This is a genomic window from Oceanospirillum sp., from assembly GCF_048265165.1.
Taxonomy (GTDB): Bacteria; Pseudomonadota; Gammaproteobacteria; order Pseudomonadales; family Halomonadaceae; genus Oceanospirillum.
In genome coordinates this window covers 1-56,426 of the sequence record NZ_JBLXCD010000006.1, presented here as the reverse complement: position 1 = coordinate 56,426, position 56,426 = coordinate 1, and the positions used below count along the sequence as shown (strand labels likewise).

The following is a 56,426-nucleotide window of genomic DNA, read 5'->3' as shown; positions in this document are numbered from 1 at the left end:
AGCCCCCAGCTATCGTTATGGCATATCCTTATGACCAAATAATAACAGCCACATGAGCAGAACCCAGTTTAAGGCAGAACACCCCGCCAGATACTGAAAGATACTGATGACCATCCGACACTTATTGAACAGTCTCATACTGGCATTACTGGTCAGCACCTCGACCCAGGTAACCGCAGAGACGCTCCGAATAGGGGCAGACAACTGGCAGCCCTTTCGCTTTATCAAAGAACATCAGGTAACCGGTATTGATAACGACCTCTGGCAGCAGCTCAGTAAAAAACTGGATATTAAGATCCAGTATATCCACTGCCCCTGGAAGCGTTGCCTTGATCTGATAAAAACCGGCGATATTGACGCCATGAGCGGGCTCGCATGGCAACAGGATCGAGAACAGTACATTCACTATATCAAGCCTGCCTATTTTACCTGCTCAACCCGCTTCTATGTCCGCCGAGGCGAAGAAAAGCGCCTACAGAATCAGGTGCAGCTTAACCAACTTAATATTGGCATGGTCAGGGGCTCCGCTTACTACCCTGAATTTGACCAAAACAACAGATTACAGAAAACTCAGCTGACCCAGGAAAGCGTACTTTTACCGCTATTAGCTTTGGGCAGAATTGACAGCTACATAGGCACTGACTGCCAGGCAGACTTTGAACTGGCCCGCAGTGACTGGCATCAGGAGCTGGTCAAAGCGCCCTATAACCCAGAGGGCAATACGCCGCTGTACATTGGCTTCTCTAAAAAAAGCAACTGGGGGAAAAGCAGTCAGCGCTTCTCAGAAGCAATCCGACAGATTCTCGCAAGCGGTTTTCGTAGTGCCATGCAGCAGAAGTATTACCAGAATTCAGAATAAGCCCCAAAGAGCGCTATAAATCTCCGCTAAGTAGCAGGCAAAGCGCTGAAAAAACCCTCAAAAAGACCAAAAAAAAGCACCCAAACCGGATGCTTTCATACCATACCTATCAAAACCGCCATCAAGTCTTGGGCAGTGTCACGCCCACCTGCCCCTGATACTTGCCTCCGCGATCCTTATATGAAGTCTCACAAACCTCATCAGACTCAAAGAACAGCATCTGAGCCACACCTTCATTGGCATAGATCTTTGCAGGGAGATTCGTTGTATTGGAAAACTCCAAAGTTACATGACCTTCCCACTCAGGCTCAAGCGGTGTCACGTTAACAATAATGCCACAGCGGGCATAGGTGGACTTACCCAGACAAACAGTCAGTACATTCCGGGGAATACGGAAATACTCAACCGTCCGCGCTAACGCGAAAGAGTTAGGTGGAATAACACAGACATCACTTTTAATATCGACAAAGCTGTTCTCATCGAAATTTTTCGGGTCAACCGTTGCCGAGTGGATATTCGTAAACACCTTAAACTCATTAGCACAACGGACATCATAACCATAGCTGGATGTACCGAAGGAGATCACACGCTGACCATCAACGTAACGTACCTGCTCAGACTCAAACGGCTCAATCATAGCGTCAGACTCCGCCATACGGCGAATCCACTTATCAGACTTAATGGCCATAAATTTCCTACGTGTTAGATTTAAAAAAGCAATTAAATGATACAGGGTTGATTCGCAATGCAAAAGCACCGTTTATCAGACAACCTGTATCAGGATAATAATCTGTACTCTAGCGGCCAGAGCACGCAGAGTGCAAACTGCCTTAGCCCAGCAGAAATTAAAAAGTCCTGTTTAAATACTCACGTTCATTGCGATACCAAGGATCTACCATGCATATCGATTTCGACACTTTAAGCCCGAATCAGGCTTATCATCTGATGACACAAACTATTATTCCCCGTCCGGTCGCCTGGGTGCTCACCGCCAACGAGACTTCCGGCTACAATCTGGCTCCTTTCTCTTTCTTTAACGCTATCTGCAGCAACCCACCTCTGGTCATGTTTTCCGCCGGTAAAAAGCCAGACGGCTCACCCAAGGATACCCGACACAACTTAGGTCAAAGCAAGCAACTGGTTATCCACATTCCTTCAGTCGATCAGGCAGAAGAAGTTACCGAAACCGCCCGCACCCTGGACTATGGTGATTCTGAGCTTTATAAAATCCAGCACCCGCTGGTGAATGAACCGGGCTGGGATCTGCCCCGGCTTGAGAAGGCACCGGTCGCCATGCTGGCGGAGCTAACGGATCTGCACGAAGTCGGCCCCAACAAACAGGCGATCTTCTACTGTGAGGTCAAAGCGCTGTATGTCCGGGATGACCTGGTAGAGCAGGATGAAAAAGGTCGTACCAGGGTAGACGCGGCTAAAATGCAGCCGCTAGCAAGGCTGGGCGGCGGTGAATACGCAAGCTTAGGGGAAGTCTTTAAACTGAATCGTCCGACTTAAAAAGTAAGCAGCACAGCTATTAAAGCTCCTTGCCACAAACAACAAATAAAAAAACGGGGCAGCTGAATCGACTTCGGCTACCCCGTTTCTCTTTTGTCACTAAGGATCAGAGCCTCAGTGAGTGAGATCAATCACCAAAAGTAATGGTCGGTACGTCCTGTTCCGCTTCTGCCAACTGAGCGATGACATTATCAGCGATCTCCGAGAAAAAGCCTGCAATCTGACCATCCGGCTCAGCAACAACCGATGGCTTACCGCCATCGGCCTGCTCACGAATGGTCGATGTTAGCGGCAACTGCCCCAAAAGAACCGTATCGTACTCTTTCGCGATACGTTCACCGCCACCCTCACCGAAGACCGGCTCCGTATGACCACATTCGCTACAGGTATGCAGACTCATATTTTCCACCACACCCAGCACAGGGATTTTCACCTTGCGGAACATCTCAACGCCTTTCTTCGCGTCCAGCAAAGCAATATCCTGAGGCGTAGTCACAATTACCGCACCACTGACTTGCACCTTTTGCGCCAGTGTCAGCTGGATATCACCGGTACCCGGCGGCATATCGATAAACAGATAATCCAGTTCCGGCCAGTCAGTTTGCGTCAGCATCTGCTGGAAGGCACCACTGACCATAGGGCCCCGCCAAACCATAGGCGTTTTCTCGGTCACCAGATAAGCCATCGACATAGTATAAAGCCCCAGGGCCTCAATAGGACCAAAGTTATTGCCACTGGTGGTCTGAGGACGAACTCCATCCGCCACACCCAGCATCAGTGCCTGACTCGGACCATAAACATCGGCATCCAAAAGTCCCACTTTAAAACCTTTAGCCGCCATCGCCAGCGCCAGATTAGCGGTAACCGTGGATTTACCGACACCGCCCTTACCGGACGCCACCGCAACAATTTTTTTTACATCTTCCAGCATAACGACCTCTGTCTGAATCTCTATATGAATATGCCTGAAGCAATGACACGGCACTCAGGCTCAACATCGCAAACACCTGCCAAAAACAAGGCGTTAGAACTTCGTTTTAAAATTCAGGCTAGCTTACCACAGGCAATAACCCAGTAAAGAACTTGGTTAATAAACCCTATTTTATATGATGAAAAACAGTTCACCTGATTTTCGGCCCCAAAAGGTAATACAGAGATGAAAAAAATCCGCTCAGTCGCTATAGTTAGCGGATTACTTTTTTCACCGGTTGCTCAACGTGGCTGAGCCTGAATCTTTCAGGCATCAGTCGCAATGAAACAGAAACACAGAAGCAGCCCAATCCGTTCAACTCAGAAGCGTAAAGAGACACCATGTCATCAGCTCGTAAAATCCTAGTGACCAGCGCACTTCCTTATGCCAACGGCTCCATTCACCTGGGACACCTGCTGGAATATATCCAGACTGATATCTGGGTTCGTTTTCAGAAACAACGTGGCCACATGTGTTCCTATGTTTGTGCCGATGACGCACACGGTACCGCTATTATGCTGCGCGCTGAGCAGGAAGGTATCACCTCTCAACAGCTGATCGACAAAGTTAACGCCGAACACCGTGCAGACTTTGACCGTTTTCTGGTGAACTTCGACAACTACTACTCTACCCACTCTGAAGAAAACCGTGAGTTCTCTGAGCTGATCTACAAACGCCTGCGTGATGCGGGTCATATCGCCACCCGCAGCATTACGCAGATGTTCGACCCTGAAAAAGGTTTGTTCTTAGCCGACCGCTTTATCAAGGGTACCTGCCCGAAATGTAAAACTGAGGATCAGTACGGTGATAACTGCGAAGCCTGCGGTGCGACCTATACACCGGCTGAGCTGATCAGCCCTAAGTCGGCCATCTCCGGAGCAACACCGGTTGAAAAAGACTCCGAGCACTACTTCTTCAAGCTGCAGGATTTCCAGGACATGCTCACCGAGTGGACCCAGAGTGGAACACTGCATGAACAGATTGCCAATAAACTGAAAGAGTGGTTAGAAGCAGGCCTGCATGAATGGGATATCAGCCGGGATGCGCCTTACTTCGGCTTTGAGATTCCTGATGCACCGGGCAAATACTTCTACGTTTGGCTGGACGCACCGATCGGTTACATGGCGAGTTTCAAAAACCTGTGCGCCCGCCGTGACGATCTGGAGTTTGATGACTACTGGAACAAAGATTCCGATGCTGAGCTATACCATTTTATCGGTAAAGACATTATCAACTTCCACGCTCTGTTCTGGCCTGCCATGCTGGAGGGTGCGGATTTCCGCAAGCCAACAGCGGTTAACGCCCACGGTTTTTTGACCGTTAACGGTCAGAAGATGTCCAAATCCCGTGGCACCTTTATTAAGGCGCAAACCTTCGCAGAGTTCCTTAACCCGGAATACCTGCGTTACTACTTTGCCGCCAAGCTGACCAGCCGCCCGGAAGATCTGGATCTGAACTTTGAGGATTTCACCGCCCGCGTGAACTCGGACCTGATCGGCAAAGTGGTTAACATCGCCAGCCGCTGTGCAGGCTTCGTGAAGAAGTCCGGTGGCAAGCTGTCTGATACCTGTGCCGAACAAGCGATGCTGGACGAAGCGGTTGCAGTAGGTAATCAGATCGCTGAACACTACGAAAACCGTGACTTTGGCCGTGCTATCCGCCTGATCATGGAGCTGGCCGATACGGCTAACGCTTATATCGCTGATAAAGCCCCCTGGTCTCTGGCCAAGGAAGAGGGCAAAGAGCAGGAAGTACTGGATATCTGTTCGGTAGGTATCAACCTGTTCCGCCAACTGATCACCTATCTGGCACCGGTACTACCGGTCATGAGCCAACAGGCTGCCGCCTTCCTGAATCTGGATAACCTGAACTGGGATGCCCGTAAGGAATTGCTGCTGGGCCACGAGATCAACAAATTCAAGCCTCTGATGACTCGTGTTGAAAGCGACAAGATCGATGCCATGATCGAAGCCTCCAAAGAGGTACTGGCGGAGGAGCAGAAACTGAAAGAGCAGCCAACAGGCCCTCTGGCAGAAGATCCGATCAGTGACGAAATTGAGTTTGATGATTTCGCCAAGCTAGATCTTCGCGTTGTGACCATCGTTGCAGCAGATCATGTTAAAGGTGCTGACAAATTGATCCAGCTGACACTGGATCTGGGCGGTGAAACCCGCAACGTCTTTGCCGGTATTAAGTCTGCCTATAACCCGGAAGATCTGGTCGGCCGCCAGACAGTCATGGTAGCCAACCTGAAACCCCGTAAGATGCGCTTCGGTCTATCCGAAGGTATGGTGATGGCGGCAGGCCCCGGTGGTGAAGATATTTTCCTGCTGACACCGGATAAAGGCGCTGAGAATGGCATGCGGGTCAAATAAAGACCTGCTGACTTCCTGTCTATAAATCATTATAAAAAACAGGGGCATAGGCCTCTGTTTTTTTATCTGCCATTGGGAATATGCATCATTTACATATAACTAAATCCTCTAACAAACACTGCCTTTTTTCTTGTAGGTAATAACATAAAAAAAGATAATAGTGCCGCTTTAAGCTAAGATCCGTCCGTTTACCCTGGGGCTGATTCGTGTCAGCGTAATATGCATAAAACACCATATAATATTACCTGAGATTAACCCCAAACCTTTGACGAAGATAGGCGATGACTGAATACATTCTGCTTCTGATCAGTACCATTCTGGTAAATAACTTTGTCCTGGTTCAGTTCCTAGGGCTTTGTCCTTTTATGGGCGTATCCAACAAGCTGGAGTCGGCCATGGGCATGTCTCTGGCTACCACCTTTGTACTGACCTTATCATCCTCCAGCAGCTATCTGGTTTATCACTTTGTTTTAGAGCCTCTGGGCATCGAATACCTGAAAACCATCGCTTTTATTATGATGATTGCCGTGGTTGTGCAGTTCACCGAGATGGTGGTGCGTAAAACCAGCCCTCTACTCTACCGGGTTTTAGGTATCTTTCTGCCACTGATCACCACCAACTGCGCTGTATTGGGTGTCGCCCTTCTCAGCCTGAATCGCAATAGCGGTTTTGTTGAAGCGACAATTTATGGATTTGGTGCCTCTGTTGGCTTCTCTCTGGTTTTGGTTCTTTTTGCAGCCATGCGCGAGCGTATTGCAGTGGCCGATGTTCCTGCACCGTTTCAGGGGTCATCAATTGCCATGGTGACCGCTGGCCTGATGTCTCTGGCTTTCCTGGGTTTTAGTGGACTGGTTCAGCTTTAAACGCCATTTAATCCAGCAGCATCATTACCCAATAAAACGCTTTCAAACCGCACCATCAGATAATCGTTATGACCGGACAAACAGATGACTGAGCTTCTTTCACAACATCCTGTTTTAGCTGCCGTAATCGGACTGCTGACCCTTGCAGCCCTGTTCGGTGCCATGCTGGGTTACGCCTCGATCCGCTTCAAAGTCGAAGGCAACCCTATTGTTGATCAGATCGACAACCTACTGCCACAAACTCAATGTGGTCAGTGTGGTCATCCTGGCTGCCACCCCTACGCCGAAGCGATCGCCAATGGTGAAGATATCAACAAATGCCCGCCGGGTGGCGAAAGCACCATGGAAGCCTTGGCCGACCTGCTCGGCCGCGATCCTATGCCTCTGGATGCGGACCCGGATACCATAGGTGTAAAAAAAGTCGCCTATATCCGAGAAGATGAGTGTATTGGCTGCACAAAATGTATTATGGCCTGCCCGGTGGATGCCATCGTCGGTGCCACCAAACTAATGCATACCGTTATTGAATCCGAATGCACCGGCTGCGACCTGTGCGTTGAGCCTTGCCCTGTAGACTGTATCGATATGCTACCTGTTGAAACCACCGTAAAAAATTGGGGCTGGAATCGCCCTCAGGGCCCTAATGCCCGCTTTGAAGATCAGGTTTTTGCCACCAGTTCCGACACCTCTGTCACCGGAGGAACCGCCTGATGCGTACACTTTGGGATTTCCATGGTGGTATTCACCCGGAAGAGAACAAGCAACAATCGGTACAACAGCCCCTGGTTCAGGCCCCTCTGCCACAAAGAGTTATTCTGCCACTGCAACAGCATATTGGCGCACCGGCGGAACCTGTTGTCAGCGTGGGCGAGCGTGTTAAAACCGGCCAGCTGATCGCCCGTGCAGATGGTTTGATCAGTGCCAATATCCACGCCTCCATCTCAGGCACCGTCACTGCCATCGGCGAACACCCGATTCCTCACCCCTCTGGTATGGACGACCTCTGCATCACCATCGAGTCCGATGGTAAAGATGAGTGGGCAATGCTTGAGCCGATCAGTGACTGGCAGAATGCTGATACTGATACCCTGCTGAATGCCATTGCCAGGGCTGGAATTGTGGGCATGGGGGGAGCAGGTTTCCCGACGGCAGTAAAGGCCCGCACCCGCGAACGTCATGCCATCGATACTCTGGTAATCAACGCCGCAGAATGTGAGCCCTATATCACTGCCGATGATATGGCGATGCGAACTTATCCGCAGCAGCTAGTACTGGGAGCCCAGATTCTTTGTAAACTGGTTGACCCCAGTAGCTGCCTGATCGGTATCGAAGATAACAAACCGGACGCGATTAAAGCCCTGCAAGCGGCAACTCAGGGCACCCATATTGATGTTGTTGTCATCCCGACAAAATACCCCTCTGGCGGGGAAAAACAGCTAATCCAGATTTTGACCGGTCGTGAAGTACCTTCCGGTGGTCTGCCTGCCGATATCGGCGTGGTATGTCAGAACGTCGGCACCGCCATCGCCATCGCTAAAGCTGTAACCCTTGGCGAGCCACTGATCAGCCGTATCACCACCCTGACCGGCAACGCCATGACCCGCCGCCAGAATCTGGAAGTACGACTGGGGACACCGATCCGTGAGCTGCTCGACTACGCCGGATTCAATGCCTCTCTTGCCAGCCGTCTGGTGATGGGCGGCCCTATGATGGGCTTTACCCTGACCGGTGATCAGCTACCCGTAGTAAAAACTACCAACTGCCTGCTGGCTCCGACCCATCAGGAGTTCCCTGACCCGGAACCGGAAAGCCCCTGCATCCGCTGCGGCATGTGCGAACAGGCCTGCCCTGCTGAGCTGCTGCCGCAACAGCTGCACTGGTTTGCCAAAGCTGAAGAGTTTGAAAAAGCGCAACTATTCAACCTGTTCGACTGCATCGAATGCGGGGCCTGCGCCTATGTCTGCCCCAGCAGTATTCCACTGGTACAGTACTACCGCTTTGCCAAAACCGAGATCCGCAACGAGCAGGAAGAAGCGAAAAAAGCAGAGCGCGCCAAGATCCGCTTTGAACAGCGTCAGGCCCGACTGGAACGGGAAGAAGCCGAGAAGATCGCCGCCCGTAACGCCCGTATGGCAGCTGCAGCGGCTAAAACAGCATCTACCGCGCCACCCACACCGGCCCCGGCAGCGAATGGCCTGGATGAAGCAGCGGCTAAGAAGCTTAAGATTCAGCGCGCCGCCGCAAGTGTCGCCCTGAAGAAAACAGAAAAAGCACTGGCTGAGGCGACGGACGACAACCGCAGCAAACTGGAAGCCGATCTGAAAACCGCACAGGATAAGGTCGCATCTATTGATGCCCAGCTCAGCGGTGGAGCCTCTGCAGGTACAGCTGCACCGGCTGCCGCACCGGCCACCAACCCCAACGGTCTGGATGAAGCCGCCCTGAAAAAGCTGAAAATCCAGCGGGCTGCCGCCAGCGTTGCCCTGAAGAAAGCAGAAAAAGCGCTGGCTGAAGCTTCCGAAGATGACAAAGTAAAACTGGAAGCCAATCTGAAAGCCGCGCAGGAAAAAGTCGCTCATATCGAGCAACAACTGGGGATCGCATCTGCTCCGGCGACAACAGCTCCTGCAGAACAAAGCGGAGAACAGGAAAAAGCGCTGAAGCAGGCTAAGATCGCTGCGGCAGCCAGTAAAGCTGCCATTAAGAAAGCTGAAAAAGCACTGATACACGCACAGGGACAAGGCGACACCGATGAGATTGCGACTAAAGAAGCAGCCATCGAGACCGCTAAAGCTAATGCGAAAAAAGCTGCTGAAAAGCTAACAGCCCTGCAGGAAGCGACAACATCATCGACAGCTCAGGCACCGGCATCAGCCCCAAATACAGGCCAGGAAAAAAACCTGAAACAGGCCAAAATCGCCGCTGCGGGCAGCAAAGCCGCCATCAAAAAGGCGGAGAAAGAGCTGGCCGCAGCACAGGAATCCGGTGACGCGGCGCAGATCACCACCTGTGAAACCAAGCTCAATACCGTGAAAGAGAAAGCACAGCAGGCAGCGGATAAATTGTCCGCTCTGCAAAATACGGCTACTGAAGCACCGAAAGCAAAATCCCAGCCAACGGCTTCTACCGACAATGCAGCTGACGCTCAGGAAAAGGCGCTGAAGCAAGCAAAAATTATCGCAGCAGCCACCAAAACCGCGCTGAAAAAAGCGGAAAAGGTACTGGCAGAAGCCGAAGCCTTAGGTGATGCTCAGGCGATCAGCGATCAGCAAGCGGTGGTTGAACGTTGTAAAACAAAGTATTCCGATGCAGCACAAAAGCTTGAACAGTTAACCCAGTCTGCCGGAAACGAGGTGTAAAGATTATGGCATTTATCCGGGTTTCATCCCCCCACCTGCACCGCCCGCTAAGTACCGGCAAGGTGATGCAGACCGTTATTCTGGCGACCCTACCGGGGCTTGTGGCACTGACCTGGCTGTTTGGCTGGGGTTCCATTATCAACGTGCTGATCGCCTCGGTGTCCGGCCTCCTGTTTGAAGCGGTCATTCTTAAGATGCGTCGCCGCAACCCTCTACCGGCCCTGAAAGACAACAGCGCCCTGCTGACCTGTGTGCTGCTCGGCATCGCCCTGCCGCCACTGGCTCCCTGGTGGCTGGTGGTAACCGGCACCTTTGTGGCGATTGTGATCGCCAAACAGCTGTACGGAGGTCTGGGTAATAACCCCTTTAACCCTGCAATGGCCGCTTATGCCCTGCTGCTGATCTCCTTTCCGGTTGAGATGACCCAATGGGTAACACCGACAGCCTTGCTGGATAACAGTGTCTCCCTGAGCCAAAGCCTATCCGCTGTCTTTGGCGGTGCCGTCAATGTTCCTGATGCCTTTACCATGGCAACCCCACTGGATGGCTTTAAGCACAAAGGCACCTTGATGGCCGATGAATACTGGCAGCAGAACGGTTTCCAGCCGGAAAAAATCTGGTCTGCCTGGGCAACCGTATCGGTCGCCTTTATGGTGGGTGGTTTGTATCTGCTCTGGAAACGTATTTTCACCTGGCATACCCCAGTTGCAATGCTGGGCACCCTGTTTGTGCTGTCGCTGCTGTTCTACGGCACCGATGCCAGCAACTACGCTTCGCCTATGGTGCACCTGTTCTCCGGTGCCGCCATGTTTGGTGCTTTCTTTATTGCAACAGACCCGGTTACCGCTGCCACCAGTAACAAGGGTAAAATCTGGTTTGGTATCGGTATTGGCGTGTTGGTCTATGTGATCCGCACCTGGGGTAACTACCCGGATGCTGTGGCGTTCTCGGTTCTACTGATGAATTTTGCCGCACCTTTTATCGACTACTACACCCAGCCCCGCAGCTTTGGTCATAACAAAGCGCGCAAAGGCATTAAGAACGAGAAGTAAGGATATCGCATGCCACAGAAAGCACCTGAACCTCAGAAATCAGACGCTCAAAATGAAGAGCCCGCAACAGAAACCACTCTGCTGCAGTCGGTGATTCGCAGCAGTATCGGTCTGGGTATCTTTGCCATCATTACTGCCGGAGTTATCGCAGTCACACAGGTCAGCACTCAGAAAAGCATTGCTGAGAATATCCGTCAGTCTCAGACCCGCAGTCTGTATGAGATTCTCCCAGCCGACCAGATTGATAATGATCTGCTAAGCGACACCCTGACACTGGCACCCAGCCCGATTCTGGGCAACAAGGAGCCACTACAGATCTATGTTGGCCGCAAAGCCGGTGCAACCGTGGCGCTGCTGTTTCCGGTATCCAACCCCAACGGCTATAGCGGCACTATCGATATGTTGGTGGGTGTTAAACGCAACGGCGAGCTGGCCGGTGTGCGCGTGCTGAACCACAAAGAAACACCGGGACTGGGTGACAAAGTTGAGATCGCTAAATCCGACTGGATTCTGGGCTTTACCGGCTTATCACTGGAAAATCCCAGCCCTGAAGACTGGAAAGTAAAGAAAGATGGCGGTCAGATCGATCAGTTTACCGGTGCCACCATTACACCCCGTGCAGTTGTCAGTCAGACCCGTGCGGTACTGGAATACTTTGACAAACATAAAGAGCGTTTGCTGGAAACCACTCCGGCCAACAGTGAAATCTTGCGGGATGCGCCTAAGCAACCATCAAACGTCAGCGAGTAAGTATTATGAGCGCTACAAAAAGCTATCAGGAGATCACCGCCGACGGTCTCTGGAATAACAACCCAGCCCTGGTTCAGCTACTGGGGCTTTGCCCGCTGCTGGCGGTCACCGGTTCCGTGGTAAACGCTTTGGGCCTAGGTATCGCCACCATTCTGGTGTTGGTGGGTTCTAACCTTTCAGTCTCCATGATCCGTAATTATGTGCCAGAACAGGTACGCCTGCCCGCTTTTGTCATGATCATCGCCTCCTTTGTGACCTGTGCCGAGCTTTTGATGCAGGCTTTCACTTATGAACTGTATCTGATTCTGGGTATCTTTATCCCGCTGATCGTCACCAACTGTGTGATTCTGGGCCGGGCTGATGCTTTCGCCAGTAAAAACCCAGTGATACCTGCAGCAACCGATGGCCTTATGATGGGTATCGGCTTCACTCTGGTACTGGTTCTGCTGGGCGGTATGCGTGAGCTGATCGGTCAGGGCACCCTGTTTGAAAATATGCAGCTGCTGTTTGGCCCTATGGCGGCCAACTGGAAGATTGTGGTCTTTGAAGATTACAGCTTCCTGTTCGCCATTCTGCCACCGGGTGCTTTTGTTGGTATGGGCTTACTGATCGCCCTGAAGAACATTGTCGATGGCCACCTGAAAGCCCGTGCCGAACGCAACAAAGTGGATGAGCCCAAGCCAACCGTTGACCGACGCGTGCGGGTTACTGGTTAAAAAATACAGGTTAAAATGTACAGACTTAAAGTACGGGTTAAAAGTACGAATAGTAGCGAATGAGGGAAGCCGATGCCACAGTTGTTTATGGTTTATCTGGGTGGTCACGCCGGCCAGTGTCATATCGAAGTACATGATCTGCGCTTTGTGGTGGGCGAACGTATCGAAGATACCTATCCGGCTCTGATTCAGCAGTGGTATGGCCACAAAAACAACCTGCATCTGGACAGCTACCATATCGTGGATACCGTGCCCGGTGCCGATGGCCGCAGCTATCAGGTCTCCCTTTCTGCCGAGCCGGTTCAGCCTTCAGTTCAGACCGTACTCAAGCTCTACTTCGTTAATCTGGGCGGTTATCAGCCGGATCAGATGGCAGAACAACACGCCTTCGGCCTCTTTGCCTGCCGCAACGATGAAGAGGCGAAGCAGATGGCAAAACGTCATCTGCTGACCACCGCAAGCCATCAGCACAAAGATAACCTGCATGATGTGGATAACTGCCTACTGGTCTCCCTGCTGGAAAACTGGCATATTCAGCTGACGGCTACCGATAAACCGGTTAAGCCTCTGCACCCGGATTGGTTTGGCTATGAGGTAATCGGCTGAAGCTTCTTTCGCCAGCCCATTCCTTCTTTCATAGCCTACTCTGCGTTTACCGCTTCCCTTTTTTGTGCCCCTTTATCCGCTTCCAAAGAGTGTTAGACTATTTAGGTTCTGGCTAACCCGCCAGAGATTATGTTTCAACGATTACCTAAAGCCACCGTCAAACATCGACAAGGAAGCGAAGATGCCCGCCGCTCAACATAAAAAAGCCCAAGCCAGAACAACAGACAGCAAAATAGAACGCCAACAGCTGATCCACCAGGAACTGGAACGGGTTGACCACAAAGATCCCGCCCTCGGTTGTACCAAGCATATCAAGATGGCCAGCAACCCTTTTGTCTTTCTGCGGGGTTCCGCCCAGCTGTTTTATGCCGATCTGGCTAAAGGCAACCTGAAACTGCCGGAAGCTCTGCTAACGCCTCCGCTGACCACCATTATGGGTGACTGCCATACCTCTAACTTTGGTTTTCTGAGTGAAGAAGGTGCCCATGGCGAAAGCGTGATCTTTGCCCCTAATGATTTTGATGATGCCTGTGCCGGCCATGCCGCATGGGATCTAGCGCGTTTCTGTACCAGTCTCGCCCTCTGTGTCGATTTTGCTGAAGGTGCTCTGGCAGGATGTTACGCCTTAGAAGAAGCCCTGGATGATGATCAGGCGGTAAGCACTGCTCAGAGCCGCACGGCGATGGCCGCATTTCTGGAACAGTATCGGGAAACCTGTCAGCAATGCGCCGAAGACGCGGATAGCCGCAATCAGGTTCTGGACAGCTTTAAAAAGAAACATATCCTGAACGCCCCCTATAAGAAGGCGAAAAAGCGTATCTGGGGCGGGAAGAAGTTTCTGGAGAAAAGCTCACTGGCAAAAGAGGTGGATCTTAGCAAACAACCCATGCGCTTTCGCGATCGCCCCGAGCGCTTTAAGCCGCTATCAGCGGATGAAGCCCGTGAACTGACTCATCACTTTGAACCCTATATGGATGACAGCATCCTCGATATTACCGAGCGCCTGAATGCAGGCACCGGCTCAGTTAATATGCGGCGCTTTTACTGCCTGGTAGGACCAAAGGACTTTACCTCTGAGGATGATCTGGAACTGTGCCATCTGGTGGAGATCAAGCGCCAGCGCCATGCCGCACCTCTGTATCACTTCCCGGAATTGAGCGCCGTTAACCGCCTCAATCCTGCCCACCTGACGGTGCATTGCCAACAGCGTATGCAGCGTAAACCGGATCTGGTACTGGATGAAGCCGAATGGCAGGACGGCCACTGGCTGATTCGCTCCCGTCACCACGCCCGTGTAGGCATCGATCCTGAGGATATTGTCTTTGGCGAACAGGCCGTCAAAGGCGGCTTTGAACAATACGCCGCCACCTGCGGGCAAGCCCTCGCCCTCGCCCACTGTCGCGGCGACCGCCGCTCCACCCACTTTGAACAAACGATGTCGGAGGTTCTTCCTGATCAGATCGAAGCCTTGATCAACGCCTGTGAAGGTTATGCGGAACAGGTGAAAGAGGATTGCGGGTATTTGCGGGGATTATATTTGGGTGAGTAATAAATGATGGATCAGCCGTTTCTTATCGAAAGTTTTTCAACTGAAGACCAGTGCAAACTCATTCACGAAGCAGCACATGCTGTAATGAGCCTGACTCTTGGAATTGAATTTGATAGCGTTTGGGTCGACTTTGAAGCTGAGAAAGAGCACCGCTTACAAAAATCACAAGGACTAAAATTTAGCTCCGACCGGGTGGAAAGTCCTTTTGGAATGAAGCGATTGGCCGATCCAGATCATTTCGATTGTGAAGATGAGGAATTTAACTTCTTTTGGAAACAAGCTCTGATATCTAAAGCAGGTTACCTAGCTGAAGACATTTATCTGAATACAGAAAATTTCTCAAAAAGATATCAAGGATCATATGATGCGGATGATTCAATGCGTGCAATTCAGAGGTGTATGAACTTTCCTATCTCTCAATTACATAAAAAATTCTCTGCCTTCAAAAATTCCACGCCAACCAATGTCATATTTGCTTGTTTGGACAACAAAGCAAGAGATGAATGTAAAGATTGCATCTGTCAGGAAGGTTGTATGAATCAAGTTCTTACTATTGCAGCAAAGCTAGCTCAAAAAACGACCTTATCCTGTCAAGAAGTGGGATCTTTAATGTCGATTAATACATAAAAAAAGCCGCTACACTAGGACGTAAACCCACACCAAGGATTCGGTATGGACAGAGTTTATCCCTTCCCAAAATCAGCCCGACATTTTCACTGCTTCACACAGGATTCCTCGATCAAACAACACCCCGCTTACCCGAAGGGAAAAGCTGGAGATGCTGACTCTGCCTTTCAGCTGATCGACGATCTGGCGTTTGATTTTCTGCTCAATCTGCAGGGGCAATTTCCGCCGGGCTGTCTGTATGTCGCGCCCTACGCTCAAGAGGCCACAGGCGACAACGCCTTACCCCTGATGTTATCCTTAACTTGTGCGGAGATACTTGAAGGTACAAGTGAAGACGATATTGTTCAGCAAGAACGTGTTTTTCACACCGGTGCTGACCCTATGGAAAGAATGATCGCTCGCCCCTCCTTTGAAGGACAAGTCCAGCCCGGTCAAAATTATGTTCTGGTTGATGACGTAACCAATATGGGTGGGACATTAGCCGAACTGGCAAACTATATTCAGATCAGTGGCGGTAATGTACTGGGCACAATCGTGCTGGTGAATGCAGGTCGGTCAAAAGAATTTCTGGCTCCTAAAAAACAGCTTCGTTTACTGGAGGATCGCTACAGTGACTCAATCCAAAAACTCTTCGGCATCCACACCTCAGCCTTCACAGCCAACGAAGCCTCTTATCTCGTCGGCTTTAGAACGCTTAACGAGATCCGAAATAGATGCACTAAGGCAGAAAAAGAAACGATTAACCGTCTCTTATCAAAAGGTCATCAAAGATCGAGTGGCTCAGCATAAAGCTGCTGCTCAGGGCTAGCCCCCTACCCTATTCCCCTCGAAGCGCCCTTAAGGTTAGCCTTAAGGGCGTTTTCATTTACACCGCCGCAATCACCAAGCTCGCTGCAATCGACCACATCACAAGGCAAACAAAGCCATCTAACACCCGCCAGGCGATCGGTTTCTGAAACAGGGGAGCCAGCCAGCGTGCCCCAAGGCTGATACCAAAGAACCAGATAAAGGAGAAGCTGATTGCGCCAAAGGCAAACCAGAAACGCTCATCTTCCGGATACTGGCCGCCGATACTGCCGATCAACACCACGGTATCCAGGTAAGCGTGCGGATTCAGCAAGGTCACCGCAAGCGTGGTCAGCAGGGCCTTTTTCAGACTGGTTGCACCTTGGCGATCTGCCTCAAGGCTCTGATCTTTTAATGCTGAGCGCAGCGCGCCAAACCCGTACCAGAACAGAAAGGCCGCGCCGCCCCAGCGGGCAGCACTAAGCCAAAGTTCATTCTGGCTAATCAGGGCACCCATACCGGCGACACCGAGAGTAATTAGCACCGCATCAAAAAAGCTACACACACCGGCAATCGGCCAGTGGTACTGGCGCTTCAACCCCTGTGTCAAGACAAAAGCATTCTGCGCACCGATCGCCATAATAAGACCGGCACTGGTTCCCAATCCCTTAATCAGGGCCCATAGATAAACACTTGCTACCGCACTCATCACACACTCCACAATAATAAACAGGATAACTCTGGGCGGTCTGTCACGGACACGTCTGAGCCCACCACCAATGAAGTGCATCTTGCCCCTACACCATAATTAAGTAAAACTAATGATTTTAATTGATCATTAAAATATCTAATCTTACTGACAACAGCCTGCTTAGACTCGCAAAGGAAACACCATGAGCCTGTCTCTGGACCCGAAACAACTCAGCGCCCTGCATGCGGTGATTGAGGAACAGAGCTTCGATAAAGCCGCCAAGCGCCTGCATGTAACCCAATCTGCCATATCTCAGCGCATACGGCAGCTGGAGGAGAAGCTGGGGCAAGCTGTCATTATCCGCAGCACCCCCCTGATACTGACGGCGACGGGACAACGGGTGCTGAAGTTTTACCATCAACTATCACTACTGGAAGGTGAGCTGAGCCTTAGCCTGAATCAAGCCACAGAGCTAGGCTTCAGCCGTATGCCAGTGGCGGTTAACGCCGACAGTCTGGATACCTGGTTCCCAGAAGCTCTGGCACCCTTAGTTCATAAGCATCCATGGGTACTGGATATTAAGATTGATGATCAGGAGCAAACCCATCATCTACTGAGAACCGGTGAGGTATTGGGCTGTGTGAGTGCTTCCTCACAGACTATGCAGGGCTGCGACTGCTTCCCTTTAGGTGTGATGCGTTATCGGGCACTGGCAACACCGGGCTATATCGCCCGCTATTTTCCTGACGGTATCACCGAGTCAGCCGTGGCTGAAGCGCCCGTGGTGGAGTTTAACCATAAGGATGAGCTGCAAAACCACTTTCTGCGTCATATCGGGCTGGAAGGTGCGCTTTACCCCAAACACAGAATACCCGCCACCGGCCCCTACTTTCATCTGATCCATTTAGGCCTTGGCTGGGGTATGGTGCCGGATCAGCAGAGCCAGCCCTATCTTGATCTGAGTGATCCGAAGAACGCTACGGTGACAGAACTGGCATCGGGACAAACCATCGATGTGCCGCTTTACTGGCATGTGTGGAACCTGAAATCGGAAAGCCTGAAACAACTCACGAAAGCGGTAATTAAAGGCGCAGAAAAACACCTGACACCAATAGAAGTAGAAGCCTGATACATCCGCCGCGATCTGTAAACGGCTGAATCTCAGTCAGAATGAGGAGCCGGGTTGCTTCAGAAACTCAAGCTCCTCCGGGGTGGATTCCCGTCCCAGAATGGTATTTCGGTGCGGGTAGCGGCCAAAGCGATCAATGATAGCTTTATGCTTACGTTCAAATTCCAGGTTTTCTTTCAATCCCAGAGCACTGAACACCTCGATAGCAATGGCATGCATTTCCGGATCCTCACTATGCATCAGTGGCATGTAGACAAACAAGCGTTCCTGCCGAGTAAGTGAGCGGTCATCTCCGGCTTCAATGGCAGCTAGCGTTAGCTGAACCGCTCTGTCATCGACAGCAAAGGCTTCCGGCGAATCCCGGTAGATATTTCTCGAGAACTGATCCAGTACAATAATCTCAGCCAATCTGCCGCGAGGCTGATAGCGCCAGTCAGCTAAGCCATACTCCTTCGCCTTATTCAGGGTGGCTTCAAAACGCGTTTTAATCATCTGATCCAACGCGTTATCTTTAATCCACCACTGTTGCGGTGAAAGCTCCTTAAACCAAAATTCAATAACCGGTTGCCACAGCATAGGCCTATCCATCCCTTAGTCCATTCCACTCTGACTATATGAGGCTATCAAGGATATTACCAGTTCATGGTGTTTTGCGTCAGAATTGAAAACGTTTCTTTTGAGCCAGCACTATTAGCAGAAGCTTAATATTCGATAGGCACGATATGCTCAGAATAAAGCGTGTACCCTGCCAGTGCGAGGTCGGTATCTGCGGAGTCGATGGATAAGCGACCACTCACCCAGATCGCATCTTCCAGTAAGGATTCCGCGATAGGAATCTCAGTCTTCACATAGATAATCTGGTTAGAAGGCGGCGGCGGCACATGGATGCAGGCACCGAAGTAGGGAACCAGCAGAAACTCTGTCACCCCCTCAGGGGTAATCTCCAGGGGAGCAATGTACCCACCCAGGCGAACCGGCATACCGTCCAACTTACCAAGAACCGGAGCCGACTGATATGCTTTCTGCAGCTTCTCCATGATCTCCATAATCAGTGGGTCGTCATCGGTCAACTGAGCGATTTTTTCCGGGTCATACTGATCAAGAATCGCATCTGCCCGAAAACCTTCTGGGATCAGATCTTCCCAGCTCAGATCCAACAGCTGATCATCTTCATTCCAACGGGATTGCACTAAAGGAGACAACTGATCCAAACCGTCTGGCTGAGCGCCCCAGGCTGGAACTATACCCAAACCCAATGCAACCATAACCAGCACAGTAACCTTTTGCGCCCACTTCTGACTCAGCTGTCTCACACGTTAACCCTTTCCAATCAATGAGCGGGCTATAATATCAACCCTGTTTAGCGCTTATCAAGAATACTACTTAGCAACTTACCGCCAACATTAAAAGTGATTTAAAGCCTGACGGATAAACCTTCAGCCAGAGAGATCCGGTAAGCCCGCAATCCAGGCCAGAGCCCCACCAGTAAACCCGCAACAGCGATAACGCAGAGGAGCTTCAATTCAGTCAGACTGAAGCCGCTGACCGGCAGCCAGATACCCCAGATATCATAAACAGCAGGGGCAGCTATAAGCAGCAACAGATAGAAAACACCAGCGCCTATCAGCAGGCCCAGCAGGGTCAGAATAAAGGCCTCAGCAACCAGTAATACCATCACCTGCATGGGTCTTGCACCAATAGCCCGCAGAATAGCGATCTCCCGGCGGCGCTCATTGAGCCCGGTCAGAATTACCGACATCAGTCCTACCAGGCCACTGATCACCACAAAACCCGCTACTACGAGCAGTGCATTCTCCGCAACGCCAACTAGCTTCCAGAGTTGTTGCAGGGCCACCGCAGGCATCACCGCTTGTAACGGCTCACCGATCATTTTTAGTCCCTGCCCACCTTCATTGATACGGCGCTGAACTTTGAACAATTGGGTCTTCTTTTTCACCCCTACCAACAGAGCCGTAATGGCTTTAGGTTGCAGCTGCTCCATATTCAGCGAAGTATTCCCTCCCTGCTTTTCAGCAAAACGGGTGCGGATATCACCCAGTACCGGCTTACCCCAGCCAACGTGAATCGCTTCAATACTCTCAAGGCTGGCCAGCACAGACCGGTCAACCGGCGTTCCCGTACGCTCCAATATGCCCACCAGGGTAAAGGGCTTATCATCGTGTTCTTTAAAGCTATGCTTACCCATACCATGGGCGATAATCATCCGGTCTCCAACCTTATAGCCTAGCTTTTGTGCAACTTCGGCACCAATTACCGCCTGATAAAGCTGATCAAAACGCTTACCGGAAGCAAAGGCCAGTGACTGTTTTCGGCCATATTTATAGTAATCAAAATAGGTCGCATCGGTACCCATGACGCGAAACCCTTTATGGGAATCTCCCAAAGCCAGTGGCAGCGTCCACTCCACTTCAGGCATGGCAGCAATTTCCTCTGCCGCCTTCCAGCTCATATTGGCATTGGCGTTACCCAGCTGAAAAACAGAATACAGCAACAGCTGAAGATCCCCACTGGGGGCGCCTACGATCAGATCCGTCCCTGAGATAGTTTGGTTAAAGCTGGTTCGGGCTTCAGTACGCACCCGTTCAACGGTTAACAGTAATGCTACACTGAACGCAATGGTCAGCACCGACAGAAAAACCGTTAAGCGCCGGTTAAGCAAGCTTCGGGTCGACAGGCGCAGTAAAGTTCTCAGATTCAGGCTCATTTGTTTGTCCCTTCTACCTCTGACGGTTCTACGGTGCTAACCGCCTGGTTCAGCGTCGGCAGGTGCAGATGACGATCAAAGTGAGATTTCAGACTGTCATCATGACTAACAAATACCAGCGAGCTGCCGCTTTGTTCTGTTTCAGCCATCAATAACTGCAAAAACTGATCCCTGCTTTCTCTGTCCAAGGCCGATGTTGGTTCATCCGCTATAATCAGATCCGGTGCACCGATCAAAGCCCGTGCAACTGCAACACGCTGTTGCTGCCCGATACTCAGATTCATCACAGATGTCGTCCAGAGAGGCTCCGGCAACAATAACCTACTCAGCAAACGTTTTGCCTCATCCAGCGCACTGACCTTAGCCTGCTTCAGATTCGCCACTCGCTGGTGAGAAAAATCACAGGCCAGGGTGACGTTATCCAGCACGTTCAGATACGGCAACAGGTTGAACTGCTGAAACACCAGACCAATATGATCCGCCCGAAAGTGATCCCGCTTAGCGGCACTTAGCGCTTCGATCCGCTGGCCCGCAATGGTGATCTGCCCCTTCTGCGGAACAACAACACCGGCCAGCAAGGACAACAGTGTACTTTTACCACAGCCACTTGGCCCATAAACAAAGAGACGCTCACCGGCATTCAGCCGGAAAGCGTCAATACTGAGAGCGGGTTTTGCCTGATCGGGCCAGGCAAAACTCAGCTGCTTAAGATCAATAATCACCTTACCAGTCAAGACTTCCATCTCCTTCCCATTCGGTAACCACAACAGTACGGTCAGAGACCGCCTCAATGCGCAACAGTTCAAGATAAGGCAGCTGGCTGAACAGCTTCAGTTCAAGAGGTGAAACCTGTTCGCTATCACAGTGGAAGGTATAGCTGGCTTCAACATCAACATGACCGTGGTCGTGGTCGTGGTCGTGGTCGTGGTCGTTGTGGCCGTGATCATCGTGATGCTCATCATGATCGTGGCCATCGTGATGCTCGTGATGCTCATCATGATCGTGGCCATCGTGATGCTCGTCATGGTCGTGCTCACCGTGGTGCTCGTCATGGTCGTGCTCACCGTGGTGCTCGTCATGGTCGTGCTCACCGTGGTGCTCGTCATGGCCATGCTCATCATGATGCTCGTCATGGTCGTGCTCATCGTGTGCATGATGGCGCTCTTTATGCCCCTCTGAATCCAGGAAAGGCAGGGAAACCGTGCGTTCTTCCAATTCGCAATTGGCAGGTAAACTCAGCCATTTCTCCGGGTGATGGAGCACCTCATCCGCATGATAAAGCGCTTCCTGCTCTTTTTTATTCGTTGGCTTATGTTCATAACCAATCACACTATCAGCAGCCGCTGTGAAACTGATGCTAATCTCATGCCCTTCCTGAGCCAGAGCCAGATGAGCGACACCATGCTCATGGGCACTCAGATCAGCAGCCTTAACAGGACTCGCCAGTAGCAAGGTAAGAATAGGTAGCGCAGTCGTCACGGAAAGGGCGTGCTGGATACGATTCAGGCGTTGATTACAGAAGCAATTAAAAGGGACAGAGTGTTTAAAAACAGCAGCAGATTTCATAAATCATCCTTTGTAGGCTACCAGCCAACGAGCAAGCAAGAGTATAAAATTTAGTCCCTGAGCCGACAATTCACTCAGAACACCTTGTTAAAAAGACTGACGTTATAAAACAAAAATTGAAATGTTACAACATAACACTAAGGCTGAATACCCCGATTCTATTTTAGGAACCTCTCTCTTATTTATGATCAGGACAACCCCTTGCTCCTTGGCTTTAACCGATGCAGCTGAAATAATACCGGCACAACAAAGAGCTGCAAACGACGGCCTACTGGCATCTATGCTCCCAACGCTTTCAGAAATTCCATTTCTTTTCGAGAACAGTCGTTACTATGAACGCCGAGAAACGCTACGAAATTTTTTCCCGCCTACGGGATAACAACCCGCATCCAACGACAGAACTAAACTACACATCACCCTTCGAGCTTTTAATTGCTGTTCTGCTTTCCGCTCAGGCCACAGATGTCGGGGTCAACAAGGCTACAGCTAAACTTTACCCGGTAGCCAATACACCCCAGGCGATTTACGACTTGGGAGTCGATGGCCTGAAGGAGTACATCAAAACCATCGGCCTGTTTAACAGTAAGGCTGAAAATACTATTAAGACCTGCCGTATACTGCTGGACAAGCACAACGGCGAGGTGCCTCAAACCCGAAAGGAGCTAGAGGCATTGCCCGGTGTTGGCCGAAAAACCGCCAATGTTGTGCTGAATACCGCCTTTGGTCAGCCCACCATCGCAGTGGATACTCACATTTTCCGGGTATCGAATCGCACGGGTATCGCCAAAGGAAAAAATGTCGATGAGGTAGAGCAAAAACTGCTGCGCCATGTCCCCAAAGAGTTCAAATTGGATATCCATCACTGGCTTATTCTGCATGGGCGCTACACCTGCGTAGCACGCAAACCACGCTGTGGCTCTTGCCTGATTGAAGACCTGTGTGAATTTAAAGAGAAAACGGAGATCTGATTCCGTCAAATAAATAAAGGTGTAACGCAACGCGAGAGCAAACCTTACTTTCGCGTACTTTCTCTGAGCGCTCCCAGAATCACTTTTCAGTGCTACTACCCGGTGCTAACTGCTGCCGGACTGCCTTTGTTAAACAGATGCCATATCCCTGTCCCAGGTCAACACCTCCATAGAAAACCCCAATGTCATAAAACTGTCATTTGACCCGGATGCGGGAGAAATGTATTGTTATTGTATATACATTGCATATCATTAAGATATTCAATAAAGAAGCAGGCAGGACATCCCTATGCCGTCAGAAAAAAAGAAGAAAAAAGACAGTCAGCTGATTATCCGTATCAATCAGCAGGAAAGGGATGCCTTTGTTTCTCTTTGCGATGAACTTGACACCAGTGCTGCTCGTGAAGTTCGCCGTTTTATACGCAGTTTTCTGGCAGAGCATAAAACACCAGATGATCAGGCAACCACCTGAATACTGAATGCTCTGCCAATTACCGCTCTGGTTTGGGGTGATTATCACCGGGACCAGTCAGCGTTTTTTTTCAAAGTCGGTGAGTCTTCACCGGTCTAAATCTGAAAGGAGAAGTACAATGGCTAAGGTAGCTAAAAAAGAAGTTAAAAAAGAGATCAAAGCACGCGAAGCTAAGATCGAAAAACAAGAAGGCAAACTGAAAAAACTGAAAAAAGCTCTGAAAAAAGCTAAGTAAGTTTTTGCCTTGTATAGAAACGGCCTACGGGCCGTTTTTTTTATGTCTGGCATCGACAAGTTAACAACCGATATACCCCCCTTCTCTCTTTCGCATCACCTTCTTACGACGGTATCAGAAGTTCAGCTCGCTCTTTTTGTGCAGCCGTCATTCGATCTTGCTAAACTTGCCCTCCTGTCAACGCCGGCTCTGTCAGATTAAGGCAGCAAAAAAATCTGCAACGCTAACCCTCAAGCTAAATAATGGATGTTTTCGTGAACACGAGTGCCCCGCTTTTACAGCCCCGGAACCTGGGCTCAGGCTATCTGATAGAACTTTTTGCTTTTTTTCTGCTGAGTTGTTCTATCGCAATGTCAGCAAGTGCCGGTGGAATTGAACTGAAGGATGACCTTAATAATAAGGTGGTTCTGCTGCAGCCTGCACAGCGCATTGTCAGCCTGGCACCCAGTGTCACCGAGCTGCTGTTTTCTGCCGGAGCAGGTAGTAAAGTTGTTGCTGCAGTAGATTATAGTGACTTCCCCGATGAGGCTAAAACCCTGCCCAGGGTTGGCGGTTATACTCAACTGGATATTGAGCGCATTCTCGCGCTCCGCCCAGACGTGGTCATAGGCTGGAAAAGTGGTAACCACCCGGCAGCACTGGAGCAACTGCGCAAACTGGACATACCGGTTTATATTACAGAGACCCGTTTTCTGGATCAGATCCCCACAACCCTTGAACGCTTCGGACAGATGGCCGGCACACAGAAACAGGCTCAGCAGGAGGCCGACCGATTTCGCAATACACTGGACCGGCTTAAAGCCCAATACCAGCATAAGACACCCGTTCGCGTTTTCTATCAGGTCTGGAATCAACCTCTGATTACCATCAACCGGCAAAACCTGATTAATCAGGTGATTGAAGCCTGTGGTGGTCAAAATGTCTTTGCTGACTTGAATACTATCGCCCCCCGTATTGATGTAGAGGCCGTACTCAAAGCAAACCCCGATGCGATTGTCGCCAGCGGCATGGGTGTTGAACGTCCTGAATGGCTGGACGAATGGCTCAAATGGCCTGCTATTAAGGCGGTAGAAAACCATCAGCTACACTTTATTCCACCCGGGCATATTCAACGTCAGACCGTTCGTGTTTTATTGGGTACTGAGCGTCTTTGCCAACAACTGGAGCAGACCCGTCACAACATGGGCAGGCAACCATGACCCTGGACAGGCATGGTAAAAATTTCAGCTATAGCCAGCAACAAAAGCTAAGAGCCCTGTTCTGGCTTGGAGGTCTGGCTCTGGCCTGCATACTGAGCCTTATGCTATCGCTACTGACCGGTAGTATCGATGTGGTCATTGCGGATATCTGGCAGCTGATTCAATACCGCACCGGACTAAGTCACTCACCGGTCAACACGCTATCTGCCACCATTATAACTGAGCTGCGCCTGCCCCGGTCTCTTTCAGCCCTCGTCGTTGGTGCTGAACTGGCGCTGGCCGGCTGCCTGATGCAGGTACTGCTGCGCAACCCTCTGGCTGACCCCTATGTTCTTGGGGTATCCGGCGGTGCTGCGGTGGGAGCTCTGTTCAGTATTATGGCGGGGCTGGGCAGTTTCTGGGTCTCCGGCAGTGCCTTTATTGGTGCATTAACGAACCTGCTGCTGGTTTTTGGCTTGTCCCACGCCAGTGGAGTCTGGTCCCCCTCTCGCCTGCTGCTGACGGGCGTTGTCACTGCCGCAGGCTGGGGAGCCGTTATCAGCTTTATGCTCTCCATTGGTGAAGATAATCAGTTACGCGGGATGCTGTTTTGGCTGATGGGTGACCTGAGTCGCGCCACCCTACCCGGCTGGCACGGGCTATTCCTGCTGATAAGCCTGACCATCAGCGCTCTTTTGGCACGACCACTGAACATGATGCTCAGAGGGGAGTTACAGGCTAAGGCTCTGGGGGTCGCCGTTTATCCTCTGCAGATCACCCTGTACTTACTGGCATCAGTATTAACCGCATCTGCGGTTACCCAGGCCGGAAGTGTTGGCTTTCTGGGTTTGGTGGTGCCTCATATTCTGCGCCTTAGCATCGGTTCCGATCACCGCCTACTGTTACCGGCAACGGCTCTGGCGGGAGCTTGCCTTCTGCTACTGGCCGATACCCTTGCCCGTACGCTAATCGCCCCACAACAGCTACCTGTGGGGGTTATCACCGCCTTTATCGGAGTACCGGTTTTCCTCTGGGTACTACAGAAAAGCAATCGGGGGACAATATGAGTCGCGACAGGATATTGCCGGATGGAAAAAAACCACCACCCTTGCTGGCAAGTCATAATCTGACAGTAAGTATTGGCGGAAAAACCCTGTGCCGTAACTGGCAACTACAACTCAATAGTGGTGAAATCTGGGGCATTCTGGGGGGAAATGGTGCAGGTAAAACAACGCTACTACATACTCTGGCAGGATTACGGAAAGCAGATCAAGGTGAGATTCTGCTGCAGGGCAGGCCCCTGCAGAAATTAAAAGACCGTGAAAGAGCGCAGCAGCTTGGCTTCTTACTGCAGGATGACAGCACAGCCTTTCCGGCCACCGTGCTTGAAACCGCACTCCAGGGGCGACATCCGCATATGGGACACTTCAGCTGGGAAAGCTCAGAAGATGAAGCCATCGCAATGGCAGCACTGGAACAGGTCGGCCTTACCGATTATTGTCAGCGCAATATCGATCAACTCTCCGGTGGTGAGCGTCAGCGGCTCAAGATCGCAACACTTCTGGTGCAGCAGCCTAAAGTTTGGCTACTGGATGAACCCGCTAATCACCTGGACCTGCACCATCAGGTCAGCCTACTGGAACAGCTGATCGGTTCGGTAAAAGCTCACTCGGGTACACTACTGATGAGCTTGCATGATCTGAACCTGGCCCAGCGCTTCTGCGACAAGCTGATTCTGCTCTTCCCAACGGATGAAAAAGGTAACGGGCCGGAAGTAGGCGATAAAGTAGAGCTGCTGACAGAAGAGAATCTCCAGCGCCTCTATCAGCATCCGATCCGTCGTCTGACAACAGAAGCCGGGCCCGTATTTATTCCGGCCTAACACCCTGCACTCTGATCAACAGGTAACCCTATGACGTTCTTATGCTTATCCCGCCGCACGACCCTGCTGCGCATGCTCTTTTGTCTGACGGCCATGATATTTACCTCGTCAGTCCAAGCCTGGTGGTCACTGGGAGGAGACGATAATGAGGATCGCGGCTATCAGGCCGAGTTTCCCTTGAATGAGCGCTATCAGTTTGAATGCGGTGCCTGCCATATCGCTTACCCCCCTCAGGTTCTACCCAAAGCCAGCTGGCAAAATCTGTTTGCCAACCTGAACGATCATTTTGGCGAGGCCGCAACACCAGATCAGAATCAGGCAGAAATTCTCAACTATCTGAAGAATTATGCCAGTGATAGTAACAATGCGGGTCAATTTAAAGACTTCACCAAAAGGTTGCAGACACCAGCCCCGGTTCGCATCACCGAGCTCAGTTTCTGGCGACTAAAGCATGATAAGGTACTGAACAATAAAACCCGGTTTATCATCGACAATCCGGATGTCGGCAGTAGCAGTCGCTGTAACGCCTGTCATAAAGATGCCGAGAAAGGGTTATTCCAGAAACATACAGTAAACATTCCAAATATAGAAAAGCGTGCGTATAAATAATGGATACCCAAAAATTGGAATAATGCGATAACCGAACAGTGATTAATTACTCTGTGGTGGATTCTATTGTAATCTACCTCCTGCATCCCCACTCACTCAACGAGTATCAATCCTAGCTTTACAGAATAACGTCAACATAAAAACTGACCAATTAGCGGAGAAATTATGCGTTTACTACACACTATGCTGCGGGTTGGCGACCTGCAAAAGTCCATCGAGTTTTATACCCATGTGATGGGCATGGAGCTACTGCGTCAGTCTGAAAACGAAGAGTACAAGTACACCCTGGCATTTCTGGGCTACGGCGATGAATCCGACACGACGGTTATCGAACTGACGTACAACTGGGGCACCAGCGAGTACGATATGGGCAGCGGCTTTGGGCACCTTGCCATTGAGGTTGATGATGTTTACAGCGCCTGCGATAAGATCCGTGCAGCCGGAGGCACCATCACCCGCGAACCGGGGCCGGTGAAAGGTGGCAATACCGAGATCGCTTTTGTGCGTGACCCTGATGGTTACGCGATCGAACTGATCGCTAGTAAGTTTGCTGGCAAAGGACTTGGCCAAAACTGATTTAACCTCTCTGGCCGGATATAATAGCCATCGGCAATGAGCCGATGGCTATTCTCCTCATTAGCGGCCCCTGACCTTCAAAACTCCAGCCCCATCCGTCTCTGCGTCATAAACCATTGCGACAGCTTCTTTCTTGAGCTATTTTCAAACAAGTGTTTAAATGATTTTAGCTCTGCTTTGGGTCTGAAGATACCTATCGCTTCTTACCGGCATCGATAAGCAGTATCTGACAGGCAACCAACACGAAACAAGAAAACAATAACGAGGGATTTATGTCTGATATCACACGGATCGCCTTTGAGCGCTCAGGTCATATCGCCATTGTGCGCTTTAATCGCCCGGAAAAAATGAATGCTCTGGATATGCAAACCTTCAATGAAATTCTGCAGATTCAGCAGGAGATTGCATCAGATCCCAAAATACGTGCTGTGGTTCTGACCGCAACAGGCGATAATTTCTGTGCCGGGCTTGATATTCAGGGTGTGATGACAGACCCCAATGCTGTGGAAACCCTCCTCAGCCCGCCCGAAGATTACCAACTGGCAGATGCCAAAGCGCTGGGCAATTATGTACAACAGGTTGTTGTTGGCTGGCAGCAACTTAAAGTGCCGGTTATTGCCGCACTGAATGGCTATGTCTTTGGTGGTGGCCTGCAGATCGCCCTGGGTGCTGATTTCCGTATCGCACACCCGGAAAGTCAGCTCTCGGTGATGGAAATTCGCTGGGGCATCATCCCGGATATGGGCATTTCTGTTGTCGTCCCCTCTGTTATCGCCCGGGATCAGCTTAAACTAATGGCGATGACCGGCGACCGTGTTTCCGGTGAGAAAGCTCTGCAATTAGGCCTGGTTACTCAAACTGAAAACAACCCAGAAGAGAAAGCACGGGAATTAGCAGACACTCTGAGTCTGAAAAACCCCCAAGCTGTACAAGGTATAAAGCACCTGTTTAACACAGATAACCTGAATCCGTCTGAAAGACTGGCATTGGAAGAAAAATTACAACGCGGAATTTTATTTAGTCCCAATCAGATAGAGGCCGTTCAAGCTAACCTCCAGAAGAGAGACCCTGAGTTCAAATAACTCAGAGCTTTTCCTCTGGCTGGTTATAGGCAAAGGCCACAGGCCTGAGCAAATGAAAACAGATCCACACCAACGGATAGATACTAATCAGTGTCGTGAGAATATCGGCCAGGGTGTGGTAATTCAGCTCTATCATCAGCACGCCATAACCTGCACCACTGATAAGAGCTGCTATCAGAGCAGCTCCCTGTCGCAATCTGGCTTTCCAGCAAAAAGCGGGCTCAGATACGTTCTCGTCAGGTAAAAACATCAAAACCAGCAGCATCTGATAAAAAGGGATCAGGATGGCACTATGGGTACTGAAATCCAGTCCCCAGCTTCTCCAGAAGCCAAAATAAGTGTCCAGTGCACTGAAGATAAACACCAAAAGCAAACTGACAGGCAAAAAAACAGCCCCTGCCCGCATAAAGCCCGACCGGTATACCATCCAAAACACACCTGCAGCCAATAATGGTGTATAAACATCTGCCACAACATCCCTCATATAAATCTCCTTTTATCAGGGTCTGAAAAGACTAAATCGTAAAATAACATCATTGGCATTACGTATCTTGACAAAATTTCACTATGTAAAACTTTATCTACAAATCAATATGTTAGAACAGCTTTACCCGCTATGCCTTTACCGTTAGTCTAGCCACGGTAAAATCAGCCTGACGATAAAACTGCCTGTTATCTACTCAGGAGGCAGCTGAAATCTGATTTTGTTCTGACGGGGGAATTTGGAGTTCCTGACATGGATCCATTAGCACAACATATTAATGAGCGGGCCAGACAACTGACCCGAGACTTACTGGAACCTCACACAGAGGTTTTTAAAGGTGCGGCCGAACTGACTGCCAGTGGCTCCCGGGCACTGGGCATTGTCAACTCAGAACTAACCCGGCTGGCTCTGAGCTGTCCGCAGACTGAAGAGAAAAAAGCCATTATCGAAGGCTTCTCCCGGGCTTTAGCTCAGCTGGAGTGGAATGCAGAAGATGCTGCAGATCTGGTTCGCAACCTGGAAAAAGAGCTGAAGCTGCACCCGGTCCAATCTTCCCAATAAGCATCGCGGCACATCTGGTATTTCAGACTGGGCCCACATAAAGGCTCAGAATTCTGAGCCCTTCACTCTAAAGATCACAAAGCTCACGCATCGCTTCGTGGGTGCTAAGATAGACATGTCCTGGCTTCAGACGGTGCAGAAAGTCAGTCTGACGCAGCTGATCCATAACCGGCCCTTTCACATCGGACAGATGCAGGGTAATACCCGACTCCCGCAGGTTGTCAACCATCATCTCCAAGGTCTCTAGGGCGCTGGCATCCATAAAGCTAATCCCATTACAGATCAATACCAAGTGCTGCAACTGAGGTTGCTCAGAAATAATCGCCATTACTTCATCTTCGATATAGCGAGTATTAGCAAAATAAAGATTCTCATCAATCCTTAAGCCTAAGCAGCAGGGGTTTGTTTTCACTTCAAAACGCTTAACATTGCGAAAATGCTCACTATCTCCTACACGCCCAACCACTGCGATGTGCGGCTTGCTCGTTCGTTGCAACAGTAAGGCCACCGACAGCAACATACCGGCCAACAATCCAGCCTCAACACCAGCTATTAACACCATGGCAAATGTCGTTGCTAAAGTCAGTGCATCAGCCCGGTTAAAATTCCAGGTATTTTTGATACCCGAAAGATCAACCAGCGGTAAAACGGCCATAATCACGATGACCCCCAATACCGCTTTCGGTAAATAATAGAACCAAGGTGTGAAATAAAGCACCGTGAGCGCAAGGCCAGAGGCCGTTATCACTGATGCCACTGTGGTCTGAGCACCGGATGCATCATTCACCATAGAACGACCAAAACCACCAGCCACCGGATAAGCACCACCAAAAGCAGCACCAATATTGGCAAAACCTAAAGCAACCAGTTCCTTGTCCGGCCTGATGCGCTCCCGGCGTTTACTGGCCAGAGCAGTACCAACCGAGACACTCTCAAGAAAGCCTACCAGGGCGATCAATAACGCCGCAGGTAAAAGCCCCAGCCACCAATCCATTTCAAAGGGCAGTAAAGATAAAGCAGGCAGACCAGCAGGAATCTCACCAACAATTTTAACGCCCTGCTGGTTATTCAGGTCAAAGCCCACCACCAGCCCAACACCGGCTAAAATAGCAAACATGGGTCCCGCCTTAGCCACAGACCCTGCCAGCAGAGCTGATGCGCCCCATTTTTGAAGCACAGCTCCCAGATATTTTTTGCTATACCACATAATAAAACCCGCAAGCAGGGCGATCCCAAGAGTTACGGGATTAAAATCAGCCAGGTTAATGGCCAGATTATTCAGGGTTTCGTAAAAGTGGTGACCGCGGGAGAAATCCAGCCCAAACACATATTTCAGCTGACTAAAGGCGATCATCAATGCCGCCGCCGCCGTAAAGCCGGTAATCACCGAATGACTGAGAAAATTAACTAAAGAACCTAAACGCAGAATAAACATCAGCAGTAACACAAGACCGACTAAAAGCGCTAACACCATAGCCGTGACCATATAGAGTTCTGTACCGGGCACCGCATGCTGTGAGACGGCCTCTCCCACCATCAGTGAAGCGATCGCAACCGGCCCTACCGCAAGACTGCGACTACTGCCCAAAAGCGCATAAACAAACAGAGGAATAATTCCCGCATACAACCCCATTTGCGGAGGCAACCCTGCCAGGAATGCGTAAGCCATTCCTTGAGGCACCAGCATAATCGCCACAATAACACCCGCAAGGCCATCATTAACTAAGGTGTCACGTCGATAATCGGCTAACCAACCAAGAATAGGGAACACTCTCTGAGCCCGGGTTGGTATTTTTTTACGTACCTGAACCGGTCTTTGTGAAGTGGATGCCATAATCAGATGCCTTATTTTTAAAACTTTTTGGAATATTGTTATCATAAATGATTATATGCTAATATTCCATCAAATCGAGTCATCAGCCATCGACAACCCGAAGCCAAATAAAAAGTGACAAACGGTTGTTGAGGCTGTGTCTTAAATAAGCAATACGGCAGAACTGAAGAAAATGGTAACAGCTCGTGGGTCAACCCGCATGTGCTGGCTGCTGAAAGGAGATCTATGATGAACCCGATAATCAAAGCTTTCTTCCATGAAGCAACCTCAACCTTTACTTATGTGGTGCACGATGGCAACAATCCCCTGTGTGCTGTTATCGACCCGGTATTGGATTTTGATTATAAATCCGGCAGCACCAGCACAGAGTCCGCTGACGAGGTGATCCAGTGGGTTAACGACCACAAACTGACACCTCAATGGATTCTGGAAACCCACGCCCATGCAGACCATATCAGTGGAGCTAAGCATATCCAGGCTGAGTTGGGTGGCAAAATTGCCATCGGCGAACACATTACCCTGGTTCAGGGTGCCTTCAAAAAAGTCTTCAACTACGGTGATGAGTTTGTCACCGACGGTCATCATTTTGATGATCTGATGGTTGCTGGTAGTCAGTTTAAGATCGGTGATCTGGATGCCAAAGTACTGCACACTCCGGGGCATACGCCAGCCTGTGTCACCTATGATATTGCCGGAAAGCTGTTTGTGGGCGATACCTTGTTTATGCCAGATGTGGGCACTGCCCGCTGCGACTTTCCCGGCGGCGATGCTGAAACCCTGTATGATTCCATTCATACCTTGCTGAATTATCCGGACGATACTGAGCTGTATATGTGTCACGACTATCCTCCGGAAGGCCGTGATATTCGCTATGTATGCACCGTCGCCGAACAGAAAGCACAGAACATTCATGTGGGTAAAGAGGCCAGTAAGGCAGATTTCGTTAAAATGCGTTCAACCCGTGATGCCACCCTGGAGATGCCGAACCTGATTCTGCCGTCTATTCAGATTAACATCCGTGCCGGTGAACTGCCGGATGCGGAAAATAACGGCGTATCTTATCTTAAACTGCCTCTTAACCAGTTTAACTAGTCTATAGGAAAGAATGGCCATCCAGCTATAATGCCCCATTCCTATTAGCTTTCGCTCCGATTGTCAGCTAAAGAAGAAATAAGAGCATAAAAAAACCGCCGCTATCTTTTCGACAGCGGCGGTTTTTTTTGTATCGGGAAAGCCAAAGCAATCCCCGACACAAGGCGCAGACAGCTTACAGCTGGCTACGGCCTTTCTGTGCAGCAATACGCATACGCAGGGCATTCAGCTTGATAAAGCCTTCTGCATCTTTCTGATCGTAAGCGCCAGCATCATCTTCAAAAGTTACGATGTTGTCATCATACAGACTATCTTCAGACTGACGACCCACAACAATCACGTTACCTTTGTACAGTTTCACCCGAACCACACCGTTCACAAACTCCTGAGACTCATCGATCATGGTCTGCAGCATCTTACGTTCTGCACTCCACCAGTAACCGTTATAGATCAGCTCAGCGTACTTCGGCATGATACTGTCTTTCAGGTGTGCCGCTTCACGATCCAGAGTGATGGATTCGATCGCACGGTGTGCCTTCAGGATCACGGTGCCCCCCGGAGTTTCGTAGCAACCACGGGCCTTCATACCCACGTAACGGTTTTCTACGATATCCACACGACCAATACCGTTATCACCGGCCACCTTGTTCAGGTAAGTCAGTACGGTTGCAGGGCTCATCTCATCGCCATTGATGGCAACGATATCACCTTTTTTGAACTGCAGATCCAGGTAGGTCGCTTCATCAGGAGCTTTCTCAGGACTCACAGACCAGCGCCACATATCTTCTTCTGGCTCTGCCATCGGATCTTCCAAAATGCCGCCCTCGTAAGAGATATGCAGCAAGTTAGCATCCATAGAATAAGGTGATTTTTTCTTACCCGATGCGAAATCAACCGGGATATCACGCTCTTCACAGTATTTCATCAGAGTATCGCGGGAAGTCAGATCCCACTCACGCCAAGGGGCAATCACTTTAACACCCGGTTTCAGAGCGTAAGCACCCATTTCAAAACGTACCTGATCGTTACCTTTGCCGGTTGCACCGTGGGCAATCGCATCCGCACCGGTTTCGTTAGCGATTTCAACCAGACGCTTGGCGATCAGAGGGCGGGCGATGGACGTGCCCAGCAGGTATTCACCTTCATAGATGGTATTCGCACGGAACATCGGGAATACGTAATCACGCACGTACTCTTCACGCACATCTTCGATGTAGATCTCTTTCACGCCCAGAGCTTCTGCTTTAGCGCGTGCCGGCTCTACTTCTTCACCCTGACCCAGGTCAGCAGTAAAGGTCACTACTTCGGCGTTATATTCGTCCTGTAACCAGCGCACGATTACAGAAGTATCCAGGCCACCAGAATAGGCCAGTACTACTTTTTTTATGTCTGACATTGGATGCTCCACGCTGACTAAAATGGCCAGAGACCTCTCTGACCCTAAAATATTCTTGGAGATTAATCCGGAAAACAACGATAAACGGCTATCTCATGGATAGCCGTTCAGGGGGATCATCTGCCTGAAGGAAATTCTTGCGCAACATTATATACGACTTACAGGAAAGTTACGATTTGAGAAAAAAAGACACCCAAAACATTCACAGGGAGGATCTGATTTCCACAAGTCAGACGGTGGCTCTACTGAAGCTCACCGTCAAACTCACCGCTATACTCCGGACGGGCATTCGGATCACCCGGCGCCAGACCTTCACGCTCAAGACGGATCGTAACACGACGGTTTTTAGCCCGATTTGCTTTGCTCGTATTTGGCACAATCGGATAACGCTCACCATGATAACGGGCGGTGACCATAGTTTCATCAAGCCCTACGTTAAGCAGGTAATTCAGTACCGTATCCGTACGCTGTTTGGATAGTTTCCGGTTATCACGCCGTGAGCCGTAACTGTCAGAGTGACCATCCAGGAAGACATACTTAACGGACGGATCAGCCTTAATATATCGCACAATAAGGCTTAACATCTCTTTATCATCCGCAGTGATATCAAAACCTCCACCGGGGAAGCCAATGCTGGAGCGGGCAATCTGGTCAAAATTCACCGGCAACAGCTCACCCCGACAGGCGATATAATCAAAATATGCTGGTTTAAAATTCAGAGCACTCAGATGACCACGCACAGGAGCATACCGGGTATCTTTTGGTGTCTGCATAAAGGTTGGATTCATCCCACGATTAAGGGACTCAATCATCAGGTGGGCCTGTGGCGAATCTATGCGAACACCGTCTTCACCCTCACCCACCGTCACTGCCCCCAAATCAAGAGGCGCTTCTCCTGCCTTCCAATCCGGAGCCAGCGCCATCAGGTCTGCACGACCTTTACGCAGAGGCTGTCCCAGCGGCTCCAGAAAAAACTTAAGATCTTCTCCGGAACGATGGGTAAATCGGGCGGTTCCCATTTCAGGGATCGGGTGAGTCAACTCACAATACAAAGGAGAAGGCTCCGTCGCATACCACTCACTGTCACCGATGCCGGCACCAAATTCTGCCGCCATAATAACAGATGGCAGTAAAAGACCCGACGCGATAGCCAACCAGTGTATTCCCCGTGACGTTTTTGCCAATGACCGAGTAAGCGGCATCAGTTGCAATCTCCTTGATTTTTAAGAACTCTCATTTTGCCCTCATCGGCCTGTAAACTCAAAACTTTAGCCTATATCTGACGGTATGAATCAGTTACCATTTGTTCAATTGTAACTTTTGACCAAATTTGACTAGGGAGCAAAGGGTCTTGGATTCTTTCACATCTGACGCAGAGCATTTTAGCGACAAACATCCTATGGCCTACCGCTTCCGGGGCTTTTTACCTGTCGTGGTTGATGTTGAAACTGCAGGTTTCAATGCAAAAACCGATGCCCTGCTGGAGATCGCAGCCGTTACATTAATGATGGATGAAGACGGTTACCTGCACCCCTACAACACCTACTCCTTCCATGTTGAGCCTTTTGAAGGGGCTAATATTGAACAGGCGGCATTGGATTTCACCAAGATTGATCTTGAGAATCCAATTCGCAAAAGCATGGCAAAAAGCGAACAACAGGCTTTGGGGGACATCTTTAAGCCTGTTCGCAAGGCGTTGAAAGAGTTTGATTGCACCCGGGCGGTTCTGGTAGGGCATAACGCCAGCTTTGATCAGGGGTTCGTCAATGCGGCCGTCGAGCGCAGCGGTATTAAACGCAACCCTTTCCATCCGTTCTCCAGCTTCGATACGGCTTCGCTGTCCGGTCTGGCTTATGGACAGACAGTTTTGGCGAAAGCCTGTAAAGTTGCCGGAATCAACTTTGATAACAGTCAGGCTCATTCTGCACGCTATGACACAGAGAAAACCGCAGAGCTTTTTTGCTCTATTGTAAACCGGTGGAAAGAACTGGGTGGCTGGGAGCTTGCAGCTGAAGAACAGCACCGCTTGAGAGACTAAAACATTCAGTCTCCCATACATAAAAAGCCCTGATAGTCTTGCTATCAGGGCTTTGTTATTGATGAGCTTTGAGCAGATCAAAGCCCATCTGTGGTGACTTCCAAAAGAAAGTTACAGCTTGTCAGCTTCACCGGTCAGGTAAGAAGCAACACCTTCAGGTGATGCCGTCATACCTTTGTCACCTTTGTTCCAGCCTGCAGGGCAAACTTCGCCGTGCTCTTCGTGGAACTGCAGCGCGTCAACCAAACGGATCAGCTCATCCATGTTACGACCCAGCGGCAGATCGTTAACGATCTGAGAGCGCACGTTACCTTCCTGATCGATCAGGAAAGCACCACGGAATGCAACACCGCCTTCTGCTTCAACATCATACGCCTGGCAGATTTCATGTTTAACATCAGCGACCATGGTGTATTTAACCGGACCGATACCGCCATCGTTGATAGCAGTATTACGCCATGCATTGTGCGTGAACTGAGAGTCGATAGAAACAGCAATCACTTCAACACCACGGGCTTTGAACTCATCCATGCGGTGATCCAGTGCGATCAGCTCTGATGGGCAAACAAAAGTAAAATCCAGTGGGTAAAAGAAAACCAGACCGAATTTACCTTTCAGTGCTTCCGTCAGGTTGTAGTTATCAACGATTTCACCATTGCCCAGTACCGCAGCAGCAGTAAAGTCAGGAGCTTTTTTTCCAACCAATACGCCCATTTTAATTCTCCAATGTTGGGTTATTTAATGACAAAGTCTAACCATAAAAAAATTCTGACACCATGCAGTGTCAGAATCAAAAAACGTTGCCCAATCTAAAGTATAGGCAAAAGCCAGGCATTCAAGTGGCGACCTCTGCCTATTGCAAAAACAAGATCAGGAAGCAGCGGCCTCAGAAACCAGCGTCTTCAGTTCGCCAGACTGATACATCTCAATAATGATATCGCAGCCACCAACCAACTCACCGCCCACCCACAACTGGGGAAAGGTCGGCCAATTAGCAAATTTAGGCAGCTCTGCACGGATATCAGGGTTATCCAGAATATTAACAAACGCGAATTTTTCTTCACAAGCCATCAGAGCCTGAACCGCCTGTGATGAAAAACCACACTGCGGCATCTGAGGGTTACCCTTCATGTAAAGCAGAATAGGGTTGTTAGAAATCTGATCTTTAATGGTATCTAGCGTGCTACTCATGTGCGTTCCTTTAATACAGGGAAAAGCATTTACGGTATTAACCGACTAATACAGTCAATTTTACAGTGCTTCATCTAAAAATGCAGCCTCAACAGGCGATATTCAAGTCCCAGGCACTTTATTTTTGAACGCAATCGTTTTTTTAAAATGCGACTTTATTGACAGCGACAAAGTTTGCCTTTAGCTTTACCCCCTTGGTCACCTTACCGGCAGCAAATCGCTGCCGTTTTCTGTTTTGGGGCTGCTGTTTTTAGATTCTGGCGGCAGGCACGTCACCAGAACACGGAATACCGCTTACGCGTAACAATGAAGATGATAAGCATCGGGCGGCCAGCACTGGCTTCAGACCAAAGCCTCCGACCTGCAGGCATATAAACTAAAACTGATTATCAGGTTGTCATCCTGTAAAAAGACAGCCGTGAACTCTTATTGGAATTCGTGAAAATGGCAAGACACTTTTTAACCCTGCTGGATCTGTCTCCGGAAGAACTCAATTATGTTATTGAGCGGGCGATCATCATCAAAAAAGGCCTTAAGGCCGGTGAAATCTACGAGCCGCTGAAAAATAAAGTCCTGGGTATGATTTTCGAAAAATCGTCCACCCGCACCCGAGTCTCTTTCGAAGCCGGCATGACCCAGTTCGGTGGCAGTGCCATTTTTCTGTCACCACGGGATACACAGCTCGGTCGCGGCGAACCGGTTGAAGACAGTGCCCGAGTGCTATCTGAGATGGTTGACGCCGTCATGATCCGCACCTTCGACCACGCTGTGGTTGAACGCTTTGCGGAGTATTCCAGTGTACCGGTTATCAATGCACTGACGGATGACTACCACCCATGCCAGTTACTTGCGGATGTTCAGACCTATGTAGAACAGCGCGGCAGCATTCAGGGAAAAACAGTGACCTGGGTCGGTGATGGCAACAATATGTGCAATTCTTATATCAATGCCGCCCGTCAATTCGACTTCCAATTGAATATTGCCTGCCCGGAAGGCTTCGAGCCTCTGCCTGAGTTATTAGCAGCAAATGAAGAGCGCATTCAGATCTTCCGCAAGCCCGAAGAGGCCGTCGCTAATTCACACCTGGTTGTAACGGACGTCTGGGCCTCCATGGGCCAGGAAGATGAACAAAAAGCCCGTGAAAAAGCTTTTGAAGGCTATCAGGTTACCACTGAGATGATGGATCTGGCCGACAAGGAAGCTCTCTTTATGCATTGTCTGCCCGCTCACCGCGGAGAAGAGGTCAGTGCAGAGCTGATGGATGATCCCCGCTCCGTGATATGGCAAGAGGCAGGAAACCGACTTCATGCACAGAAAGCCTTGCTAGAATTCCTGATTCTGGGCAAAATTGAGAATAACTCTTAATTAGCTTTTTTTGCACGGTAGATTAAAAGCCCGAGAGCATGCTTTCGGGCTTTTTTGTTCGCAGGGTTTATCAGCCAGATCTGCACCTGCCACCGCACTCTGTAAGGACCTCTTAATGAGCACTCTGCTTCAGGTCGATAATATTGAATGCCGCTACGACCAACTGGTAATTACCCAGGAAATTAGTTTTGCCCTGAATCAAGGGGATATCTGCTGCCTTCTCGGCCCCAGTGGCTGCGGTAAAACCACACTGCTCAGAACCATCGCCGGTTTCGATCCGGTTTATACAGGCTCAATCAGTCTGAATGGCGAAGTCATTTCTGCCCCCAACCTTATGGTGCAACCGGAAGAACGTCGCATCGGTATGGTTTTTCAGGATTACGCCCTGTTTCCTCATCTTACCCTCGCAGAAAATGTCGCTTTCGGCCTTAGAAAATTCAGCGACAAAGAGCGCAAAGAACGGGTTTGTGAAATGCTGGACCTGGTTAACATGAGTGATCTCGGCCATCGTTACCCCCATGAGCTATCAGGAGGGCAGCAACAACGCGTTGCCCTTGCACGGGCTTTAGCCCCTCGACCGCAAATAATCCTGCTGGATGAACCCTTCTCTAACCTGGACTTTGAACTACGTAAGCACTTAGGGCTTGAGGTGCGCCGTATTCTGAAAAGCCTGAATATCAGCGGTATTCTGGTTACTCATGACCAGACTGAAGCTTTTGCTATGGCCGATTATGTTGGAGTGCTGAATCAGGGACGCCTGCAACAGTGGGATACACCTTACAATCTGTATCATGAGCCCCAGAATCGTTTTGTAGCGAATTTTGTCGGCCAGGGATACTTTATTCCCGGCACCCTGCAGAATCACTGCAACGTGGAAACCGAAATTGGCCTGATAGAAGGTAACCGCGCTTACCCGTGGAAAGATGACACCCCAGTGGATGTCCTACTACGGCCTGATGATATTGTGCATAGCCCACAAGGCCCTATCAAAGCGACCGTTGAACAGTTTACCTTTACCGGTTCTGCAACGCTCTATCGATTAAAACTGCCATCCGGTCAAATGGTAGAGTCTATGTTTAACAGCCATGCAGAGTTTAGTATCGGGGATACAGTTCAACTGGAGGTAAAAGCAGACCACCTGATTCTGTTCCCACAACCCGGTGCAAGTGTTAACGAAATACCATCCGCTCTAGCTGAAGCCGGTTAAAACCTCTAGACAATCTATTTCATGAAAACCACTGGCCCTTTTAAAGTCGGGCCAGAGTGGTTTTTATCACATACGTCTTCGATTTCACTGGGCACCTGCTTTTTTCATGGGCTATCTGTCTCTTCAGGCTTCTGGCGCTTCTTCCGGATATACAGTGTTCTCATGACACGGGCCACCAACTCACCCTCCTCATCCAGAATCTGCACCTCAAACTCGGGCAGGTATTTCTCACCGGTCGCAGTTTTCTCCCGAATAGTATCCAGCATCTCCCGGGAGACCCGGAACTCAGCCCGAACAGTGGAGCGCCCTGGCTTTATATAATCAATATGAGCGGCTTTGTCCCAGACTACATAATTACGCCCAAGGCTTTCTGAAAGCATCAGCATATAAAAGGGGTCTGTCATGGAATAGAGGGAGCCGCCGTAATGCACACCGACATAGTTCCGGTTATACCAGCGTAATTTCATACGAATACGGGCATAAGAAAAGTCTTTTGCCAAGACCTCAACCTTGACCCCAGCCCCCAGAAGCGGTGGCCAGAGGGAAATCCCCCACTTTAGCAATGCAGCTTTCAAAACAGAATTTCCTTCAGTAGAACCAGACAGAATTCAAACAGTTGTTCGATATTAAAACAGAAACAAAAAAAGGAAGGCAAGGCCTTCCTTTTTAATAATCAATCAGTCTGCTGTCTGTCGGGTCAAGAATCAGCTCTGTGTATCCAGTAAATTCCCGAGAGATGCCTGATCAGTCCGAACCTCTGCCTGCTTGCGCAACAGGTCGTTAGACTGGTCCTGAATACTGCTGTAGGTGCTTTGCTGCTCAGTCGTTTCAGCCGTTTGGCTAACCTGAGTGCTGGGAGCAGAGCTGATTGGCACATTACCTTTTACCGCATCCGCAGAAATACCTGCATTTGACGTTGGCTGAGTAGTCCCGGATTCCTCCTGGCGACTTTCACTTGCAGCATCCAGACGTTGCTGAGCCTGATTGTTAGTGCCGGCAGCCTGACGGTTAAGCAAGGTTACCTGAGATACAGAAGATTCAATCATATTGGCCTCCAGGAGAGAAAAAAATAAACCCATGACGTACTGGTTACGACCACCAATACGGGCATGGGTTCAATATAGCGTTAAATAACGATTACCGAAAGTACGCAACTGTAACGAATTACTGCTTTGGCTTATCATTCATGATGAAGTAAATCACACCACCAAAGAAAACCAGAGCACCACCGATTACCAACAAACTGGCAAATACTGCATCATCCATATACATAATCATCACCTCAGAGGGTTCGTGAGTAAACAAATCATCTGGGTTCAGGTTAGCAGGGATCAGGGGGTAAACCCTGCTCCAGATCAAACTAATTAGCGGATCTTGATATAGCAGCAACTCACATGTGACAAAGGTCAATAAATATCGTTTATTGGCCGAGGCGATGCTGAATAAAATGCCCGATTGCTTCCAACTCAGCCACACAAACCTCATGGGCCATCGGGTAAGGCTGCCATTGAGAGTCCGCAGCTTTCTGCTCCGTCAGCTCCGCCGCTTTTTTCCCCATTGAGAACGGCACCACATCATCCTGAGAGCCATGTCCGTGCCAAAAAATCATCTCACCTAGTTTTGGATGAGGTTGCTCAACAGGCTGAGCCTGATAGGTTGATAATGCAAATATGGCGGCAGGCTGGCTAACAGAGTGATCTGCAGTCATATAACGTCCACCGTTCAGGGCTGCTTCGAGTACCACAGCACCACCCTGAGAAAATCCGATCCAGAATATACGATTTTCAGCTATTCCGGCATCAACCTGCTGTCGGGTCAGCTCATGTAAACCAAGAGCTGCTTCCTGAAGGTGTGCCGGATCGATTTCACGCTCTGGCAGCATTTTCAGAATATCGTACCATGCGGGCATCTCCCAGCCACCGTTGATGCTAACCGGCCGGTCAGGTGCCTGGGGAAACAGAAAGCGAACCCCAAGTGAATCCGGCAATTTCAGATAGGGTACCGCTGGAATAAAATCATCAGCACCAGCTCCCAAGCCATGTAGCCAGATGACACAAGCATCCGGCTCCGCTGAGGTCTCAACTTGTTTCATGCCCTGAGTAAATAGCGTCATTATCGCCTCTTTTTTCTGTCAAAAATGTTCATTGTTTAAGATATCTTTGAAAACCAGCGGTATTTTCTTTATGCTGCCGACCATCTGCCTCTTACCATTTCAACCAGATTTTACGCCATGCCGAAGCTGCTTTTCATATTGACTGCTCTTATAGCCAGTTTTTTGCTATCTGCCTGTAGCAGCACGCCCTATGGCACAACTAACAGTAAAGTGCATCTGGTTAAACCCGGAGAGACTTTTTACAGTATCGCCCGCCGCTACAAAGTTGATCTGGAGACCTTGTCCCGCTATAACCCGAAAGTTGTTCCACATCGACTGAGGGCCGGTACCGAATTACAGCTTCCAACCGGTAGCAGCAACCCACAGACACCAAGCATTCAATATACAGTGCAAAAAGGGGATACCCTGAGCAGCATTGCGGATCACTTTGCCATATCGCTATCGAACCTGAAGCGCAGCAACCCCGGTATCGATCATGACCGGCTGCACCCGGGGCAAAAGTTGATTATTGGCGTCGCTCCTCGCCGGGCCACCACCGGTTATATCTGGCCGATCTCTAACCCCCGCCTGATCAATGGTTTTGGTGAAGAGAACTGGGGATTACAGAAAGGCGTTAACCTCCAGGCTCAGCCGGGTCAAACCGTATTTGCCGCAAAAGAGGGAACGGTGAGCTTTGCCGGAGAGATGCGGAGCCTGGGGAAGGTCGTCATTATCCAGCACCCAGGTGATCAGCAAACCGTTTACGCAAGCTGTGATGCATTGGTCGTAAAGACAGGTGATACCGTCAGAAAACGACAGCCCATCGCAACCGTCGGCTTTAATACACTGGTAAATCGTGCCGCCCTGCACTTCCAGTTCCGTGACCGCGGCGCCCCTCTGCCCCCGGAAAACTATCTGCCTATTATCCAATAAATCATTGCAGATAAACCGTCCTCTAAAAAACCGCAGACTTATCCGCGGTTTTTACGCTTATTGATGGCATCCTGCAAAAAACCTGCGGGCATAGCTTTAGATTCATTCGTAAAGTCGGTCCGGGCACCATTTTCATCAACCCAACAGCTCACCAGACGGGCTGGGGTAATATCAAAATAGATATTGCGCGGCTGGACAAAATCGATCGCAGGCAGCTGAAGCTCATCCCCGGCAATCTCCTCCAGTTCAATTTCATCAGCCCGACGGTGGCTGTGCTTAAAACTCTCTGCCGCCACAAAGACAGGTACATCATGATCTTTTGCAGCCAGGGCCACCAGATAGGTACCGGCCTTATTCACCACCGTACCATCCTCCAGCACGCTGTCCGCACCCAGAAGTACCACATCAGCGGCGCTGATAAAACACCCCAGCTGTGCCTCCGCAATATAGGTTGTTTCAATCTTCAACTCAGACAAGGCGCGAGCCAGACGACGACCTTCAACACCGGGCCGAGCCTCCGTCATAATGACTTTGCAATCTGCCGTCTGCATCGTCTCCAGAATAGCCAGAACTGTGGTGCTGTAGCTGTGGGTCAGAATAACGCTACCCGGTGGAATCTGCGGACTCAGCGCCTGAACAATAGCTTTTCCGGCCTGAACAGAAGACTGCTGCAGAGCTCCGGCCTGCTCCATAGCAAACTGGCGGGCGTTCTCCATAGCATCTTCCGGCATAGCGGCTAACCGCTCTATCCAACGCTGCATAACATTCCATAGAACCGCCATACTGGGCCGGGCCAGCTGCATCTGCATCGCCAGATCCAAAAGCTCACTTTTCAGATCAGCAGGGCTTTGTGCATCACAGGTATTAGCGTACTCCTTCAGGTCTTCCAGAGCACTTCGCGAAAGCTCACTACCACCTTTGCGAATATCTTCTTTTACCGCCCGGATACGACGCTCTTTAAACTGATCGTTATTGATATACATGCCAGAGATGGTCCTTATTTGTGTCTGATCCGAAAGTATCTGTTACTTAACATTCATCCGGGCGCGCTAGGGCTACCCTAATAATTGCTGAAGCTGGCTGAGCCGGTTAACCACGGACTGGCGGTCATTATCCGCAAGAATCTGAGGCGTTACCAGCCAGGTTCCGCCGACGACCGGCACATTTTTCAGTGCCAGATAGTCCACCATGTTGTTCGGGGTAATACCGCCGGTTGGACAAAAAAGAATATCCTGCAAAGGCGCGCCTATCGCCTTCAGCAGAGGAATCCCCCCTGCTGCTTCAGCCGGAAAAAATTTCTGCAGGCCAAAGCCATAATCCCTTGCCCGCATCGCCTCAGAAGGTGTCATAACACCCGGCAAAAAGGGTACCGGGCAGTCCTGGCCTGCATCCAGTAACGGATCGGTTGCCCCAGGAGCAACAATGAAGTCAGAACCAGCATCCACTGCCTCGCCTATCTGATAGCTTTTCAGCACCGTTCCGGCACCAATGGAAAGTTCAGGAAAGTGGCGGCTAAGGTACTCTATCACCTGTAATGCCGCAGGAGTTCTGAGTGTTACCTCCAGATGTTTCATACCAGATTCAATAAAACAACTGCCAATCCAGTCGGCCTGCTGTACAGACTCCAGCACCAAAACAGGCAGTACTTTCTGTTGGCTTAGCTGAGATAAAAACATAGACACTCCTAAATTTTGCCCGCCTCAAAGATGAAACTAAACAGCGTTTACCCCAATCTCAATAAATCCCTACATAACAGGTTTTTGATCCAGCTTGCGCTTCAGCACCCACATCATAACCGGTTGAGCGAGAACGAAAATCAGCGTTATTGTACTTAGTATCACCATACCCTGTAATACCCCATGTTCATCTGCAGTCAGCACCCAAGAGCTGCCAACCGCCGCAATGCCCGTTGAAACATGCTGAAAAGCAAACTGAGCCGAGGTATAGGCCGCCCGCTCATGGGCCTCAGGTGTCTGGCTGGTCAAAGCATTCTGTGCCACTCTGCGAGCCGATGAAAACACCATAAATCCGGCAAAAACAAAGGGCACCAAGGCCATTTCCGGCTGCTGCATAAAGCCAAACCAAAGCACCAGGGCAAGACCAAGGCAGACCACGGTTCCCGTTCCCAGGCTTCCGAAGCGATCCGTCAGATAACCCGTCACCTGCATACCGATAAGAGATGCACCACCTCCGATCATATACAGCTCACCAATGCGCTCACGGGGAAAACCCAGATTAAACTGGATATAAGCAGAAAGATTGGGAACCAGCAGAAAGTTACCAAACATAGAAACCACCACCAGCATCAGAGCCCAGCGCGTCAGGGATTTATTGAGCAGTGAGAAAACACCGGTGGCGGGCTTGCCTTTATGCTTCCCCTTATGACGATCCATCTTAGGCAGTAACAGAAAGATCGCCAGCAAGACACTGATACCGCTCAGGGCTATGCCATAAAAAGGGGTCTGCCAGCCATGCCAATTGGCCAATTCAAGGCCAAAAGGGATGCCCGCAACCGCCGCGACAGAAAAAGACCCCATCGCAATTGCCATCGCTCTGCCCCGCCGCTCCGTTGGCACAACATCAATAATCATCGCCATACCAATGGCTGACGCGGGCCCGCCAAAAGCTCCGGCACAGATCCTTGCCAGCATTAATTCCGCCTGATCTGTCGCCAGAGTGGCCGCGAAGGTACTAAGTGATAAACCTGCTAAAGCCAGCATAGCGATGGCTCGCCGGTCAAAGCGATCCAGATATTGGCTGAGAATAAACCCGGAAGCTGCCGCCGCAAACGTATAGCTGCCACCAATAAGCCCCAGGTCTGACATGGGAATATTCAGATCCCGGGCAAAGTCGGGCCCCAGGGGCATCACCATCATAAAATCGACGATATTAATAAACTGAATCAGGGTCACCAGAATGACAACCCGCCATTCGCCGGGTGCTGCACCAGAGCGCAGAGAGTGGTCTGGAGATTGTGAGTACATCGGGGCTCCATAGCCGGAACAAAAGAGTGCTGCGTCTGAAAAAAAGAGAGTAAAATCAAAAAAGAGGCATAAAGCCCCTCTGAAGTACTCAAGTATACCCCCTGAGGAGCAATAGCTCGATATCTATGACGCTCCCTCAGGGAATGGAACCTTGATCGGATAGACACTCAAACGATGATAAAGATCAGCCCGAAAACGATTTGGCAAAACCCTTAGCCACTTGCTTTGTGCGGCCAGAGGCAATTCGCCGATCTTTAAGCTTTAAAAGGCGCAAAGTCGCCTGGCACTTCATACAAACGGGTTAAAGTATCCCTTTAGCAAAATACCCCGACAGACCGATGATCCGCCGGGGTATTTTGCACTCAAAGTCAGCACCCATTATTAACTTTTTTGCCTCAGGTATTCAGAAATTCCTGCACATGAGCCAGAAAGTCCTGCGGTTTCTCCGCATGTAGCCAATGACCGCAGCCTGACATAGTCATCAGCTGATTTTGCGGAAACAGAAGGTCAATCTGTGCCCGATAGCTATCTTCAACATAATGTGAAAGCTCACCGCGAATAAAAAGCGAGGGCTTATCAAAAGCCTGACCGGTCGGCGCTTTAACCACGGCATCATAATCCGCATTAATCTGCTCAAGCCCCATGCGCCAACCCAGCTTACCATTCGGTTTCTTTTCCAGGTTGGTGCTCAGAAACTGGCGTACACCCAGAGTATCCAGATGCTCCGCCATCAGGGCATCGGCTTCTTTACGACTGGTAGCACCACCGGCATTCTGCACCGCGTAGAGAGCGGCCAACACCTCATCATGACCATGGCCATATTCCACCGGTGCGATATCGGCCACAATCAGTTTCTCAATACGTTCAGGGTGATTCAGAGCCAGTTGCATCGCAACCTTCCCGCCCATGGAGTGCCCGAGAATATGAGCTTTTTCCAACTGCAGGCTGTCCATCAGCGCCAGCACATCACTTGCCATCGCGGGATAACTCATACCCGCCACGTGGGGAGAACGGCCATGATTACGCAGATCCAGAGCGATCACACGATATTGCTCAGCAAACTTTTTACTTAAAGTGCGCCAGTTATCCGCTGAACCAAACAAACCATGGATAATTATCAGCGGAGAACCTTCTCCCTGCTCCGTATAAAACAGTGTGGGGCGATCTGACATCCTATATACCTCCGGACATTGTCATCAAACATAGAAAGGCTATCGAAACAGCGCCGTATTATGCAGCCCACGCCGGGCTTGCGCTACTAAGAGCTCCTTGTCAGAGCTCTACCCGGCAAGGCGCATATTCAATGAAATACCTTATCAGGCAACCTCCAGCTGATACCGGCTCACCTCATCAACGCCAGCATTCAGAATCCCCCTAAGCCGGAGCTGTTTGCGGAACTCACAAAGCGTGGGTAATTGATCAAAGCGAAAGAAGTGCGCCCGACACTGACAATCCGTTGCCCCAAGATCTTTGACCGGTATTTCAGCCGTAGGCAGATCCTGCAGCACGCTCGCCCAATCATGTTCACGGGACTCTTTGTCTTCGGTCATCCACAGGCAAAGAAACTCCATCTCAGGACGGACATAATCCAGGTGCCAGTGACAACGCTCACTGATGCTCAAATGATGCCTGAGCCTGGCATGTAGACCCCCTGGGCCAAAAGCACTGCCCACATAGGCGTAAAAGCCCGGTAAAAACTCGGTTTCTGTCAGTTTACCAACGCGAATGGTTTTAGCATGTTTCATCTCGAAAAAAAGCAGGTAAGAACCTTTTTCTTTCGGTAGCTGACGGGTCAGTTCAGCAATATCGAGACGCGACAGGTCTTTTATTTTTTTCATAGGATCCCTGTTAGCATTCTTGAGTCTGTGTTTCTATATTAGGTTCAGGTACTTTTTATTATTGGCTGCCTGACCATTTTTATTCAGTGGTAATAGCTTATATCGCTATTGATCATACGTATCGCAAGCATGAAGGAGACAGATCATGGATCTATCCACTCACAACATGACCAACCTATTTAACCAGCTTGGTCTGCCCAGCGACGAGACATCCATTCAGCAGTTTATCAAAGACAATGCCCCTATTCCGGCTGACCAACCCATCTATGAAGCCAGCTGCTTCACCGATGTTCAGGCCGCCTTTCTAGCACAAGGTCTGGATGAAGACTCAGACTGGAGTGAGGTTATTGATACGTTGCACAGCGCACTATCCGGGCCAGCAAAGTAATATAAACTGAACTGGTCAGGCGGCGTAATGCACCCAACATAAACGATACAAAATAAAAGAAAATCTTTCAATTTAAGAAACATAAATTCCACTGCTATGAGAATACCGTTCGGGCGGATCCGCTTTACGGGTCGCCGCTCGGTATCTCTCACCGAAAAAAATCAGGGTTTCAGAGGAATACTTGCCGGAAAGTTTATCTGCCCTCAGGATATATTGCATCAGCTCTCCCAGGGCGATATCCTGTTATCTCTATGTTTTAGCCTATTAAACTTCAGCGTTACATCGACGGTATATGACAATAAAAAGTGAGCCTCCCAGTTGCCATTCTGCAACTCATATAAAAACCCCGAACTATTTCATTCTGCCGAATGCATCAGAATTCCCGGCAACATACTTCATATCAGCCCCTTCATCACACTTTTTTGCCTGCGCGACCACTGTGACTAAATCAGGTTCGGTGAGTACATCTTCCTTTTGCACCAACCTGCAATCAGTTAGTCTGCTAAAAAATAATAGGCAACGCGATAAACTATTTGTAGTCAGCAATCGCAATCTGACGGCACCAGACATTAGATTAAGGCCAAAGAATTTTCAGCAAGTGAGGCAGCATTAATGCGAATACATGTTTTTCAGCATGTTCCCTATGAAGGGCCGGGCAATATCGCCCGCTGGGCAGAAAAAAATGGCCACACACTGACCACCACACATCTTTATAAAGGTGAAGCACTGCCATCCCATGATGACTATGATCTACTGATGATTCTTGGCGGCCCCATGAGCGCCAACGATGATTTCAATGTGAGCTGGATGCAGGCGGAGAAACGCTTTATCCGTGAGGCGATGGCACAGAATAAAATGTTACTCGGCATCTGCCTGGGCTCTCAGCTGATCGCTCGGGTACTGGGTGCGACGGTCAGCAGAAACGAAGATCGTGAGATCGGCTGGTTCCCTATCACCGCAACGCCTAATGCCATGGTTCTGGGACTGCCTCAACAGTTTCAGGCCTTTCACTGGCATGGCGACACCTTTACCCTACCAGAAGGCGCTAAGTCCATCGGCAGCAGCGAAGGCTGTGCTCAGCAAGGCTTCATCTATCAGGACCGGGTTGTGGCGCTGCAGTTCCATCTGGAAACCACCCCAGAGGCCGCTCGTGAACTTGTCGATGCCTGTCGGCATGAGATCGATGAAGAAGGTCTCCATACCCAACCTGCGGAAGCGATGCTGGTGGACTTTGAGCTCTTCTCTGAGGCAAACCAGCGTATGGAGCAGATTATGGGATATATGCAGGCTCAGCTGGAGGCCACTGCCACCACGAGCTGATAACACCTATTAAGGTACAGAAAAGCCGGAACCTATCAGAGATAGATTCCGGCTTTTTAGTTCAGACTAAACGTCAGGCTCTTGCTACAGTATTTCCAGAACCTTACTACAGTATTTCCAGAACCTTACTACAGTGTTTCCAAAACCTTAGCCAGACGCTTCAACCCTTCTTCCATATCCTCAGGCGTCATCTGGCTAAAGCTCAGGCGCAGAGCTTTACCCGCGGATTTCTCAACTTCAAACGGTGTACCCGGCAGAGGCACAACTTTAGCTTCGATTCCTTTAGCCAGAACATCACGGGTATCTGTTTCCAACTCCAGCCAGAAGAACATACCACCGGCAGGCAGACTCCATTTAACAGACTCCGGCAGGTACTGCTTCAGCAATTTTTGCATCAGATCGCGCTTCGCGCGATAGTGGCTCTGCAGACGCTCAATGTGTGCAGGCAAGCTGCCAGCGGCCATAAAATCACCAATGATTTTCTGCCCTAAACGGTTAGAGTGCAGATCCGTCGCCTGCTTGGCCCGCAAAATCCATGGATACAGATCCGGGTGCGCAATCACATAACCAGTACGCAGACCCGGCCATAGCATCTTGGAAAACGATCCCATATACATCCAGGTCGCTTTTTTCAGATAAGAACAGATCGGACGAGTAAAAGCGTTATCGTAGTTCAGAACACGGTAAGGGTCATCTTCGATCAGAGTAACATCGTAGCGATCCAGCAGCTCAGCAACTGCAATACGCTCCGCTTCCGTGTAGCTGTAACCCGTCGGATTCTGGAAAGTCGGAATCAGGTATACCATACGTGGATTCTTATCTTTCAACTGCTTCTCTAGAGAGGCAAGATCAACACCGTTTTCACCCAGATCAAACGGCACAAGATCAGCACCCAGTCCACGGAGAACCTGCAGCATCGCCAGATACGTCGGATCTTCAACAACGACCTGAGTCCCCACATCCACCAGAATACGAGCCGCCAGATCCAAACCCTGCTGAGAGCCAGACGTGATCAGAACCTGATCTTCGGTGCAGACCAGCCCTTCACTACCCAGCCACTTTACCAGCTCCTGAATCACCAGAGCCTCGCCATCTGAAGTACCATACTGTCTAATGCTGCTCAGATCGCCCAGTTCCGGCATCTCTGGCATAACAGAAGCATCCGGCAGGCCACCGGCAAAAGAGATCATGCCCGGTTGTTGGCTGACCGACAAAATCTCACGGATCGGAGAACCCGGCAGGCGGTTAGCGTAAGCGGACAGTTTCAATTCCGGTGAGGGGCTGGACATAAGGTAATCCTTTTTCAAATGATGATATTTATTGTTACTGAGCAACAGAACCTGAAGCGATGAAAAGTGTTTTGCAGAGCTTCTGTCTATTTCAGACTTTATGATGACATTATGGAAATGGAAGGGGCACACAGAAAAGATACAGTTTGCTAAAACAGCCCCATACAGACCAAAATAACTGACACACAGTTTGCAGAAATTTTACCATAATGCCAAAAAGCCACAAACAGATGTCTGAATATAAATCAACACAAGCGCTGAACAGCCCTCAGGAGCAGCCCTTATACCAACAGGTGGGTCAAAAACTCTACCAGCAGGTGATTCAGCACGCCAATCCTGACCAGAAATTACCCAGTCTACGTTTAGTGGCTAAACAGTTTAATATCAGTCTGAGCAGCGCGCAAAGCGCCTACCAGTATCTGATTGATCAGGGGCTGGTTATGGTGCGTCCCCGCTCCGGCTACTATCTCCCGGAAACAGTCTCCCACGGTCAGCTACAGCCTCAGATCCCTGCAGCAAATCCTGCAGCAGAGCGGGTAAAGGTCAGTAACCTGGTGATCCGCATGCTTTCCATGGGACGGGAGCACCCTCTGATCAACCTGGGAACAGCGGTACCGGAGCCCGCGCTACTGCCGTTAGATGCACTGGCGAAAATTCAGCGCCAGATCAGTCGAAAACCTCAGTGGGCCTACGGCGGCTATAGCCCCTCCGGCGGAGAGCCTCTGCTGCAACAGGCATTAGCTCAGCATCTTTACCAGCAGGACATACAGTGCCTGCCGGAAGATCTGTTGATTACCAATGGCTGCACAGAAGCCCTACGTATCGCACTCAGTGAATGCACCCGACCCGGTGATGTGGTGGCCATTGAATCTCCCACCTACTTCACCATTCTGCAGCAATTGGAAAGCCTGGGGTTAAAAGCCCTGGAAATTCCAACCTCGCCGGAAACTGGTATCGACCTGAACCACTTAGCCACCATGATGTCAGCCATCACCGTCAATGCCTGTGTTGTAAATCCAGTGGGACACAATCCTTTGGGTTTTGTGATGCAGGAAACACAGAAAAATGCACTTATCGATCTTTGTTACCGCCACGGCACCCGACTGATTGAAGATGTGATCTGCCTGGATCTCGCCTATGCCGATCGCCCTCTCCGCTCACTGCGAGCCCTGGACAAATACGGAATTGTCAGCCAGTGCGGGTCATTCTCCAAAAGCCTGTCCCCGTCCTTAAGGGTTGGCTGGTTATTACCGGCGGAAGATACCGTCTCCGCTACAGCCCGAAAGTTCCAAAACAACGTCAGTGTCAGCACTCCCTGCCAGCTCAGCGTCGCTTATATGCTGGAACAGGGTGTTTATCAGCGCTCTGTGCGCAAAATCGCCAGCCAACATAAATTACGGGTACACCAAACCCGGGAGTGGGTACTGCGTTACTTTCCGGCTGACACACGGGTATCTCTGCCCGAGGCAGGTTTTGTGCTTTGGGTTGAGCTTCCAGAACCTTTCCGGGCAATGCCTCTGCACCAGAAAGCGCTGGAAAAAGGCGTGATGTTTCTGCCGGGGGATGTGTTCTCCCCCACCAGTGACCTTTATAGCCGCTATCTGCGCATTAACTGCTGCGCCTGCCCGGAGGAGGAAGTACTGGAGGGAATCAAACGCATCGGGCGCTGCTTCCAGTAGGGAAGTGTAGCGCTTGCCTAACAGTAAAGTGTAGCGCCCGAGGTGTCGCTCTTTTAACCGTTAAGAAGAACAACCAATTTTAAGACGAACAACTGAGATGTGAGACACCACCGGCACCAAAGGCTTCAATCGGTTTCTGACGACAGAAGCGTTCAGCAATGGCTTCTGACTGCTCCTCATAAGGCTGATTCATAACAGCCTGCAGTTCATGGATCTGATGGTAGTCTCCTTCCGCTGCCGCCTGATAGGCCGGAGCCAGCAACCACTCTCTCAGTGTGTATTTCGGATTAACCCCTTTCATCTGAGCCTGCACCTCAGCTTCCGAGCGTGCAGTTTCGCCCCCCTCATCGGCTATCACCGCCTCCCGCATGATAGCTTGCCGCCATTGGCTCAGCCAGAGCGCCCAGCGGCGATCCATCTCGGCATGATCCAGATCGTATCTCGGGTGCAGGGCAACCGCTTCGTACCCTTCACCATTATAGAAACTGGCTTTCAACGCGCTGATGTCAGGTTGCTCGGTAGAAAGTTCAGAGAGTGACTGCTCAGAAAGAGCACGGAAGAAACGGGTATAATCTACCGGAGTCAGCATCATCAGCATCTCAAGCTGGCGAAAAAGCTCCGCATCAAATGTGGTTAAACCCAGCTTGGCTGCCCACATCGCTTCCATCTCAGCCTGCATGGCGTTATCGAAATCGCGTTCGATCTCATGCAGCTGCCTTAATGCTTCCGGCTCATCCGCCAGTAACGGCTGCAGAGCAGAACAGAAACTACCGAAGTTTTTACCCGCCGCCACCGGTTGATTCATAAAGGCAAAGTGCTGTCCACCGCCGGTCCACGGCTGATAGTGAGGGTTAAAAGCATCGATAAAACCAAAGGGGCCGTAATCCAGTGTAAAACCACCGGCGGCACAGTTATCACTATTGAAGTTGCCCTGGCAGTAACCCACCCGAACCCAGTTAGCGACCAGCTTAGTGAGTCTGCCACAGAAAGCTTTGGCGAGTTCCAGCACACTGTCGGCAAGGCTCAGATTCTCAGGGATCTCACCGGGATATTCCCGCTGGATCAGATGACGTACCAGCTGTTCCAGTTCGGCCAAAGCATGGGGCTGCTGCTTACGGGCACGACGGGCAAATAGCTCTAGCTGACCAACACGGATAAAAGAGGGAGCCACACGGGTGGTGATGGCCACAGGTTCCGCCACCATACGATCCGGGTCCATAGAGCGGGAGCCATCAGAATACCAGGGGCGTTTGACCGCATCGGTTTTGGAGACATACAGAGTTAACGAACGGGAGGTGGGTACACCCAGAGCATGCATGTGCTCCTGTGCCAGAAACTCACGCACGCTGGAACGCAGCACCGCACGACCATCGCCACCCCGGCAATAGGGTGTGCGACCACCACCTTTCAGCTGCATCTCCCAGCGCTGGTTGCCCAACACCGCTTCCACCACAGACACCGCACGGCCATCGCCATAACCATTACCGGTCTGGAACGGGCACTGCTGATTGTATTCCGTGCCATAGATGGAAAGGGCATAACCTGTCGCCCAACCGGTTTTACGAAAAGAGGGCGATAAACGGGAAAGATCACCACTGAACAGACGGGTAAAGTTTTCGTCCTGCGCGAGCTTGTCACTCAACCCTAGCTCGCGGAAAAAAGCCCCGCTGTGGGCGATATACTCTGGCTGCCCGATAGGCGTAGGCGTTACCGGCACATAATGACCACTGAACACCTGACGAGGGTTATGGTCAGCGCCATCAGTTGTGGCATCCGGGTCAGGAGTTAACGTGTCCATCAGAGAGTAATCGAGGGCGTTTGCCAGATCATCCAGAGAGTTGATGGTTGCCGTTGTCTTAGAAATGCTTTTCACAATAACGCCTGCCCGTTAGGTAACTGGAGAGCTCTAGGTAACTGAAGAGTTCCTGGGTGTCTTTGGGGGACATTATAGGGAATGCGGGGTCAGGCAAACAACGGGACACAAAGCAGGGTTATTTTTGGCTTCTTTGTTTAAGCAACAAAAAAGCGACCGTAAAGCCGCTTTTAATGTAGTACTTTAATAACAGGCAACAATCTTATTTACTTAAAAAAAGGACGATTGTAATTCATTGCTGTCGGGCGAAGAGCTGACGTTGTTCCGTCATTAAAGCCGTTATCATCACCCATATAGAGCAAATTTCCTTCGATGGTGAAAATGGTGTAGGTATAAGTGTCAAAATCAGCACCACTGTAGCGGGTAACATGGCTATCCAGCTCCTGAGCGACAACACCACTGGATGTTGTTACCTCCGCACCTATGCTGAAGACACCCTCAGCGATAGGGTTAGGCGCCTCACTCATAGGAATAGAACAACTCGCATCCAGGTAGTTTTTGATATTGGATGTAAAGTTACTACCGGAGAAGGTCGCAGTAACAATATCGTATAAGGTCTCAGGATCACTAGGGTCAACAGCCCCGCAGGATTTAACCCATACACCCTCCAGAACAGTACTCGTATCATCACCAGAGCCTGAATCCGTATCACCACCTGAACCCGTATCGCTACCAGCATCACCGCCGGTACTACCGCTTTCCGTTGATGAAGATCCACCACCACAGGCAGCCAGCATCGTCACCATTGCAAATAAAACAATCAATTTCTTTAACATTCCATGCCTCTTAGATCTATCAACCAATAATTGCGACTTTTCCATTGCTGGCACGACAATTATATTTTTAATATATACTTTTAAGCTAACGATATAACAAAAAAACAGCCACGTTTTATAACACCAACACAGCAGTGAATCAAAACGATTTGACCTTATAATTGATTAACTAATAGAAAGAATACTAATAACAAAAAATCTAATATAAAGATGAAAATTTTAATCTGATTATCAACTCAGAAAGTGCGGTGCTCACCATCAGGAGAAACACCCCACCCTGTTCAGGTATGCGTTAATTTAAGGCCAATAATCCCAGCACATATCAGCCCTAAACTCACCAGTTTAGGGACATCGGCAGACTCGCCAAACAAAAATATTCCCAGCAAAGCCGTACCAACAGCACCAATACCCACCCAGACGGCATAGGCCGTACCCACCGGCAGCGTTTTCAGTGCCAAACCCAGCAACAAAAAACTGGCAACTAAAGAAACCACCGTACCCACTGTCGGCCAGAGTCTTGTAAAACCATCTGTGTACTTAAGCCCAATCGCCCAAGTGACCTCTAACAGCCCAGCGGCAAACAAAATAAACCAACTTATACCCATGGAATCTCTCCGTTAGTTTTGGGGCCGTCCCCTAACGAGATTGAGCGGTGAGGTCGTCCTCACTTCAGATGAAAAAGATATTTTAAGCGCAAACTGATGCAGGTAATAGAGAACGTTTCGGGTTAGTTATCGTCTACGGTTTTTCTCTTACCAATGCCTTCTGGTGGATAAAAGCGGGACACAAGGCAGGAGGTTAAAGATAATGTTGGTTTCGCAGCACCACTGAATCTCACGGCTGGAGGTGATGCCTTTGGAATAAGCAAACAGGATGATTTTCAGCAAAATGGCTGGATCGTAGGCTGGGCGGCCTTCGCTATCATTCTTATAAGGCTGGTGAAACGCGG

Annotated in this window: 59 protein-coding genes; 31 read left to right on the top strand and 28 right to left on the bottom strand. The window is 50.1% G+C overall.

Features of this window, described 5'->3' with window-relative positions; translation table 11 throughout:
- Nucleotides 1-106 precede the first annotated feature (106 nt).
- Nucleotides 107-859 (top strand): substrate-binding periplasmic protein, encoded by a 753-nt coding sequence (locus ACN0R8_RS12230; RefSeq protein ID WP_417597802.1) that lies wholly within the window; start codon nucleotides 107-109, stop codon nucleotides 857-859.
- A 121-nt stretch (nucleotides 860-980) separates the two neighbouring features.
- On the opposite strand, the gene dcd is transcribed toward ACN0R8_RS12230, so the two are convergent.
- Nucleotides 981-1,547, bottom strand: a complete 567-nt coding sequence (gene dcd, locus ACN0R8_RS12225; protein ID WP_417597800.1) for a dCTP deaminase — start codon at nucleotides 1,545-1,547, stop codon at nucleotides 981-983.
- Nucleotides 1,548-1,756: 209 nt separating this feature from the next.
- Here dcd and ACN0R8_RS12220 point away from each other — a divergent pair, with 209 nt between their 5' ends.
- Entirely contained in the window at nucleotides 1,757-2,371 is a 615-nt protein-coding gene (locus ACN0R8_RS12220) for a flavin reductase family protein (protein ID WP_417597798.1), read from the top strand.
- A 127-nt stretch (nucleotides 2,372-2,498) separates the two neighbouring features.
- On the opposite strand, the gene apbC is transcribed toward ACN0R8_RS12220, so the two are convergent.
- Nucleotides 2,499-3,302: an iron-sulfur cluster carrier protein ApbC gene (gene apbC / locus ACN0R8_RS12215; RefSeq protein ID WP_417597796.1), complete on the bottom strand. Its 804-nt coding sequence runs from the start codon at nucleotides 3,300-3,302 to the stop codon at nucleotides 2,499-2,501.
- Nucleotides 3,303-3,682: 380 nt separating this feature from the next.
- On the opposite strand from apbC, the gene metG reads away from it, so the two are divergent.
- From metG to ACN0R8_RS12160, 11 genes are all read left to right on the top strand, one after another.
- A complete protein-coding gene (metG, locus tag ACN0R8_RS12210) occupies nucleotides 3,683-5,716 on the top strand; it encodes a methionine--tRNA ligase (protein ID WP_417597793.1) in 2,034 nt (677 codons plus the stop codon).
- A 281-nt stretch (nucleotides 5,717-5,997) separates the two neighbouring features.
- A complete protein-coding gene (gene rsxA, locus ACN0R8_RS12205) occupies nucleotides 5,998-6,579 on the top strand; it encodes an electron transport complex subunit RsxA (RefSeq protein WP_077242528.1) in 582 nt (193 codons plus the stop codon).
- Between the two features lie 84 nt (nucleotides 6,580-6,663).
- Nucleotides 6,664-7,290 carry an electron transport complex subunit RsxB gene (gene rsxB / locus ACN0R8_RS12200; protein WP_417597791.1) on the top strand — a complete coding sequence of 209 codons (627 nt, stop codon included), beginning with the start codon at nucleotides 6,664-6,666 and terminating at the stop codon, nucleotides 7,288-7,290.
- On the top strand, nucleotides 7,290-9,938 hold the full coding sequence (rsxC, locus tag ACN0R8_RS12195; protein ID WP_417597789.1) for an electron transport complex subunit RsxC: 2,649 nt from the start codon (nucleotides 7,290-7,292) through the stop codon (nucleotides 9,936-9,938). Before rsxB ends, rsxC begins: the two co-directional genes overlap by 1 nt.
- 5 nt (nucleotides 9,939-9,943) lie before the next feature.
- Nucleotides 9,944-10,990 carry an electron transport complex subunit RsxD gene (gene rsxD, locus ACN0R8_RS12190; protein WP_417597787.1) on the top strand — a complete coding sequence of 349 codons (1,047 nt, stop codon included), beginning with the start codon at nucleotides 9,944-9,946 and terminating at the stop codon, nucleotides 10,988-10,990.
- 9 nt (nucleotides 10,991-10,999) lie between these two features.
- Complete coding sequence (gene rsxG, locus ACN0R8_RS12185) at nucleotides 11,000-11,740, top strand: electron transport complex subunit RsxG (protein WP_417597785.1); 741 nt, start codon at nucleotides 11,000-11,002, stop codon at nucleotides 11,738-11,740.
- Nucleotides 11,741-11,745: 5 nt separating this feature from the next.
- A complete protein-coding gene (locus tag ACN0R8_RS12180; RefSeq protein ID WP_417597783.1) occupies nucleotides 11,746-12,456 on the top strand; it encodes an electron transport complex subunit E in 711 nt (236 codons plus the stop codon).
- 72 nt (nucleotides 12,457-12,528) lie between these two features.
- A complete protein-coding gene (locus ACN0R8_RS12175) occupies nucleotides 12,529-13,062 on the top strand; it encodes a DUF1543 domain-containing protein (protein WP_417597781.1) in 534 nt (177 codons plus the stop codon).
- A gap of 181 nt (nucleotides 13,063-13,243) precedes the next feature.
- Nucleotides 13,244-14,611 (top strand): DUF2252 family protein, encoded by a 1,368-nt coding sequence (locus tag ACN0R8_RS12170; RefSeq protein WP_417597779.1) that lies wholly within the window; start codon nucleotides 13,244-13,246, stop codon nucleotides 14,609-14,611.
- 3 nt (nucleotides 14,612-14,614) lie between these two features.
- Nucleotides 14,615-15,238, top strand: a complete 624-nt coding sequence (locus ACN0R8_RS12165) for a hypothetical protein (RefSeq protein ID WP_417597777.1) — start codon at nucleotides 14,615-14,617, stop codon at nucleotides 15,236-15,238.
- Between the two features lie 45 nt (nucleotides 15,239-15,283).
- Nucleotides 15,284-16,027, top strand: coding sequence for a hypothetical protein (locus ACN0R8_RS12160; RefSeq protein ID WP_417597775.1), 744 nt, complete (start codon nucleotides 15,284-15,286; stop codon nucleotides 16,025-16,027).
- Nucleotides 16,028-16,103: 76 nt separating this feature from the next.
- Here ACN0R8_RS12160 and ACN0R8_RS12155 read toward each other — a convergent pair whose 3' ends face one another.
- On the bottom strand, nucleotides 16,104-16,733 hold the full coding sequence (locus tag ACN0R8_RS12155; RefSeq protein ID WP_417597773.1) for a LysE/ArgO family amino acid transporter: 630 nt from the start codon (nucleotides 16,731-16,733) through the stop codon (nucleotides 16,104-16,106).
- Between the two features lie 184 nt (nucleotides 16,734-16,917).
- On the opposite strand from ACN0R8_RS12155, the gene ACN0R8_RS12150 reads away from it, so the two are divergent.
- Nucleotides 16,918-17,844, top strand: a complete 927-nt coding sequence (locus ACN0R8_RS12150; RefSeq protein WP_417597771.1) for a LysR family transcriptional regulator ArgP — start codon at nucleotides 16,918-16,920, stop codon at nucleotides 17,842-17,844.
- Nucleotides 17,845-17,880: 36 nt separating this feature from the next.
- Here the strand turns inward: ACN0R8_RS12150 and ACN0R8_RS12145 are convergent, their stop codons facing one another.
- The 5 genes from ACN0R8_RS12145 to ACN0R8_RS12125 form a co-directional block, all read right to left on the bottom strand.
- Entirely contained in the window at nucleotides 17,881-18,420 is a 540-nt protein-coding gene (locus tag ACN0R8_RS12145) for a DUF924 family protein (RefSeq protein WP_417597769.1), read from the bottom strand.
- A 125-nt stretch (nucleotides 18,421-18,545) separates the two neighbouring features.
- Nucleotides 18,546-19,157 (bottom strand): DUF3299 domain-containing protein, encoded by a 612-nt coding sequence (locus tag ACN0R8_RS12140; RefSeq protein WP_417597767.1) that lies wholly within the window; start codon nucleotides 19,155-19,157, stop codon nucleotides 18,546-18,548.
- 101 nt (nucleotides 19,158-19,258) lie between these two features.
- The gene (locus ACN0R8_RS12135) at nucleotides 19,259-20,569 is read right to left on the bottom strand and encodes an ABC transporter permease (protein WP_417597765.1); all 1,311 of its coding nucleotides are present in this window, start codon (nucleotides 20,567-20,569) and stop codon (nucleotides 19,259-19,261) included.
- On the bottom strand, nucleotides 20,566-21,312 hold the full coding sequence (locus ACN0R8_RS12130) for an ABC transporter ATP-binding protein (RefSeq protein ID WP_417597763.1): 747 nt from the start codon (nucleotides 21,310-21,312) through the stop codon (nucleotides 20,566-20,568). The genes ACN0R8_RS12135 and ACN0R8_RS12130 overlap by 4 nt, the downstream gene beginning before the upstream one ends.
- Nucleotides 21,293-22,135, bottom strand: coding sequence for a hypothetical protein (locus tag ACN0R8_RS12125; protein ID WP_417597761.1), 843 nt, complete (start codon nucleotides 22,133-22,135; stop codon nucleotides 21,293-21,295). Before ACN0R8_RS12125 ends, ACN0R8_RS12130 begins: the two co-directional genes overlap by 20 nt.
- 332 nt (nucleotides 22,136-22,467) lie before the next feature.
- On the opposite strand from ACN0R8_RS12125, the gene nth reads away from it, so the two are divergent.
- The 8 genes from nth (at nucleotide 22,468) to ACN0R8_RS12085 (ending at nucleotide 29,137) form a co-directional block, all read left to right on the top strand.
- Nucleotides 22,468-23,103, top strand: coding sequence for an endonuclease III (gene nth / locus ACN0R8_RS12120; RefSeq protein ID WP_077242543.1), 636 nt, complete (start codon nucleotides 22,468-22,470; stop codon nucleotides 23,101-23,103).
- A 289-nt stretch (nucleotides 23,104-23,392) separates the two neighbouring features.
- Complete coding sequence (locus ACN0R8_RS12115) at nucleotides 23,393-23,575, top strand: hypothetical protein (RefSeq protein WP_417597759.1); 183 nt, start codon at nucleotides 23,393-23,395, stop codon at nucleotides 23,573-23,575.
- A 489-nt stretch (nucleotides 23,576-24,064) separates the two neighbouring features.
- A complete protein-coding gene (locus ACN0R8_RS12110) occupies nucleotides 24,065-25,009 on the top strand; it encodes a cobalamin-binding protein (RefSeq protein ID WP_417597757.1) in 945 nt (314 codons plus the stop codon).
- Nucleotides 24,961-26,055 carry a FecCD family ABC transporter permease gene (locus tag ACN0R8_RS12105; protein ID WP_417597755.1) on the top strand — a complete coding sequence of 365 codons (1,095 nt, stop codon included), beginning with the start codon at nucleotides 24,961-24,963 and terminating at the stop codon, nucleotides 26,053-26,055. Before ACN0R8_RS12110 ends, ACN0R8_RS12105 begins: the two co-directional genes overlap by 49 nt.
- On the top strand, nucleotides 26,052-26,870 hold the full coding sequence (locus tag ACN0R8_RS12100) for an ABC transporter ATP-binding protein (protein ID WP_417597753.1): 819 nt from the start codon (nucleotides 26,052-26,054) through the stop codon (nucleotides 26,868-26,870). Before ACN0R8_RS12105 ends, ACN0R8_RS12100 begins: the two co-directional genes overlap by 4 nt.
- Nucleotides 26,871-26,900: 30 nt before the next feature.
- The gene (locus ACN0R8_RS12095) at nucleotides 26,901-27,479 is read left to right on the top strand and encodes a hypothetical protein (RefSeq protein WP_417597751.1); all 579 of its coding nucleotides are present in this window, start codon (nucleotides 26,901-26,903) and stop codon (nucleotides 27,477-27,479) included.
- Between the two features lie 165 nt (nucleotides 27,480-27,644).
- Nucleotides 27,645-28,055: a lactoylglutathione lyase gene (gene gloA, locus ACN0R8_RS12090; RefSeq protein ID WP_417597749.1), complete on the top strand. Its 411-nt coding sequence runs from the start codon at nucleotides 27,645-27,647 to the stop codon at nucleotides 28,053-28,055.
- Nucleotides 28,056-28,327: 272 nt separating this feature from the next.
- Complete coding sequence (locus ACN0R8_RS12085) at nucleotides 28,328-29,137, top strand: crotonase/enoyl-CoA hydratase family protein (RefSeq protein ID WP_417597747.1); 810 nt, start codon at nucleotides 28,328-28,330, stop codon at nucleotides 29,135-29,137.
- 1 nt (nucleotide 29,138) lies between these two features.
- Here ACN0R8_RS12085 and ACN0R8_RS12080 read toward each other — a convergent pair whose 3' ends face one another.
- The gene (locus ACN0R8_RS12080; RefSeq protein WP_417597745.1) at nucleotides 29,139-29,621 is read right to left on the bottom strand and encodes a hypothetical protein; all 483 of its coding nucleotides are present in this window, start codon (nucleotides 29,619-29,621) and stop codon (nucleotides 29,139-29,141) included.
- A 252-nt stretch (nucleotides 29,622-29,873) separates the two neighbouring features.
- Between ACN0R8_RS12080 and ACN0R8_RS12075 the strand changes: the two genes are divergently transcribed.
- Nucleotides 29,874-30,182 carry a hypothetical protein gene (locus ACN0R8_RS12075; RefSeq protein ID WP_417597743.1) on the top strand — a complete coding sequence of 103 codons (309 nt, stop codon included), beginning with the start codon at nucleotides 29,874-29,876 and terminating at the stop codon, nucleotides 30,180-30,182.
- Nucleotides 30,183-30,249: 67 nt separating this feature from the next.
- On the opposite strand, the gene ACN0R8_RS12070 is transcribed toward ACN0R8_RS12075, so the two are convergent.
- Nucleotides 30,250-32,016 (bottom strand): SulP family inorganic anion transporter, encoded by a 1,767-nt coding sequence (locus ACN0R8_RS12070; protein WP_417597741.1) that lies wholly within the window; start codon nucleotides 32,014-32,016, stop codon nucleotides 30,250-30,252.
- Nucleotides 32,017-32,241: 225 nt separating this feature from the next.
- Between ACN0R8_RS12070 and ACN0R8_RS12065 the strand changes: the two genes are divergently transcribed.
- Nucleotides 32,242-33,108 carry an MBL fold metallo-hydrolase gene (locus ACN0R8_RS12065; RefSeq protein ID WP_417597738.1) on the top strand — a complete coding sequence of 289 codons (867 nt, stop codon included), beginning with the start codon at nucleotides 32,242-32,244 and terminating at the stop codon, nucleotides 33,106-33,108.
- Between the two features lie 175 nt (nucleotides 33,109-33,283).
- On the opposite strand, the gene ACN0R8_RS12060 is transcribed toward ACN0R8_RS12065, so the two are convergent.
- Together ACN0R8_RS12060 and ACN0R8_RS12055 are read right to left on the bottom strand one after the other, a co-directional pair.
- Complete coding sequence (locus ACN0R8_RS12060; protein WP_417597735.1) at nucleotides 33,284-34,504, bottom strand: argininosuccinate synthase; 1,221 nt, start codon at nucleotides 34,502-34,504, stop codon at nucleotides 33,284-33,286.
- A 242-nt stretch (nucleotides 34,505-34,746) separates the two neighbouring features.
- Nucleotides 34,747-35,706 (bottom strand): flagellar protein MotY, encoded by a 960-nt coding sequence (locus ACN0R8_RS12055; RefSeq protein ID WP_417597732.1) that lies wholly within the window; start codon nucleotides 35,704-35,706, stop codon nucleotides 34,747-34,749.
- Between the two features lie 197 nt (nucleotides 35,707-35,903).
- Here ACN0R8_RS12055 and rnt point away from each other — a divergent pair, with 197 nt between their 5' ends.
- Nucleotides 35,904-36,542: a ribonuclease T gene (gene rnt / locus ACN0R8_RS12050; protein WP_417598084.1), complete on the top strand. Its 639-nt coding sequence runs from the start codon at nucleotides 35,904-35,906 to the stop codon at nucleotides 36,540-36,542.
- Between the two features lie 111 nt (nucleotides 36,543-36,653).
- On the opposite strand, the gene ACN0R8_RS12045 is transcribed toward rnt, so the two are convergent.
- Nucleotides 36,654-37,256: a peroxiredoxin gene (locus ACN0R8_RS12045; RefSeq protein ID WP_417597730.1), complete on the bottom strand. Its 603-nt coding sequence runs from the start codon at nucleotides 37,254-37,256 to the stop codon at nucleotides 36,654-36,656.
- Between the two features lie 156 nt (nucleotides 37,257-37,412).
- Nucleotides 37,413-37,733, bottom strand: a complete 321-nt coding sequence (gene grxD / locus ACN0R8_RS12040; protein ID WP_417597728.1) for a Grx4 family monothiol glutaredoxin — start codon at nucleotides 37,731-37,733, stop codon at nucleotides 37,413-37,415.
- Between the two features lie 444 nt (nucleotides 37,734-38,177).
- Here grxD and argF point away from each other — a divergent pair, with 444 nt between their 5' ends.
- Both argF and ACN0R8_RS12030 read left to right on the top strand, forming a co-directional pair.
- A complete protein-coding gene (gene argF / locus ACN0R8_RS12035) occupies nucleotides 38,178-39,098 on the top strand; it encodes an ornithine carbamoyltransferase (protein WP_417597726.1) in 921 nt (306 codons plus the stop codon).
- Nucleotides 39,099-39,213: 115 nt separating this feature from the next.
- Complete coding sequence (locus tag ACN0R8_RS12030; RefSeq protein WP_417597724.1) at nucleotides 39,214-40,305, top strand: ABC transporter ATP-binding protein; 1,092 nt, start codon at nucleotides 39,214-39,216, stop codon at nucleotides 40,303-40,305.
- Nucleotides 40,306-40,409: 104 nt separating this feature from the next.
- Here ACN0R8_RS12030 and ACN0R8_RS12025 read toward each other — a convergent pair whose 3' ends face one another.
- The 4 genes from ACN0R8_RS12025 to ACN0R8_RS12010 form a co-directional block, all read right to left on the bottom strand.
- On the bottom strand, nucleotides 40,410-40,880 hold the full coding sequence (locus ACN0R8_RS12025; RefSeq protein ID WP_417597722.1) for a DUF4442 domain-containing protein: 471 nt from the start codon (nucleotides 40,878-40,880) through the stop codon (nucleotides 40,410-40,412).
- Between the two features lie 129 nt (nucleotides 40,881-41,009).
- A complete protein-coding gene (locus ACN0R8_RS12020; protein WP_417597720.1) occupies nucleotides 41,010-41,351 on the bottom strand; it encodes a hypothetical protein in 342 nt (113 codons plus the stop codon).
- 118 nt (nucleotides 41,352-41,469) lie between these two features.
- Nucleotides 41,470-41,577, bottom strand: coding sequence for a cytochrome c oxidase subunit CcoM (gene ccoM / locus ACN0R8_RS12015; RefSeq protein ID WP_283589688.1), 108 nt, complete (start codon nucleotides 41,575-41,577; stop codon nucleotides 41,470-41,472).
- Nucleotides 41,578-41,725: 148 nt separating this feature from the next.
- A complete protein-coding gene (locus ACN0R8_RS12010; protein ID WP_417597718.1) occupies nucleotides 41,726-42,418 on the bottom strand; it encodes an alpha/beta hydrolase in 693 nt (230 codons plus the stop codon).
- Between the two features lie 117 nt (nucleotides 42,419-42,535).
- On the opposite strand from ACN0R8_RS12010, the gene ACN0R8_RS12005 reads away from it, so the two are divergent.
- The gene (locus tag ACN0R8_RS12005; protein ID WP_417597716.1) at nucleotides 42,536-43,330 is read left to right on the top strand and encodes a LysM peptidoglycan-binding domain-containing protein; all 795 of its coding nucleotides are present in this window, start codon (nucleotides 42,536-42,538) and stop codon (nucleotides 43,328-43,330) included.
- Nucleotides 43,331-43,368: 38 nt separating this feature from the next.
- On the opposite strand, the gene ACN0R8_RS12000 is transcribed toward ACN0R8_RS12005, so the two are convergent.
- The 5 genes from ACN0R8_RS12000 to ACN0R8_RS11980 form a co-directional block, all read right to left on the bottom strand.
- A complete protein-coding gene (locus ACN0R8_RS12000; protein WP_417597714.1) occupies nucleotides 43,369-44,313 on the bottom strand; it encodes a translation initiation factor eIF-2B in 945 nt (314 codons plus the stop codon).
- 72 nt (nucleotides 44,314-44,385) lie between these two features.
- Nucleotides 44,386-45,006: a bifunctional 4-hydroxy-2-oxoglutarate aldolase/2-dehydro-3-deoxy-phosphogluconate aldolase gene (eda, locus tag ACN0R8_RS11995; protein ID WP_417597712.1), complete on the bottom strand. Its 621-nt coding sequence runs from the start codon at nucleotides 45,004-45,006 to the stop codon at nucleotides 44,386-44,388.
- A 69-nt stretch (nucleotides 45,007-45,075) separates the two neighbouring features.
- On the bottom strand, nucleotides 45,076-46,314 hold the full coding sequence (locus ACN0R8_RS11990; RefSeq protein WP_417597710.1) for an MFS transporter: 1,239 nt from the start codon (nucleotides 46,312-46,314) through the stop codon (nucleotides 45,076-45,078).
- A gap of 395 nt (nucleotides 46,315-46,709) precedes the next feature.
- The gene (locus ACN0R8_RS11985; protein WP_417597708.1) at nucleotides 46,710-47,486 is read right to left on the bottom strand and encodes an alpha/beta fold hydrolase; all 777 of its coding nucleotides are present in this window, start codon (nucleotides 47,484-47,486) and stop codon (nucleotides 46,710-46,712) included.
- A gap of 144 nt (nucleotides 47,487-47,630) precedes the next feature.
- Nucleotides 47,631-48,152: a GIY-YIG nuclease family protein gene (locus ACN0R8_RS11980; RefSeq protein ID WP_417597706.1), complete on the bottom strand. Its 522-nt coding sequence runs from the start codon at nucleotides 48,150-48,152 to the stop codon at nucleotides 47,631-47,633.
- Between the two features lie 145 nt (nucleotides 48,153-48,297).
- Between ACN0R8_RS11980 and ACN0R8_RS11975 the strand changes: the two genes are divergently transcribed.
- The gene (locus ACN0R8_RS11975; protein WP_417597704.1) at nucleotides 48,298-48,540 is read left to right on the top strand and encodes a DUF2789 family protein; all 243 of its coding nucleotides are present in this window, start codon (nucleotides 48,298-48,300) and stop codon (nucleotides 48,538-48,540) included.
- A 612-nt stretch (nucleotides 48,541-49,152) separates the two neighbouring features.
- Nucleotides 49,153-49,860 (top strand): type 1 glutamine amidotransferase, encoded by a 708-nt coding sequence (locus ACN0R8_RS11970; RefSeq protein ID WP_417597702.1) that lies wholly within the window; start codon nucleotides 49,153-49,155, stop codon nucleotides 49,858-49,860.
- A gap of 128 nt (nucleotides 49,861-49,988) precedes the next feature.
- On the opposite strand, the gene ACN0R8_RS11965 is transcribed toward ACN0R8_RS11970, so the two are convergent.
- Nucleotides 49,989-51,149, bottom strand: coding sequence for a PLP-dependent aminotransferase family protein (locus ACN0R8_RS11965; protein ID WP_417597700.1), 1,161 nt, complete (start codon nucleotides 51,147-51,149; stop codon nucleotides 49,989-49,991).
- 230 nt (nucleotides 51,150-51,379) lie between these two features.
- On the opposite strand from ACN0R8_RS11965, the gene ACN0R8_RS11960 reads away from it, so the two are divergent.
- Entirely contained in the window at nucleotides 51,380-52,828 is a 1,449-nt protein-coding gene (locus tag ACN0R8_RS11960; protein ID WP_417597698.1) for a PLP-dependent aminotransferase family protein, read from the top strand.
- 79 nt (nucleotides 52,829-52,907) lie between these two features.
- Here ACN0R8_RS11960 and ACN0R8_RS11955 read toward each other — a convergent pair whose 3' ends face one another.
- The 4 genes from ACN0R8_RS11955 to ACN0R8_RS11940 form a co-directional block, all read right to left on the bottom strand.
- Nucleotides 52,908-54,701: a protein adenylyltransferase SelO gene (locus tag ACN0R8_RS11955; RefSeq protein WP_417597696.1), complete on the bottom strand. Its 1,794-nt coding sequence runs from the start codon at nucleotides 54,699-54,701 to the stop codon at nucleotides 52,908-52,910.
- A gap of 206 nt (nucleotides 54,702-54,907) precedes the next feature.
- Complete coding sequence (locus ACN0R8_RS11950; RefSeq protein WP_417597694.1) at nucleotides 54,908-55,477, bottom strand: hypothetical protein; 570 nt, start codon at nucleotides 55,475-55,477, stop codon at nucleotides 54,908-54,910.
- A gap of 281 nt (nucleotides 55,478-55,758) precedes the next feature.
- Nucleotides 55,759-56,076: a quaternary ammonium compound efflux SMR transporter SugE gene (gene sugE / locus ACN0R8_RS11945; RefSeq protein ID WP_417598082.1), complete on the bottom strand. Its 318-nt coding sequence runs from the start codon at nucleotides 56,074-56,076 to the stop codon at nucleotides 55,759-55,761.
- A 153-nt stretch (nucleotides 56,077-56,229) separates the two neighbouring features.
- A partial coding sequence (locus ACN0R8_RS11940) for a transposase (protein ID WP_417597692.1) occupies nucleotides 56,230-56,426 on the bottom strand: 197 nt, incomplete at its 5' end.

Bases quoted from the DNA above. Each gene is read 5' to 3' on its own strand.
- ACN0R8_RS12230 (WP_417597802.1), top strand. From the start codon at position 107: ATGACCATCCGACACTTATTGAACAGTCTCATACTGGCATTACTGGTC.
- dcd (WP_417597800.1), bottom strand. From the start codon at position 1,547: ATGGCCATTAAGTCTGATAAGTGGATTCGCCGTATGGCGGAGTCTGAC.
- ACN0R8_RS12220 (WP_417597798.1), top strand. From the start codon at position 1,757: ATGCATATCGATTTCGACACTTTAAGCCCGAATCAGGCTTATCATCTG.
- apbC (WP_417597796.1), bottom strand. From the start codon at position 3,302: ATGCTGGAAGATGTAAAAAAAATTGTTGCGGTGGCGTCCGGTAAGGGC.
- metG (WP_417597793.1), top strand. From the start codon at position 3,683: ATGTCATCAGCTCGTAAAATCCTAGTGACCAGCGCACTTCCTTATGCC.
- rsxA (WP_077242528.1), top strand. From the start codon at position 5,998: ATGACTGAATACATTCTGCTTCTGATCAGTACCATTCTGGTAAATAAC.
- rsxB (WP_417597791.1), top strand. From the start codon at position 6,664: ATGACTGAGCTTCTTTCACAACATCCTGTTTTAGCTGCCGTAATCGGA.
- rsxC (WP_417597789.1), top strand. From the start codon at position 7,290: ATGCGTACACTTTGGGATTTCCATGGTGGTATTCACCCGGAAGAGAAC.
- rsxD (WP_417597787.1), top strand. From the start codon at position 9,944: ATGGCATTTATCCGGGTTTCATCCCCCCACCTGCACCGCCCGCTAAGT.
- rsxG (WP_417597785.1), top strand. From the start codon at position 11,000: ATGCCACAGAAAGCACCTGAACCTCAGAAATCAGACGCTCAAAATGAA.
- ACN0R8_RS12180 (WP_417597783.1), top strand. From the start codon at position 11,746: ATGAGCGCTACAAAAAGCTATCAGGAGATCACCGCCGACGGTCTCTGG.
- ACN0R8_RS12175 (WP_417597781.1), top strand. From the start codon at position 12,529: ATGCCACAGTTGTTTATGGTTTATCTGGGTGGTCACGCCGGCCAGTGT.
- ACN0R8_RS12170 (WP_417597779.1), top strand. From the start codon at position 13,244: ATGCCCGCCGCTCAACATAAAAAAGCCCAAGCCAGAACAACAGACAGC.
- ACN0R8_RS12165 (WP_417597777.1), top strand. From the start codon at position 14,615: ATGATGGATCAGCCGTTTCTTATCGAAAGTTTTTCAACTGAAGACCAG.
- ACN0R8_RS12160 (WP_417597775.1), top strand. From the start codon at position 15,284: ATGGACAGAGTTTATCCCTTCCCAAAATCAGCCCGACATTTTCACTGC.
- ACN0R8_RS12155 (WP_417597773.1), bottom strand. From the start codon at position 16,733: ATGAGTGCGGTAGCAAGTGTTTATCTATGGGCCCTGATTAAGGGATTG.
- ACN0R8_RS12150 (WP_417597771.1), top strand. From the start codon at position 16,918: ATGAGCCTGTCTCTGGACCCGAAACAACTCAGCGCCCTGCATGCGGTG.
- ACN0R8_RS12145 (WP_417597769.1), bottom strand. From the start codon at position 18,420: ATGCTGTGGCAACCGGTTATTGAATTTTGGTTTAAGGAGCTTTCACCG.
- ACN0R8_RS12135 (WP_417597765.1), bottom strand. From the start codon at position 20,569: ATGAGCCTGAATCTGAGAACTTTACTGCGCCTGTCGACCCGAAGCTTG.
- ACN0R8_RS12130 (WP_417597763.1), bottom strand. From the start codon at position 21,312: ATGGAAGTCTTGACTGGTAAGGTGATTATTGATCTTAAGCAGCTGAGT.
- ACN0R8_RS12125 (WP_417597761.1), bottom strand. From the start codon at position 22,135: ATGAAATCTGCTGCTGTTTTTAAACACTCTGTCCCTTTTAATTGCTTC.
- nth (WP_077242543.1), top strand. From the start codon at position 22,468: ATGAACGCCGAGAAACGCTACGAAATTTTTTCCCGCCTACGGGATAAC.
- ACN0R8_RS12115 (WP_417597759.1), top strand. From the start codon at position 23,393: ATGCCGTCAGAAAAAAAGAAGAAAAAAGACAGTCAGCTGATTATCCGT.
- ACN0R8_RS12100 (WP_417597753.1), top strand. From the start codon at position 26,052: ATGAGTCGCGACAGGATATTGCCGGATGGAAAAAAACCACCACCCTTG.
- ACN0R8_RS12095 (WP_417597751.1), top strand. From the start codon at position 26,901: ATGACGTTCTTATGCTTATCCCGCCGCACGACCCTGCTGCGCATGCTC.
- gloA (WP_417597749.1), top strand. From the start codon at position 27,645: ATGCGTTTACTACACACTATGCTGCGGGTTGGCGACCTGCAAAAGTCC.
- ACN0R8_RS12085 (WP_417597747.1), top strand. From the start codon at position 28,328: ATGTCTGATATCACACGGATCGCCTTTGAGCGCTCAGGTCATATCGCC.
- ACN0R8_RS12080 (WP_417597745.1), bottom strand. From the start codon at position 29,621: ATGAGGGATGTTGTGGCAGATGTTTATACACCATTATTGGCTGCAGGT.
- ACN0R8_RS12075 (WP_417597743.1), top strand. From the start codon at position 29,874: ATGGATCCATTAGCACAACATATTAATGAGCGGGCCAGACAACTGACC.
- ACN0R8_RS12070 (WP_417597741.1), bottom strand. From the start codon at position 32,016: ATGGCATCCACTTCACAAAGACCGGTTCAGGTACGTAAAAAAATACCA.
- ACN0R8_RS12065 (WP_417597738.1), top strand. From the start codon at position 32,242: ATGATGAACCCGATAATCAAAGCTTTCTTCCATGAAGCAACCTCAACC.
- ACN0R8_RS12060 (WP_417597735.1), bottom strand. From the start codon at position 34,504: ATGTCAGACATAAAAAAAGTAGTACTGGCCTATTCTGGTGGCCTGGAT.
- ACN0R8_RS12055 (WP_417597732.1), bottom strand. From the start codon at position 35,706: ATGCCGCTTACTCGGTCATTGGCAAAAACGTCACGGGGAATACACTGG.
- rnt (WP_417598084.1), top strand. From the start codon at position 35,904: ATGGCCTACCGCTTCCGGGGCTTTTTACCTGTCGTGGTTGATGTTGAA.
- ACN0R8_RS12045 (WP_417597730.1), bottom strand. From the start codon at position 37,256: ATGGGCGTATTGGTTGGAAAAAAAGCTCCTGACTTTACTGCTGCTGCG.
- grxD (WP_417597728.1), bottom strand. From the start codon at position 37,733: ATGAGTAGCACGCTAGATACCATTAAAGATCAGATTTCTAACAACCCT.
- argF (WP_417597726.1), top strand. From the start codon at position 38,178: ATGGCAAGACACTTTTTAACCCTGCTGGATCTGTCTCCGGAAGAACTC.
- ACN0R8_RS12030 (WP_417597724.1), top strand. From the start codon at position 39,214: ATGAGCACTCTGCTTCAGGTCGATAATATTGAATGCCGCTACGACCAA.
- ACN0R8_RS12020 (WP_417597720.1), bottom strand. From the start codon at position 41,351: ATGATTGAATCTTCTGTATCTCAGGTAACCTTGCTTAACCGTCAGGCT.
- ccoM (WP_283589688.1), bottom strand. From the start codon at position 41,577: ATGTATATGGATGATGCAGTATTTGCCAGTTTGTTGGTAATCGGTGGT.
- ACN0R8_RS12010 (WP_417597718.1), bottom strand. From the start codon at position 42,418: ATGACGCTATTTACTCAGGGCATGAAACAAGTTGAGACCTCAGCGGAG.
- ACN0R8_RS12005 (WP_417597716.1), top strand. From the start codon at position 42,536: ATGCCGAAGCTGCTTTTCATATTGACTGCTCTTATAGCCAGTTTTTTG.
- ACN0R8_RS12000 (WP_417597714.1), bottom strand. From the start codon at position 44,313: ATGTATATCAATAACGATCAGTTTAAAGAGCGTCGTATCCGGGCGGTA.
- eda (WP_417597712.1), bottom strand. From the start codon at position 45,006: ATGTTTTTATCTCAGCTAAGCCAACAGAAAGTACTGCCTGTTTTGGTG.
- ACN0R8_RS11990 (WP_417597710.1), bottom strand. From the start codon at position 46,314: ATGTACTCACAATCTCCAGACCACTCTCTGCGCTCTGGTGCAGCACCC.
- ACN0R8_RS11985 (WP_417597708.1), bottom strand. From the start codon at position 47,486: ATGTCAGATCGCCCCACACTGTTTTATACGGAGCAGGGAGAAGGTTCT.
- ACN0R8_RS11980 (WP_417597706.1), bottom strand. From the start codon at position 48,152: ATGAAAAAAATAAAAGACCTGTCGCGTCTCGATATTGCTGAACTGACC.
- ACN0R8_RS11975 (WP_417597704.1), top strand. From the start codon at position 48,298: ATGGATCTATCCACTCACAACATGACCAACCTATTTAACCAGCTTGGT.
- ACN0R8_RS11970 (WP_417597702.1), top strand. From the start codon at position 49,153: ATGCGAATACATGTTTTTCAGCATGTTCCCTATGAAGGGCCGGGCAAT.
- ACN0R8_RS11965 (WP_417597700.1), bottom strand. From the start codon at position 51,149: ATGTCCAGCCCCTCACCGGAATTGAAACTGTCCGCTTACGCTAACCGC.
- ACN0R8_RS11960 (WP_417597698.1), top strand. From the start codon at position 51,380: ATGTCTGAATATAAATCAACACAAGCGCTGAACAGCCCTCAGGAGCAG.
- ACN0R8_RS11950 (WP_417597694.1), bottom strand. From the start codon at position 55,477: ATGTTAAAGAAATTGATTGTTTTATTTGCAATGGTGACGATGCTGGCT.